Source organism: Vibrio sp. 10N.286.48.B8 (assembly GCF_003050085.1).
GTDB lineage: Bacteria > Pseudomonadota > Gammaproteobacteria > Enterobacterales > Vibrionaceae > Vibrio > Vibrio crassostreae.
The window spans coordinates 1-57,671 of sequence record NZ_PIGD01000020.1; the positions used below are offsets into that span (position 1 = coordinate 1).

General features: G+C 45.1%; 51 protein-coding genes and 1 pseudogene (1 of these 52 running past the window's edge). 31 read left to right on the forward strand and 21 right to left on the reverse strand.

Annotated elements, in window-relative coordinates:
- On the forward strand, positions 1-1,793 hold a 1,793-nt coding region (locus CWO08_RS24395), incomplete at its 5' end, for a tetratricopeptide repeat protein (protein WP_146161770.1).
- 339 nt (positions 1,794-2,132) lie between these two features.
- Here CWO08_RS24395 and mpaA read toward each other — a convergent pair.
- On the reverse strand, positions 2,133-2,840 hold the full coding sequence (gene mpaA, locus CWO08_RS19085; RefSeq protein WP_108020926.1) for a murein tripeptide amidase MpaA: 708 nt from the start codon (positions 2,838-2,840) through the stop codon (positions 2,133-2,135).
- 143 nt (positions 2,841-2,983) lie between these two features.
- Here mpaA and CWO08_RS19090 point away from each other — a divergent pair, with 143 nt between their 5' ends.
- The 4 genes from CWO08_RS19090 (at position 2,984) to CWO08_RS19105 (ending at position 7,195) form a co-directional block, all read left to right on the forward strand.
- On the forward strand, positions 2,984-4,609 hold the full coding sequence (locus CWO08_RS19090) for an ABC transporter substrate-binding protein (RefSeq protein ID WP_107899383.1): 1,626 nt from the start codon (positions 2,984-2,986) through the stop codon (positions 4,607-4,609).
- Positions 4,610-5,040: 431 nt separating this feature from the next.
- Positions 5,041-6,090 (forward strand): ethylbenzene dehydrogenase-related protein, encoded by a 1,050-nt coding sequence (locus CWO08_RS19095; protein WP_102431979.1) that lies wholly within the window; start codon positions 5,041-5,043, stop codon positions 6,088-6,090.
- A 238-nt stretch (positions 6,091-6,328) separates the two neighbouring features.
- Positions 6,329-6,769, forward strand: a complete 441-nt coding sequence (locus tag CWO08_RS19100) for a cytochrome C (protein WP_258185393.1) — start codon at positions 6,329-6,331, stop codon at positions 6,767-6,769.
- Positions 6,770-6,784: 15 nt separating this feature from the next.
- Entirely contained in the window at positions 6,785-7,195 is a 411-nt protein-coding gene (locus CWO08_RS19105; RefSeq protein WP_102431981.1) for a cytochrome c3 family protein, read from the forward strand.
- A gap of 12 nt (positions 7,196-7,207) precedes the next feature.
- On the opposite strand, the gene CWO08_RS19110 is transcribed toward CWO08_RS19105, so the two are convergent.
- Complete coding sequence (locus CWO08_RS19110; RefSeq protein ID WP_102480815.1) at positions 7,208-7,387, reverse strand: hypothetical protein; 180 nt, start codon at positions 7,385-7,387, stop codon at positions 7,208-7,210.
- Between the two features lie 139 nt (positions 7,388-7,526).
- On the opposite strand from CWO08_RS19110, the gene CWO08_RS19115 reads away from it, so the two are divergent.
- The 7 genes from CWO08_RS19115 (at position 7,527) to CWO08_RS19145 (ending at position 15,187) form a co-directional block, all read left to right on the forward strand.
- Complete coding sequence (locus CWO08_RS19115) at positions 7,527-8,411, forward strand: LysR substrate-binding domain-containing protein (protein ID WP_102431983.1); 885 nt, start codon at positions 7,527-7,529, stop codon at positions 8,409-8,411.
- 102 nt (positions 8,412-8,513) lie between these two features.
- A complete protein-coding gene (locus CWO08_RS19120) occupies positions 8,514-9,398 on the forward strand; it encodes a carbohydrate ABC transporter permease (RefSeq protein WP_108020927.1) in 885 nt (294 codons plus the stop codon).
- Between the two features lie 23 nt (positions 9,399-9,421).
- Positions 9,422-10,369 (forward strand): carbohydrate ABC transporter permease, encoded by a 948-nt coding sequence (locus CWO08_RS19125; RefSeq protein ID WP_102431985.1) that lies wholly within the window; start codon positions 9,422-9,424, stop codon positions 10,367-10,369.
- A gap of 6 nt (positions 10,370-10,375) precedes the next feature.
- Entirely contained in the window at positions 10,376-11,656 is a 1,281-nt protein-coding gene (locus CWO08_RS19130) for an extracellular solute-binding protein (protein ID WP_102480813.1), read from the forward strand.
- 104 nt (positions 11,657-11,760) lie between these two features.
- On the forward strand, positions 11,761-13,269 hold the full coding sequence (locus CWO08_RS19135) for a CehA/McbA family metallohydrolase (protein ID WP_102480812.1): 1,509 nt from the start codon (positions 11,761-11,763) through the stop codon (positions 13,267-13,269).
- On the forward strand, positions 13,259-13,993 hold the full coding sequence (locus CWO08_RS19140; protein WP_102480811.1) for an HAD family hydrolase: 735 nt from the start codon (positions 13,259-13,261) through the stop codon (positions 13,991-13,993). The genes CWO08_RS19135 and CWO08_RS19140 overlap by 11 nt, the downstream gene beginning before the upstream one ends.
- A 57-nt stretch (positions 13,994-14,050) precedes the next feature.
- Positions 14,051-15,187: an ABC transporter ATP-binding protein gene (locus CWO08_RS19145; protein WP_102431989.1), complete on the forward strand. Its 1,137-nt coding sequence runs from the start codon at positions 14,051-14,053 to the stop codon at positions 15,185-15,187.
- A 114-nt stretch (positions 15,188-15,301) separates the two neighbouring features.
- On the opposite strand, the gene CWO08_RS19150 is transcribed toward CWO08_RS19145, so the two are convergent.
- From CWO08_RS19150 to CWO08_RS19165, 4 genes are all read right to left on the reverse strand, one after another.
- Positions 15,302-16,717 (reverse strand): fructose-specific PTS transporter subunit EIIC, encoded by a 1,416-nt coding sequence (locus CWO08_RS19150; RefSeq protein ID WP_055319106.1) that lies wholly within the window; start codon positions 16,715-16,717, stop codon positions 15,302-15,304.
- 13 nt (positions 16,718-16,730) lie between these two features.
- Positions 16,731-17,171: a PTS sugar transporter subunit IIA gene (locus CWO08_RS19155; protein ID WP_017069783.1), complete on the reverse strand. Its 441-nt coding sequence runs from the start codon at positions 17,169-17,171 to the stop codon at positions 16,731-16,733.
- A gap of 257 nt (positions 17,172-17,428) precedes the next feature.
- Positions 17,429-18,646, reverse strand: coding sequence for a mannose-6-phosphate isomerase, class I (manA, locus tag CWO08_RS19160; RefSeq protein ID WP_102432028.1), 1,218 nt, complete (start codon positions 18,644-18,646; stop codon positions 17,429-17,431).
- A gap of 90 nt (positions 18,647-18,736) precedes the next feature.
- Entirely contained in the window at positions 18,737-20,641 is a 1,905-nt protein-coding gene (locus tag CWO08_RS19165; RefSeq protein ID WP_108020928.1) for a fructose-specific PTS transporter subunit EIIC, read from the reverse strand.
- A gap of 378 nt (positions 20,642-21,019) precedes the next feature.
- Between CWO08_RS19165 and CWO08_RS19170 the strand changes: the two genes are divergently transcribed.
- Positions 21,020-21,859 (forward strand): helix-turn-helix transcriptional regulator, encoded by an 840-nt coding sequence (locus CWO08_RS19170; RefSeq protein ID WP_048669443.1) that lies wholly within the window; start codon positions 21,020-21,022, stop codon positions 21,857-21,859.
- 46 nt (positions 21,860-21,905) lie between these two features.
- Here the strand turns inward: CWO08_RS19170 and CWO08_RS19175 are convergent, their stop codons facing one another.
- Positions 21,906-22,679 carry a PTS sugar transporter subunit IIA gene (locus CWO08_RS19175; protein ID WP_108020929.1) on the reverse strand — a complete coding sequence of 258 codons (774 nt, stop codon included), beginning with the start codon at positions 22,677-22,679 and terminating at the stop codon, positions 21,906-21,908.
- 7 nt (positions 22,680-22,686) lie between these two features.
- A complete protein-coding gene (locus CWO08_RS19180) occupies positions 22,687-22,989 on the reverse strand; it encodes a PTS fructose transporter subunit IIB (RefSeq protein ID WP_108020930.1) in 303 nt (100 codons plus the stop codon).
- 345 nt (positions 22,990-23,334) lie between these two features.
- Between CWO08_RS19180 and CWO08_RS19185 the strand changes: the two genes are divergently transcribed.
- On the forward strand, positions 23,335-25,200 hold the full coding sequence (locus CWO08_RS19185) for a fructose-specific PTS transporter subunit EIIC (protein WP_108020931.1): 1,866 nt from the start codon (positions 23,335-23,337) through the stop codon (positions 25,198-25,200).
- Positions 25,201-25,322: 122 nt separating this feature from the next.
- On the opposite strand, the gene CWO08_RS19190 is transcribed toward CWO08_RS19185, so the two are convergent.
- Positions 25,323-25,907, reverse strand: a complete 585-nt coding sequence (locus CWO08_RS19190; RefSeq protein ID WP_102431994.1) for a TetR/AcrR family transcriptional regulator — start codon at positions 25,905-25,907, stop codon at positions 25,323-25,325.
- Positions 25,908-26,100: 193 nt separating this feature from the next.
- On the reverse strand, positions 26,101-26,274 hold the full coding sequence (locus CWO08_RS19195) for a hypothetical protein (protein ID WP_008216632.1): 174 nt from the start codon (positions 26,272-26,274) through the stop codon (positions 26,101-26,103).
- A gap of 394 nt (positions 26,275-26,668) precedes the next feature.
- On the opposite strand from CWO08_RS19195, the gene CWO08_RS19200 reads away from it, so the two are divergent.
- Positions 26,669-28,648, forward strand: coding sequence for a methyl-accepting chemotaxis protein (locus CWO08_RS19200; protein WP_102480810.1), 1,980 nt, complete (start codon positions 26,669-26,671; stop codon positions 28,646-28,648).
- Between the two features lie 90 nt (positions 28,649-28,738).
- On the opposite strand, the gene CWO08_RS19205 is transcribed toward CWO08_RS19200, so the two are convergent.
- On the reverse strand, positions 28,739-29,161 hold the full coding sequence (locus CWO08_RS19205; protein ID WP_102431996.1) for an organic hydroperoxide resistance protein: 423 nt from the start codon (positions 29,159-29,161) through the stop codon (positions 28,739-28,741).
- A gap of 127 nt (positions 29,162-29,288) precedes the next feature.
- Here CWO08_RS19205 and CWO08_RS19210 point away from each other — a divergent pair, with 127 nt between their 5' ends.
- Positions 29,289-29,723: a MarR family winged helix-turn-helix transcriptional regulator gene (locus CWO08_RS19210; protein ID WP_102431997.1), complete on the forward strand. Its 435-nt coding sequence runs from the start codon at positions 29,289-29,291 to the stop codon at positions 29,721-29,723.
- A gap of 183 nt (positions 29,724-29,906) precedes the next feature.
- On the opposite strand, the gene CWO08_RS19215 is transcribed toward CWO08_RS19210, so the two are convergent.
- Positions 29,907-31,070 (reverse strand): amino acid permease, encoded by a 1,164-nt coding sequence (locus CWO08_RS19215; protein WP_048659000.1) that lies wholly within the window; start codon positions 31,068-31,070, stop codon positions 29,907-29,909.
- Positions 31,071-31,559: 489 nt separating this feature from the next.
- On the opposite strand from CWO08_RS19215, the gene CWO08_RS19220 reads away from it, so the two are divergent.
- The 3 genes from CWO08_RS19220 to CWO08_RS19230 all read left to right on the forward strand — a co-directional run bounded on the left by CWO08_RS19220 (position 31,560) and on the right by CWO08_RS19230 (position 34,130).
- A complete protein-coding gene (locus tag CWO08_RS19220) occupies positions 31,560-32,780 on the forward strand; it encodes a MerR family transcriptional regulator (RefSeq protein WP_102431999.1) in 1,221 nt (406 codons plus the stop codon).
- Entirely contained in the window at positions 32,781-33,344 is a 564-nt protein-coding gene (locus tag CWO08_RS19225) for a GNAT family N-acetyltransferase (RefSeq protein ID WP_102479532.1), read from the forward strand. It begins immediately after the preceding gene.
- Between the two features lie 237 nt (positions 33,345-33,581).
- Positions 33,582-34,130 carry a carboxymuconolactone decarboxylase family protein gene (locus CWO08_RS19230; RefSeq protein ID WP_102432001.1) on the forward strand — a complete coding sequence of 183 codons (549 nt, stop codon included), beginning with the start codon at positions 33,582-33,584 and terminating at the stop codon, positions 34,128-34,130.
- 94 nt (positions 34,131-34,224) lie between these two features.
- Here CWO08_RS19230 and CWO08_RS19235 read toward each other — a convergent pair whose 3' ends face one another.
- From CWO08_RS19235 to CWO08_RS19250, 4 genes are all read right to left on the reverse strand, one after another.
- Positions 34,225-35,400 (reverse strand): MalY/PatB family protein, encoded by a 1,176-nt coding sequence (locus CWO08_RS19235; RefSeq protein WP_108020932.1) that lies wholly within the window; start codon positions 35,398-35,400, stop codon positions 34,225-34,227.
- A gap of 12 nt (positions 35,401-35,412) precedes the next feature.
- Positions 35,413-36,876, reverse strand: coding sequence for a Na+/H+ antiporter NhaC (gene nhaC / locus CWO08_RS19240; protein WP_102432003.1), 1,464 nt, complete (start codon positions 36,874-36,876; stop codon positions 35,413-35,415).
- A gap of 145 nt (positions 36,877-37,021) precedes the next feature.
- Entirely contained in the window at positions 37,022-38,026 is a 1,005-nt protein-coding gene (locus CWO08_RS19245; RefSeq protein WP_048663973.1) for a LacI family DNA-binding transcriptional regulator, read from the reverse strand.
- Between the two features lie 119 nt (positions 38,027-38,145).
- On the reverse strand, positions 38,146-39,573 hold the full coding sequence (locus CWO08_RS19250) for a PLP-dependent aminotransferase family protein (protein ID WP_102478526.1): 1,428 nt from the start codon (positions 39,571-39,573) through the stop codon (positions 38,146-38,148).
- A 124-nt stretch (positions 39,574-39,697) separates the two neighbouring features.
- Between CWO08_RS19250 and CWO08_RS19255 the strand changes: the two genes are divergently transcribed.
- Positions 39,698-40,597, forward strand: coding sequence for a DMT family transporter (locus CWO08_RS19255; protein WP_108020933.1), 900 nt, complete (start codon positions 39,698-39,700; stop codon positions 40,595-40,597).
- Between the two features lie 104 nt (positions 40,598-40,701).
- Here the strand turns inward: CWO08_RS19255 and CWO08_RS19260 are convergent, their stop codons facing one another.
- Positions 40,702-41,127 carry a DUF3010 family protein gene (locus CWO08_RS19260; protein ID WP_017069797.1) on the reverse strand — a complete coding sequence of 142 codons (426 nt, stop codon included), beginning with the start codon at positions 41,125-41,127 and terminating at the stop codon, positions 40,702-40,704.
- A gap of 260 nt (positions 41,128-41,387) precedes the next feature.
- On the opposite strand from CWO08_RS19260, the gene CWO08_RS19265 reads away from it, so the two are divergent.
- Positions 41,388-43,025 (forward strand): methyl-accepting chemotaxis protein, encoded by a 1,638-nt coding sequence (locus tag CWO08_RS19265; protein ID WP_108020950.1) that lies wholly within the window; start codon positions 41,388-41,390, stop codon positions 43,023-43,025.
- Positions 43,026-43,177: 152 nt separating this feature from the next.
- Here the strand turns inward: CWO08_RS19265 and CWO08_RS19270 are convergent, their stop codons facing one another.
- Positions 43,178-43,525 carry a DUF3316 domain-containing protein gene (locus CWO08_RS19270; protein ID WP_048659007.1) on the reverse strand — a complete coding sequence of 116 codons (348 nt, stop codon included), beginning with the start codon at positions 43,523-43,525 and terminating at the stop codon, positions 43,178-43,180.
- Between the two features lie 262 nt (positions 43,526-43,787).
- On the opposite strand from CWO08_RS19270, the gene CWO08_RS19275 reads away from it, so the two are divergent.
- On the forward strand, positions 43,788-44,657 hold the full coding sequence (locus CWO08_RS19275; RefSeq protein WP_048669431.1) for a LysR family transcriptional regulator: 870 nt from the start codon (positions 43,788-43,790) through the stop codon (positions 44,655-44,657).
- A gap of 117 nt (positions 44,658-44,774) precedes the next feature.
- On the opposite strand, the gene CWO08_RS19280 is transcribed toward CWO08_RS19275, so the two are convergent.
- Entirely contained in the window at positions 44,775-46,436 is a 1,662-nt protein-coding gene (locus tag CWO08_RS19280) for a methyl-accepting chemotaxis protein (RefSeq protein ID WP_108020934.1), read from the reverse strand.
- A 275-nt stretch (positions 46,437-46,711) separates the two neighbouring features.
- On the opposite strand from CWO08_RS19280, the gene CWO08_RS19285 reads away from it, so the two are divergent.
- The 5 genes from CWO08_RS19285 (at position 46,712) to dgcA (ending at position 51,276) form a co-directional block, all read left to right on the forward strand.
- On the forward strand, positions 46,712-47,224 hold the full coding sequence (locus CWO08_RS19285) for an RNA methyltransferase (protein WP_102432006.1): 513 nt from the start codon (positions 46,712-46,714) through the stop codon (positions 47,222-47,224).
- An 87-nt stretch (positions 47,225-47,311) separates the two neighbouring features.
- Positions 47,312-48,148 carry an SGNH/GDSL hydrolase family protein gene (locus tag CWO08_RS19290; RefSeq protein ID WP_102432007.1) on the forward strand — a complete coding sequence of 279 codons (837 nt, stop codon included), beginning with the start codon at positions 47,312-47,314 and terminating at the stop codon, positions 48,146-48,148.
- Positions 48,149-48,242: 94 nt separating this feature from the next.
- Positions 48,243-49,133, forward strand: a complete 891-nt coding sequence (locus tag CWO08_RS19295) for a LysR family transcriptional regulator (protein ID WP_108020935.1) — start codon at positions 48,243-48,245, stop codon at positions 49,131-49,133.
- A 91-nt stretch (positions 49,134-49,224) separates the two neighbouring features.
- Positions 49,225-50,232, forward strand: a complete 1,008-nt coding sequence (dgcN, locus tag CWO08_RS19300) for an N-acetyltransferase DgcN (RefSeq protein ID WP_108020936.1) — start codon at positions 49,225-49,227, stop codon at positions 50,230-50,232.
- A 57-nt stretch (positions 50,233-50,289) separates the two neighbouring features.
- Positions 50,290-51,276, forward strand: a complete 987-nt coding sequence (gene dgcA, locus CWO08_RS19305; RefSeq protein ID WP_108020937.1) for an N-acetyl-D-Glu racemase DgcA — start codon at positions 50,290-50,292, stop codon at positions 51,274-51,276.
- A gap of 117 nt (positions 51,277-51,393) precedes the next feature.
- Here dgcA and CWO08_RS19310 read toward each other — a convergent pair whose 3' ends face one another.
- Entirely contained in the window at positions 51,394-52,326 is a 933-nt protein-coding gene (locus CWO08_RS19310) for a LysR family transcriptional regulator (protein ID WP_102432010.1), read from the reverse strand.
- A gap of 174 nt (positions 52,327-52,500) precedes the next feature.
- On the opposite strand from CWO08_RS19310, the gene CWO08_RS19315 reads away from it, so the two are divergent.
- Entirely contained in the window at positions 52,501-52,716 is a 216-nt protein-coding gene (locus CWO08_RS19315) for a 4-oxalocrotonate tautomerase family protein (RefSeq protein ID WP_102432011.1), read from the forward strand.
- 102 nt (positions 52,717-52,818) lie between these two features.
- Positions 52,819-53,844 carry a zinc-binding dehydrogenase gene (locus CWO08_RS19320; RefSeq protein WP_102432012.1) on the forward strand — a complete coding sequence of 342 codons (1,026 nt, stop codon included), beginning with the start codon at positions 52,819-52,821 and terminating at the stop codon, positions 53,842-53,844.
- 246 nt (positions 53,845-54,090) lie between these two features.
- Here the strand turns inward: CWO08_RS19320 and CWO08_RS19325 are convergent, their stop codons facing one another.
- Complete coding sequence (locus CWO08_RS19325) at positions 54,091-54,378, reverse strand: carboxymuconolactone decarboxylase family protein (RefSeq protein ID WP_102432013.1); 288 nt, start codon at positions 54,376-54,378, stop codon at positions 54,091-54,093.
- Between the two features lie 436 nt (positions 54,379-54,814).
- Here CWO08_RS19325 and CWO08_RS19330 point away from each other — a divergent pair.
- Positions 54,815-56,788: pseudogene (locus CWO08_RS19330) on the forward strand (ATP-binding protein).
- Positions 56,785-57,671 carry the 5' portion of a sigma-54 dependent transcriptional regulator gene (locus tag CWO08_RS19335; RefSeq protein ID WP_108020938.1) on the forward strand. 466 nt of this gene lie beyond the right edge of the window, so only the first 887 of its 1,353 coding nucleotides appear in the window; the start codon lies at positions 56,785-56,787; its stop codon lies beyond the right edge, outside the window. Before CWO08_RS19330 ends, CWO08_RS19335 begins: the two are co-directional and overlap by 4 nt.

Here is a 57,671-nt window from a genome sequence, read left to right on the forward strand (position 1 = left end):
GAAAGGCCGCTGAGCAGGGTTATGCGAGAGCTCAAACCAATTTAGGATGGATGTACGAAAAAGGCCAAGGTGTTTCTCAAGATGATAAAGAGGCGGTGTCTTTGTATAGAAAGGCCGCCGAGCAAGGGCATGTGCTAGCTCAAAACAATCTAGGTGTTATGTACGCAGAAGGCAGAGGTGTCTCTCAAGATGACAAAGAAGCGGTGTCATGGTTCAGAAAAGCCATTCAGCAGGGTTCTGTTGATGCTGAAAACAATTTAGGCGTTATGTACAGAGAAGGCCGAGGTGTCTCTCAAGATGACAAAGAGGCGGTGTCTTGGTATCGAAAGGCCGCAGAGCGAGGACACGCGCTAGCTCAAAACAATCTAGGCACCATGTACGCAGAAGGCCGAGGTGTTTCTCAAAATTATGAAGAAGCGGTGTCTTGGTATAGAAAAGCTATTGAGCAGGGTGCTATGGATGCTCAATATAATCTTGGAGTATCTTACGAGCGAGGTGTGGGTGTAATTCAAGATTATGAAGAAGCGGTGTTGTGGTTTAGAAAGGCCGCTGAGCAAGGACATACGCTAGCTCAAAATAATCTAGGTGTTATGTACGCAGAGGCTCAAACTAACTTAGGGTGGATGTACGACGAAGGCAGAGGTGTTTCCCAAGATGATAAAGAAGCGGTGTCTTGGTATAGAAAAGCTATTGAGCAGGGTGCTATGGATGCTCAATATAATCTTGGAGTATCTTACGAGCGAGGTGTGGGTGTAATTCAAGATTATGAAGAAGCGGTGTTGTGGTTTAGAAAGGCCGCTGAGCAAGGACATACGCTAGCTCAAAATAATCTAGGTGTTATGTACGCAGAGGGCAGAGGTGCCTCTCAAGATGATAAAGAAGCGGTGTCTTGGTATAGAAAAGCCATTGAACTAGGACTTGCGCTAGCTCAAAACAATCTAGGCGTTATGTACGAAGAAGGCCGAGGTGTTTCTCAGGACTATAAAGAAGCTGTGTCTTGGTATAGGAAGGCCGTCGAGCAAGGACATGCGGTAGCTCAAAACAATCTAGGCGTTATGTACGGAGAAGGCCGAGGTGTTTCCCGAGATGATAAAGAAGCGGTGTTTTGGTATAAAAAGGCAGCTGAGCAGGGTGTTGGAGATGCTCAACATAACCTTGGAATGTCTTACGAACAAGGTGCGGGTGTTACTCACGACGATAAAGAAGCGGTGTATTGGTATAGAAAGGCCGCTGAGCAGGGGCATGCGAGAGCTCAAAACAATTTAGGATGGATGTACGACAAAGGCATCGGTGTTTCTCAAGATGACAAAGAGGCGGTGTCTTGGTACGGAAAGGCCGCTAAGCAAGGACTTGCGTCAGCTCAAAACAATCTAGGTGTTATGTACGCAGAAGGTCGAGGTGTTTCTCAAGATGATAAAGGGGCGGTGTCTTGGTATCGAAAGGCCATGGAGCAGGGTGATGTAGATGCTCAAAACAATCTAGGTGTTATGTACGCAAAGGGCACCGGTGTTTCTCGAGATGAAAAAAAAGCGGTGTCTTTGTACACAAAGGCAGCTCAGCAAGGACTTGCGACAGCTCAATACAATCTTGGATCAATGTACGCAGAAGGTAAAGGTGTGGCTAAAAACGATAAAACATCTTACATGTGGTTAAAATTAGCTCAATATAATGGCAAGGAAGGGATGCAAAACGACTTCGATATAATGACTAAAAGAATGACATTAATCGATGTCAATGAGGCGAAAAAAAGAGCTAAAATATGTTTGGAATCTGATTACATTCGATGTAATTAAATACAACCTTCATGCAACGTCAATAGTTGATTGAACTTAACTGCACTTAATCTGCACCGAGATTTAGACATATGACAGGCTCCCGATAGGGAGCCGTTTTTACACTACAAAGTCAATTCGAAGGGTGAATTTCTACTAGCTTCCCCGCTAAAGGCTTTTTACTCAATAATAGTGGTTTGAGCGGAACCGCATTTAGTCGGCATCTAAACCAACCTTTTATTAGTGCGATTTTACGCATCTCGCTCGCTCTCCAATACTCACTTTTTCATACCTTTAGTTATCCACGAATTGCTAATTTAGAGTAAGTCCTGAGACACTTTTGTCCAACAATGAGCAGGGCTACCCTTCCTCACACCCCAACACCGCCACAAACGCATCCAAATACTGTTCGATAGTCAAATCTGAAGAAACTGGCGGTAGTTCTACGGTAATACACGGTAGGTTTCTTTCTTGGCACCATGTGCCGAATGAGCCTGGGGTTTCGTAATCGACGTCTTCGACGAGTGGTAGGTTGAACTGTTTGCCTAGCCAAATGGCGAGTTCTGATTGAGTTGGGTCATCGACCATGGCGAGTGGTTCGTGGAAAGAGATGACGAACTTGGGTTGGCGCTGCTCAATGAGGTTAATGAGCGACTGCACTTCCGGTTCAAGCTGATCGGCTTGTCCCGTTTTAACTTTTACATCTCTGACTGGGGTGTGAGAGCTCCAGCGATAGACGGTGCCATTTTCTGTCCAGTTTTGAGTTGGAAAGGCGCGGTTCAAATCGACTTGGTTTGCGTTGGCACGAGTACCCAATTGATTGCCATCTGGGTTCATCGACAAAATCACATCGTGTAGCAAGTTGGCAGCAGGTAAGCTTCTTAGCGCGCAAGATAAACCCGCGATAGACGCGGTTTCATCGCCGTGTGTGCCTGCTATGATTAGCCCGCGAGATTCGCTTTCTACTTGCGCGGGGAAATAGAGCAAGGGTGCGCCCAATACCGACTTTCCATATGGCAGCGGCTTTATTGAAAATGCAGCTCTTTCCGTTCTTGGAATTAAACTCACCTTTATCTCCTGATTGATCAAGTACTATCAAGTATTAACGATTACAAAAACTACTTAGATAAACGAAAGCATTAAAACTCGTCAACAGTCGCATTGTTAATTTTATTACTTGCTTCAAAGATAGGCTAGGAGAGCAAAAACATATGGATTTTAAGAAACACTCAACGGCGTTACTCATTTCATCTCTATTGACCCCTTTTATCTCAGTGACTGCCGTTGCTGATACATTGCCAGCGGGAACTTCTCTGGCGAAAGAACAACACTTAGTTCGTGCTAACGATGCAGAAGCTGCGACGCTTGACCCTGCAAAAGCAGAAGGCTTGCCGGAAATGCACATACTACGCGATCTGTTTGAAGGATTAGTGATCCAAGATCGCGATGGCAATATCACCCCAGGAGTTGCGGAATCTTGGGAAACCGAAGACAACAAGACGTTTGTATTCCACCTACGTAAAGACGCTCAATGGTCGAATGGCGATCCGGTGACAGCCGATGATTTTGTGTATGCGATAAGACGTGCGGTCGACCCTAAAACCGCATCGCCAAACGTGTGGTATCTCAAGCTCACCAAAATCAACAACATCGCTGACGTGGCAGAAGGTAAGAAGCCCGTTGAAGAGTTAGGTATCTCTGCAGTCGATAAACACACGGTGAAGTTCGAACTCGATAGTAAAGTGCCTTACTTTGTGGCGATGACGGGCCACACATCCATGATGCCCGTTCATAAGGCAACGCTAGAAAACAGCGACAAGCCGTGGAGTGACCCTAAGCAGTTTGTCGGTAATGGCGCGTTTGTTTTGGATGAATGGGTGGTTAACGAACGCATTGAACTGAAGAAGAACCCGAAATACTGGGACAGTTCAGATACGCACTTAACCGAAGTGACTTATATTCCGTTTGAGAATCAGAATGCCTCGATTAACCGTTATGCGGTGGGCGAAGTTGATATCACTTCTGACGTACCAACACACATGGCGCAGCAGCTCAAAACCAAATACCAAGATGCATTTACTGCGGTACCTTTGCTGTGTACCTACTACTACGCGTTCAATACTACACGTCCTCCATTCGATGATGCGCGAGTACGTAAAGCCGTGTCGTATTCTATGATGCGTGATGTTATCACCAATGGCGTCACTCAGGTGGGTAACCTGCCGGCTTATACCTTTGCTCATGAATATACAGCAGGGTTTGATGCGACTCAGCCTGAATACAGTACTTGGACTCAAAAGGAGCGCGACCAAAAAGCTAAAGAGCTACTCAAAGAAGCGGGCTACGATGCGTCTAATCCGTTGGATTTCAAATTACTGTACAACACCAGTGAGTCGAACAAGTCGATTGCAGTGGCGATTGCATCAATGCTGAAAGGTAATTTGGGTGCTCAAGTCGAGCTTGAAAACCAAGAGTGGAAGTCTTACTTGGTGTCACGTCGCCAAGGTGATTTTGATGTGATGCGCGCTTCTTGGTGTGGTGACTACAATGAAGCATCGACTTTCTTGAGCTTATTGCGCTCTGAGTCTTCAGGTAACTTTGCGCGTTACAACAATGACAAGTACGACGCTGCAATGGACAGCGCACTGTCAGCAACCAACGAGCAAGATCGCCAAGGCTTCTATGATCAAGCGGAGCAGTTACTGGCTGAAGACATGCCTATCGCACCCATCTATTACTATATGCAAGCTCGCCTAGTGCGACCGAGTGTTGGTGGCTTTGCGAAAAACAATGTAGAAGGACGTATCTATTCTAAGGATCTTTACATCAAGGAATAGGTGGGCCAAATGCGAGTTCAGACATATCAGGACTAAAATATGATAGAGCTAGGAAATAGCGCATAAAGGTCAAAAACAGAAGAAAAGGGACGTTGAACATAAATATATGATTAACGTCCCTTTATTATATCTCTATTTTAGATAATGCTACTTATAGGGAGTTTTAGCTGCCTATAAATGAACGTTGAAGCTCGAAATTGATACTAACCATTATTATTTGTGAATTAGTTAAGTATAGCTATCATAATGCTATTGATATTTATAATATTTGAGATTTTTTTAAAAAAGTGATTATCTATTTATTGAGTTCTAAATATCTATTTTTATATTTTGTCTATTTGTATTTAAGTTGATGTCGATCAATTGAAATAAACTCATTCATTCCTACGCTTAATTATATAAATAGAGCAATAGGATTTAGGAGGGTAATAATGAAGTACTCAATGATGACGCTATTAGCCGTGGTTGTACTTACGATCATTCCAGCCAGTGCTGTTCACGCAAAAGATAAGATACTAGAGAGCAGTAAGCTTGCCTCAAATATAGTTATCGATGGCAACGTTGATGCCGTTTGGGAGCAAGCTAAACCACTGACACAGAAGGTGAACAAATTACCGTATAAACCAAATAATGGCTATGAAGGCATTAAAAAAACCAGTGTGGAAATGAAGTCGATGTATGACAATGAATACATTTACTTCTTGTTTACTTATGCCGACCCGACCAAAAGTATTGACCGCTTTCCTTGGGTTAAACAAGAGGATGGGTCATGGAAGCAGTTGAAAAATAAAGATGATACTGGGCACGACAATACTTACTACGAAGATAAATTTGCGGTTTATTGGGACATCAATGCTGAAGGCTTTTCTGAGAAAGGGTGTAATGCTGCATGTCACAGAGCTAAAAAGGGTAAAAATGCAGGGCGTGATGATAAGAACCCAGCACGTAAATACACCAAGCAGGAAGACGAGTTTATTGATATGTGGCACTGGAAAGGTGTGAGAACCGCGGTTCATAATCAGCTCGATGACCAATATGTTGATAGTAATACCGATCCAAAACAAAACAAAGGTTGGGGACGTAAAGGAGACAGCAAAACGGGGGGTGGCTACGTTAATAACGTAAAAGACGGTCAGCCAGCCTATGTATCAGATAACTTAACCAATGAAACATTACTTATTTTAGACTCAGAGAAGAAGCCGTTTACAACTGACTACAATAAGTTAGACCGAATTCCAGGGTTAACGGGTAAGCCATTTACCGGTTCCCGTGGTGATATCGAAGTCGGTGCTATTTGGAAAGAGGGTGTTTGGACTCTGGAAATGAAGCGTAAGCTTGTAACTACGGGTGAAAATGCAGAAACGCAAGATGTGCAATTTGACGATTTGAGCCAATTATATCCATTTGGTGTTGCGGTTTTTGATAACTCTCAAATTAATCACATATACCATCGCGGTGTGTTAAACCTTGAGTTTAAATAATTATAACACTCGTAACTAACTGAAATGATTTGTGTCGAAATAATCGGCTCAAATCATTTCTTAACAGAAGAGTACTATTATGGTCAAAACAGTTACTCAATATGTTTCTTATTTATTTGTGTTGACCACGTTGAGCATATTCTTTATGCCGCTACCACTCTGTTCTGAGTCAACAGTTCAGAATCCCGCTGTGCATAATGTAAAACCGTTTTCTAGCCAAATTACCAATGAAGCGGAAATGCAGACTTTAATAAAGGAAAATAAGCGTTGTATACGGTGCCATCAAAAAAAGCGTCTGCTTAAAAATATTAATGCCATCGCTTCTGTAGGCGCACATGCCAGTACTGAGTTTTACAACAACTGCACGGCTTGTCATGGCAGAAAAGGTTCTCATCCCAAAGATTCTGATGTGGTAAGTGTGATTCCATTCGATGATCATATCGACTTGCCAATTTTCGAGCAAAACCAAAAGTGTATCGCTTGTCATTCTCCTGAAAGCTTGAGGGTCAGTGAGTGGACTCACGATGTACATGCCACCAAATTGACATGTTCCAATTGTCATAATTTACATCGCGATTCAGACCCGATTATCGGTATCAGTAAGAAGTTCCGTATTGGGTTATGTGCAACCTGCCATGAAGCTATTCTGCGTGAGAAAGAGCTTAAGTCGCATCGGTAAGAAGGAGCCAGTTTTATGAGTACGACTAGATATTTAATTAGTGTGTTACTTGCTGGAGTATGCGCACTGGTGGTCGCTGAAGATTTACCTAATCCAGATGAGCATAACCTTGCGAATATTCACCTAAAGGATGAAACATGTGCGGGTCAGTGCCATCTAGACGAAGAGCCTTCTGACGATCTTGAGTTTGAATATAACAGCTGCGTGGAGTGTCATGATGATTTTGGTCACCTCGAAGGGCGCCAGCATAATTTAAAGCACAAAGAGAGCGAAGAGATGGAGTGCGTCGAGTGTCATCTTCCCCATGAAGAATTTGATCCTAAGGACACTTGTACCGACTGTCATGATGAAGAAGACGAAGAATTATCAGACTTTTATTCAGTTAGGCTAGAGCGCTATTTAAATACGTTTAGCCTTGATTTCTAGAAACTCATTATATTAAAAAGTAGAGCCGGGCACACTTACTTTAGATGTGATGGGTTTACTCTCTTCAACGTCTTTAAGCGGTGCTGCTTCGCGAATATCGGCACCTACTAGAGCTGCGTTATTGCAAAGATCAATAGATAAGTCTGATGCGAACTCGGCTCTAAGACATAGCGAAGCTAAGACATCACGCATAACAATTAGAAATAGAGAAAAGGGACGTTGATCATAAATATCGGATCAACGTCCCTTCGTCATTAATCTGTAACGGTAAGCACAAAAAACTGAAACCTGACTGAAGTATTTTTCACTTTTATTTCAATCAGGTGAAGCCATGTTACCCCCTCTACGTGCCCTTGTTGCGTTCGAAGCTGTTGCCCGCCTCGGTTCTATTGGCGCTGCTGCGCGAGAGCTTTGTGTTACGCAAGCTGCGGTGAGTCAGCAGCTTAAAAGTTTAGAAATCTTTCTCGATACCACACTGTTTGAACGCAGCTCCAAAGGCGTAAAGTTGACGTCGGCTGCCCAACATTATCAACCGATTGTTGCGGGCTCATTGGCTCATCTGAAACTACAGACTCAAATCCTGTTTGGGGAAAAAGAAACCGACGTTTTGAGCCTGCGCGTTAATCACACCTTTTGCCATAACTGGCTGCTACCTCGCCTGCCATCTTTTTATCAAAAATACCCTTTTATCAGGCTCGATATTCAGCTGGTGGATTGGCCATCAACCAACCCTTGTCAGAATGTCGATATCGAGCTGACCAACGGCAAAGTCGAAAGCGAAGACACCCATTGTGAGCGACTGTTTCAAGAACACTGGCAGTTAGTGTGTAGCCCTCAATTCAAATCCGATCATCAAGAATTACTCAGCAAGCATGACTTTGCTGCTCTGCCGACGGTTCAGGTGAAAGGCTACCGAGAGAACTGGCTGCAATGGCTTGGGCATAACCAATTCGAGATGACCTTACCTAAGGTTCTGCTCGAAGTGAGTAACTCTCTGCATGCCTTAGAAGCGGTTAAACATGGCATTGGAATGTTGCTCGTACGCTCGCTCGCGGTGTCTGAATTGCTCAAGAAAGAAGACCTTGTGTTGGCAAACGAATCCTCGATGCCTGCCGAATCTGCCCACTATCTGATTACCAAACACAGTCGCAGCGCCAAGGTGAATTTCTTCTGCGATTGGCTCTATCACCAAATGGAAGACGGTGAACTGGAGTAAAGATTTTCTAATGGGTAGCCATAAAAAAAATGAAGGGCGCTCTTACTAACCTGTCACACAAACCCCTTAATTTAACCGCATACAAATAAGGACGAGGTCACCATGAGTGCTTTCTCAGAACCAATGAAAAACCGCTTAAAGGTACTGCTATTTACCGCACCGTTGTTGGTGCCACTGTTTACTTTTTGGCTCGTACCATTTGGTTATTCGATTTACATCAGCTTCACCGATTGGGATTACATCTCGCCAGATTATTCGTTCATCGGTTTAGAAAATTACGAGTATATGGTTGAGGACTACGAGTTCATCCAAGCGATGCTCAATACGTTTTGGTTCTCAGTCGGCGTGGTGATCCCCACCATTATTCTTGGTCTGGTGTTTGCCATGTTGCTGCACAAAAACTTTAAGGGTAGCCAGTTTTACCGTGCGGTGATCTTCTCACCTTGGATTACACCAACGGTGGCAGTTTCGATTGTGTGGTCTTGGGTATTTGAGACCAAATCGGGCTTGGCAAACCACTTATTGGAGTCTGCAGGGTTTAGCGCGATTCCATGGTTAGAGAACGGAAACACAGCCTTGATTGCGGTAATTATCGTTACGGTGTGGCAGGCGATTGGTTGGACGATGTTGTTTTACATCAGTGCGATCAACAAGATTCCAGAGTCACTGTATGAGGCTTCTTTGATCGATGGTTGCAGTAGCTTAACGCGCTTTTTGAAGATAACGCTGCCCCTGATTTCTCCAACCACATTCTTCTTAGTGGTGGTCAATATTATCACTGCAATGCAGGCGTTCGATCAGTTCCAGATCTTAACGCAGGGCGGGCCGGGTGGTGAGACTCGTACCTTGTTGTACTTATTCTACCAACAAGCATTTGAACGTTACGAAATGGGACCTGCAGCCGCGACATCGTTAGTGATATTCCTGATTACTGGATTGTTGGCACTTATTAATACCTACATCGGCAAGCGCTGGGTGTACTACTAGTCGATTTTTGAAAGGACAGAATTATGACCACGCAAGTATTGGATGCCAATCAAGTATTAAATCAGAGGGCAGCTACAACCAAAGTTAAAGCCCAAACCAAAGCGACGAAATCAGAGGTTGCGTCAAAGACAAATTCAGTGGATCGCCGTTCGTTCCTCGCACTGGCTAAGCACCTGTTCTTGGCAACCTGTGGAACCATCATGGTGTTTCCGTTCTTATGGATGCTGTCTGGCTCGCTGAAAAGCAACGATGAGATCTTTGCTAACCCGCTGGACTTGATTCCAGAACATTTCCGTTGGGAAACCTTTGTCGAAACTTTTCACAGTGCGCCGTTTGGCTTGTACATCTTCAACAGCTTTAGCGTGGCTTTGTTTACGACTCTATTGGTGATTGTGAATTCCGCGATGTTTGCATACGCGCTGACTCAGCTGAAGTTTCGTTCGAAGACAGTGCTCTATTTCATCGTGATGGGCTGTTACATGCTGCCAGGCGCAGTGACTTATATTCCGTCTTATATCACCTTGGCAAAGCTGGGTTTGTTGGATTCTCACATGGGCTTAGTCGCGTCGAACGCGGCGTCGGTTTTCGGTGTGTTCTATTTACGCCAAGTGTTTATCAAGGTGCATCCGTCGCTGATTGAAGCGGCACGAATTGATGGTGCAGGTGAGCTCAAGATCTTATGGGCAATCATCTTACCGCAATGCCGAGCAGCAGTCGCAACACTGTTCCTCATCACTTTTATTACCAATTACAACAGCTACATGTGGCCGAGTCTGGTGATTACGACTCAGGATTTAAACCTGATCGCGACTGGTATTCGTCACTACTTTATTGCCGAAGGTAACTATGGATTGAACTGGTCGCAAATCATGGCGGCGAGCACCATTGCAGTATTGCCTTTGTTAATTCTATTCGTCATTTGTCAAAAGACGATTCTTTCAGGTATCGCCGATAACGGCGTAAAAGAGTAAACGGAAATGAAACTAAAAACTCTCGCACTAGTGTGTGCTGGCGCAGCAAGCGCGTCTATGTTCTCTAGCAGTGTTCTTGCCGCAACCGAAGTTAACTTTTGGTATTCCGGTGGTACTAAGCCACAGCAAATGATGACTAAGCTCATCGAAGAGTTCAACGCGAGCCAAGATGAGTATGTGGTGAAGCCTGCATTGCAAGGTAATTACACGGAAACCTACCAGAAGCTGCAAGCTGGTTTAGCGTCGAAAACGGCACCTGAACTTGTGCTATTAGATTCAGGTCGTGCGGAAGCGATGCACGGGCGTGGTTTGAGCCGTGACTTAACGCCGTTCATGGATGAAGAGTTCAACTTCTCTGATTTCATTGGTGCGTTTAAAGACCAAGTGACCGCAGACGATGGCACCATCATCGGCTTACCTGCTTACGGCACTACTCAAGTGTTTTACTACAACAAGCAAGTATTGGCAGATAACGGCTTTACTGAGCAAGACCTAAATACATGGCAAGGCGTGGCTAAGGTCGCGGGGAAAGTTACGCAGCGTGATGAGAAAGGCAAAGTGACTTTTTACGGATGGGAGCCAATGTGGGGCCAAGACAACATGATTGACGCGGCTTTCTCTAACGGTGCGAAGATCATCAGTGATGACGGAAAAACCGTGTTAATCGACTCGGCTGAATGGGTTGAGGTTTGGGACAGTTTCCGTAAGTGGATCCACGATGATCAAATCATGCGAATTCACTACGGCGGTCAAGGCTGGGAATACTGGTACAAAACCATTGATGACGTGATGAAAGACAACGCACTAGGCTACACCGGTTCATCGGGTGACCAAGGTGATTTGGACTTCACTAAGCTTTCGGCAACCACACAACCAGGTTGGGGCTCAAACCCTTCTGCGCCACAAGCGGGTGCGTTGGTTTACGTGATGCCAAAAGGCACAGACGAAGCGGCAGCAAAAGGTGCATTCGAGTTTGTTGAGTTCTACACCAACGCGAAAAACACCGCGGCATGGTCGATGTTTACGGGCTACATCCCAGTGCGTAACAGCGTTTCTGAAGTTCCAGAATACCAAGCGTTCACTAAAGATAACCCACAAGCTCTGATCCCGCTAAAGCAAGCGAACACGGCGACCAAAGATTTCCTAGACCCTACCAACGGTAAGATCATGGATGCGCTTAAGGTGGCTGCAGACCAAATTCAAATCCAAAACGTGCCTGCTGACAAAGCGCTAAAACAAGCGGCTAAGAAAGCACAACGTGCGCTAGACCGAGCGAATCGTTCTTAATCGGTAAAGTGGTTAAGACTATCTTTGCATGCTTAAAGGCCCATCTTTTCGGGTGGGCCTCTTTTTGACCCAGTCCTTCAATTAGGACGAATTTGGTGAAGACAATGACCCAATTTCAAGGTGAGCTGCCGTTTGGCAGAGTACGTATCCCCTTTGATGTGCCAGCAGGTTCTCACTGCGTAACGATTACCGGTACGACGGTGCAAAAAGGATTCTTGTACGCAGCGGCATACGATGCCAACCAAGCGTTTCGTGGCAAGGTGTTGTTTGAAAAGGCGCACAAGTCACTCACGATCCAACCGCAAAACTCTGGGCTAGGCGCGATTGATGGTGCGATTCCATCGGGCGAGTGGTTCTTAGAACTTTACAACCTTGAAGGTGAGTTTCGCACCGAGCGTGCGATGCAGTATCAAGTCGATGTGCTTTACTCTGATGAGTTAGTTAATCATTCTAATGAGCTAGGTACTGACGGAATTGAGAGTGAGCTAGAACTGAACCCAACGGTCACAACTGATCACGATATCGAGTTTGATTACAGCCACATGCTGAGTTCTGATTCCCGTTGGTATCGTGGCGACTTACACGCTCACACTCAGCTTTCTGATGGCCACAATACTTTGGCTGCGGCCAAAGACATCGTTGAATCACAAGGGCTCGATTTCTTCTTCTTCACTGAGCACAACATCTGCCAGCCGAAGCTACCTATTTCCAAACAGTGTTTGTTCTTACCGGCGTTAGAAGTCACGACTGATCTCGGGCATTTCAATGTGCATGGCCCGGTTAAGTCTTTGGATCTCAGAAACGTTGAACACAGCAGCCAAGCGACGATGGAAGCTGGATTGAGCTTAGCTAAAAGTGGACACAATGGCGGACACAGTTCCCTTGGCATTAATCACCCGATGATGAAGCCGTGGCATTGGCATTACGATCAAGTCGAACTCAACCAAGTGTCGACGTTTGAAGTGTGTTGTGACCCAACTTGGTCGACCTCGCCAAAAGCAACCGAAGAGGCGTTATTGGTTCTCAATGAAATGTGGAATTGTGGCCAGCGCATTACCGCGATTGGTGGCAGTGATTCACATCTTGAACCGCATGAACGCAATCCTAAAGCGGATGAGCCCTCTATCTACGGTGACCCATCTACATTCGTTTACAGCCATGGTTTGAGTGGTGAAGGTATCTTGTCTGGTTTGCGTAATGGGCAAGTTTACCTAGAGCGCCGTTGCGGCTTGAAGTTTGATATCAACTTAGGTGATTTGATGCCGGGCAACGACTCTCAAGGGCAGGCTCTCACTTATCGTATCGCTGTCACTGATTCAGAAAACCCTTACTACGCTGAGTGCGTGGTGGATGGCGAGATTGTTGACCGAATCGCTCTGAATGATGAGCTGCAAAGTATTCATATTGATGAAGGCTACCGTTGGTGCCGAGTGGATATTCGTCGCGGAGAGCTTTCTTCAACGTTAATCAACAGCCCTCAACCCGTACCTGACGAACGTGAGTTTGAAGGCTGCATTAACGCCGTATTCGACGGCAAACAACCAGAATTTAACCAACCCCTAGTGCGTACTTGGGGAGAACTAATGGAGCGAATGAGCCGTGATGAAGTTTAAGGCGATGTTATTTGATAAAGACGGCACATTGTTAGAGTTCCACAAAATGTGGCTTAACGTTTCTCGTGGTGCTTGTGAGCGTGTGAAATCTTACAGTGACCAGCATCAAGGTAATCAAACTGTCACACCTGCTGAGTTACTCTTGGCCATCGGTGTGGAAGGTGATGTGGTTGATAACTATGGACTATTAGCCTCAAACCCAGTGGAAGACACCGCAACAGCGTGGTTCAACATGCTGCAACCAAATGTCTCACTCGCTGAGTTCACCAAGTTGACCAAAGCCGCTTTCAATGACGAAGTGGAAGAGAACCCAAGCTGGATTGAAGCCCTACCGGGAGTGGCTGAAAAGCTGGGTCTGTTTAAGCAGCAAGGCATGATTTTAGGCATCGCGACCGCAGACACCAAAGACTCAACGATCTACACACTAGAGCAGTCGGGTTTAAGCGAGATGTTTGATTATGTTGGTTATTCCGATGGTGATATCGAACCTAAGCCAGCACCAGCACTGCTCAATGCCTTCTGTGAGCAGTGCGGTATTGAACCACATGAAGTGATCATGTTTGGTGACACGGTTTCAGATATGGAGTTTGGCCGCAACGCAGGTGCAAGCAATGTCGGTGTTCTGACGGGCACTGCACAACACAGCGAGTTAGAGCCAGTGGCGGATCTGGTTATCGCATCAGTCGCCCATTTTGAGCTCAACCAACTGCAAGAACGTGGCTAAAGCGTGTCACACCAGATTGCAAAGATAGTATTTAACGAATTGATTTAAGGACAGGTTATGGCTGAAGTCACACTGAGAGGGGTAGAGAAAACTTACCCAAATGGTTTTAAGGCCGTGCACGGTGTCGATCTGAATATTCGCGAAGGTGAATTCATGGTGTTTGTTGGGCCGTCTGGCTGCGCAAAATCCACCACACTTCGTATGATCGCAGGCCTTGAAGATATCTCAGAAGGCGATGTCTACATTGGCGATAAGCGTGTGAATGAGCTGCCACCTAAAGATCGTGGCATCTCGATGGTGTTTCAGAACTACGCGCTTTACCCGCACATGTCGGTGTACGAAAACATGGCTTTTGGCCTTAAACAACAGAAGCTGCCAAAGCATGAAATCAATGAGCGAATTGAAGATGCAGCCAAGACTCTCGATATTGAACATCTGCTAAATAATAAGCCGGGTGAAATGTCGGGCGGTCAAAGGCAGCGTGTGGCTTTAGGTCGTGCGATGGTGCGTAAGCCGGATGTCTTTTTGTTTGACGAGCCGTTGTCTAACTTAGACGCAAAGCTACGTGTGTCGACTCGTGTCAGCATTGCGCAGCTGCACAACAACCTGAAGCAAGAAGGGCAGAACGCCACCATGATCTACGTGACACACGATCAGGTGGAAGCCATGACTCTTGGTGACCGGATCTGTGTATTGAATCAAGGTGAGATCATGCAAGTCGATACGCCAATGAATCTTTATCAGTACCCAGCCAATAAGTTTGTTGCAGGCTTTATTGGTTCGCCAGCGATGAATCTTATTAAGGTGAGAGTGGACGAGATTGACGGTGTGATGAACGTGATATCGGAAAGTGGTACACGTTGGACGCTACCACAAGATAAGCAGGCTATCGCCCGTGAGAAACTCGGTGAGTGGTTGTGGTTTGGTGTTCGCCCTGAGCATATCCAATTGGCCAACCACGATGCCCCATTGTCGGAGGTGAATACTCAAACGCACAGGCTAGATGTTGTTGAATCCATGGGTAATGAGCTGTATCTCTACTTCAAACTCGGTGCTGACAAGCTGGTGGCTCGTGTACCTTTCGATGCAGATCGAATTGCAAACAGCGGTGAAGAGACAGTGCTCCACTTCAATACGCTACAGTGTCACTTATTTGATTTGGAAACCGAAGAGACGCTCGTTCCTAAGAGCTGATTCTGTTGCTCCTACGAGTTATTCTGTAAAAAGAAATCCCCATTCATTGACTAGACGAATGGGGATTTTAGTTACTAGGGGGTAGTAATTTTTATCTTCTAACTTGTTTCAGGTTTAAATAGCCACCATGTCCGCGGCTTTCTTCATCGCTTCTTTGGTTGAACACTCAATCACATTCGCGTTTGCAAAGCGGTGAGCGTCTTTCACTTGGATATCGTGAGCTAAGATAACTAGCTTCGCGTTCGCTACATCTAGGTCGGTGATGCGGTTCTGAATACCGTTTTGACCTTGAGTTTCTACCTTGATCTTAAGGCCTGCTGCTAAGCCTGCTTTTTCCAGTGCTTTCGCTGCCATGAAGGTGTGTGCAACACCTGAAGGGCAACATGTTACTGCTACGATGTCGTACTCGCCTTCGCCTGCTACAGGTGCTGTTTGAGCTTGAACTGGCGCTGCTTCAACCATGTCATCTTCTGTTTCTACTGCGACTGGTTTCCAGAAGCCAACGATAACCGCTGTGGTTAGCGAGCCAAGTGCAATACCTACTACGTACATTGGAATGTTACTAGATACTGGCGCAGTGATTAGGCCGCCCCAAGGTGCGTGAAGTAGAACGTCTGTCATGAAGCCAAACACACAACCCACGATACCACCGGCAACGATTGAAGGAAGTACGCGCATTGGATCATTCGCTGCGAACGGGATAGCGCCTTCAGAGATACCGATAGAACCCATGATTGCTGCAGCTTTACCTGCTTCTTGCTCTTGTTTAGAGAACTTGTTTTTGAATAGGAACGTTGCCAATGCCATGCCTAGAGGTGGTGTACAAATCGCGATGCCTACGCCGCCCATTAGCCACGGTTGTGTGTCTACTTGAGTTTGAGCAAATAGGGTCGCTACTTTGTTGATAGGGCCGCCCATATCAAACGCAGTCATACCGCCAAGGATTGTGCCCAGAACCATCTTAGATGCGCCAGCCATTGAAGCTAAGAACTCGTTCATAGAAGACATGAACAGTTTGATTGGCTCACCGATGCCCCAAAGAACGATACCTGCAGAGATTAACGTGCCTAGAAGTGGGTAGATGAAGTAAGCACCCAGCGCCGTCATGTTCGCAGAAAGCGGGATCTTCTTAAGTTGGAACACCACGCCACCGGCGATAAAGCCTGCCACGATACAACCAAGGAAGCCGCCGCCCATGTCAGCCATGATGCCAGAAGAGATCATCGCAGGAGCTAGTGCGGGTTTGTCTGCAATTGAGTAACCAATAAAGCCGCCAAGAATGATTGGGAAAAGAACAAGGCCCTTGATACCGATATTAGAGATGTCTGCCAGCAAACCGTCGGCTGGAACCGCACCTTTGCCTGATGCCATGACCGCTAAAGCCAGCAGAACACCACCAGCTACGATGAAAGGCAGCATGTGTGAGGTTCCGAAAAGCAGGTGGCCTTTCATGGTACTAAGGATTTTTTTAAAGTCGCTACTACTGTTTTTATTATTGGTATTCGTAGCTTGAGTTGTTAGGGTGCTCATAATTTTCTACGCCTTATGAATTAATTAAAATATTAAGGATCTGTTGTTCGTCTTTTGCGTTATGGATATCTTGAATAAATTCATCGCTGAATTTTCCAAATAGTTCTTGTAGTACATAAATATGATGGTCAGCACCGTTATCCGGAGAGGCAATCATAAAAAATACGGTTGGATTGATGCCGTCTTCATCGCCATACTCGATACCTTGACGCTTAACACCGACAGCAATGGCAGGCTCAGTTACAGCCTTGCTTTTTGAGTGTGGGTAAGCGATGCCGTCCATTGAGGTGATGCTTTGAGATTCACGAATTTCAATGTCTGCCAAGAAGGCTTCTTTACTGCTGATTCGGTTGTTCTCAAATAACATGCTTGCCAATTCTTCAAACAGTTCTTTTTTATTATTCGCTTTAAGGTTGTTATTAATTAAGTTGACGTTAGTTAGCTGTGTGATCATTTATTAACTCATTCACTCTTGAAGTTCTTGAAGTTCTTGAATTAAAATTAATGGATTAACCCGATTCGCGAAATAGCAAATAAAAGCCCTTCACTGTACATTTGTATCCAGCAAAATTAAGTGTGATTTGCATCATTCATCCAGTGTGAGATGGGTCATATTTGATGGCGTTTTTCGGTGTTGAAATAACTTTTTGTAGGAACAAAAATGCCCCGCAAAAGCAGGGCATGGATAGTGTGTGATTAGTGGTGATGGATCTAGCTGTAAGCGCGCGCTACGCGTCCAGCGCAATCCAGTTTGTAACTCTCAGCATAAGCAGGAATGAATACCGACTGGCCTTTCTCTATCACGCAGGTTTCACCGCATTGGTGAGTGAGCACCATAGATTCGTCGAGCGGCAGTAGGATCTCGGCACCTTCGGTGGTGATTTTTCTCTGATGAGAATTCTGCACGATAGAGAACTTGAAATCCTCGACCGGAATGTCGTACTCCATCACATCACCTTGCTCAATCGGGCTGAGCAGTAATCTATCCGCAGGTTTTTCATTAAATCGAGTACAAGAAACCAGTTCATTCACGTCCATGTACTTAGGCGTTAACCCTGCACGCAGCACATTGTCTGAGTTCGCCATGATCTCTAAGCCTGTGCCCTTGATGTAAGCGTGAGGGGTTTCAGCATCCAGATACATGGCTTGCCCCGGTTTTAGGGTAATCACGTTCAATAGCAGCGGAGCGAACAAGCCGACATCACCTGGGTATTGAGCTTCAAGCTCTGAAATCAATTGGAATACACGTTTATCTGAAAGCTTAGCCTTCATCAGCAGCATGGTTAACGCCATGCCTTTTTGCTCGCCTTCCAGAGACAGCAAGCTTGCAAAGAAGCTGGCTAATCCATTGGGAGTTTGGTCGTCCGCGAGATCGTTCACCATCGAATGCAACTCTGGAATATCAAGGTAATGGAAGTGCTCAAGGATCTCGCTGATTGATCTAAAACCATTCATTGCGGTGTAGTCGGTTAGGGCATACACCAGTTCTGGCTTGTGGTTGGGATCCTTGTAGTTGCGGTTGCCAGCGGTCATCGGAATGCCTTGCTGCTCTTCTAGTGCATATCCAGATTCAGCTTGTTGTTTATTTGGGTGTACTTGCACCGATAGCGCTTTCTCTGCTGCTAACACCTTGAATAGATATGGTAGCTCACCAAAACGACTCGCGACTTTCTCGCTTAGAAACAGGTTTAGGTTCTTGGAAATAAGGTTCGACAACGTGGTCTGCTGCCCGTTATCAGTCACCATTGAGCAACCATTCGGGTGAGCGCCCATCCAGATCTCTGCTTGTGGCTCACCAGACTGGTTATCAATACCAAACAGTTGGCTAAACGAAGAAGGACTCCCCCATGCGTAGTTTTGAATCACGTTGGTCATAGGGTAGAAAAAGCGTTGTACGAACGAGTCGTTCGCTAAAGAAAAATCAGACATCGAAATCACCATGAAGGGAAACATGGCTTGAGCTCTATTCGTTCCTAAAGAGGACAGTAGAGGGGCTCAAGCCATTGGAGTTGAAATGGCTTAAGCCGCTGCTGCTGTCAGCTTGGCTTTGCGTAGATTTTTAAGCGCGATACAAGTAACCGCAGTCACACCCGCACCTGATGCCATGCACAGAAGCGCCAGCATTGGGTAGTTCATTGCGCCGAGTAGAGCCACAACTGGGCCACCATGAGCCACGCTGTTGGTGATGCCAAACGAAAACGCCATTACCGCAGCAGTCATTGAGCCAAGTACGTTGGCAGGGATAACTGACATCGGATCTTGAGCTGCGAAAGGAATCGCACCTTCAGAGATACCCACCAAGCCCATTGCGCCTGCTGCCTTACCTGCTTCGATTTCAGAAGATTCGAATAGGTCGAACTTACGGCCAAGTCTGGTTGCGATAGCCATACCCAGTGGAGCGACAGGAATTGCACATGCCATTGCACCCATGAACTGAGTTTGACCGCTGGCAATCATGCCGACCGAGAATAGGAACGCCACCTTGTTGAACGGGCCACCCATATCAAAGCCAGCCATGCCACCAAGGACAATACCAAGCAGAACCACGTTGCCTGTGCTCATGCTAGTAAGTAGGGCAGTAAGGGCATCCATCAACCCCGCGATAGGTGCGCCGATAACAAAGATGAACAGACCTGCGATGAACAGCGAGCCAGTGATCGGAGCGATCATGATAGGCACAAGCGGCTGAACGAACTTGTGGTAGTTAAACGAGGTAATCCATTTAACGAAGTAACCCACTAATAGACCAGCGATGATTGCGCCAATGAAGCCTGTACCCGCGTCAGCGCCGTAGAAAGAGCCGTTGTTGGCAATCCAACCGCCAATCAAGCCAGGTGTTAGAGCAGGGCGGTCAGCAATCGCGTAAGCAATGTAGCCAGCCAAGATTGGGATCATCAGGGTGAAGGCAACCACACCCACTTCTAGGATTTGGTTCCACATGCTGCCAGCAGGAATCGCCATGCCAGATTCGCTTGGCTCACCGCCAATCGCTAAGGCTAGGGCAATCAAGAGGCCGCCTGTGACCACGAATGGGATCATGTGAGATACGCCATTCATCAAGTAACGATAAAGGTCTGAACGCGCTTGTGATGCTTTCTCTGCAACGGATTGGTTGGTTGGAGCTTGCTCTGCTTGGTAACTTGGTGCGTTGAGTGCTTGCTTAATCAAGCCTTGTGCGTCTTTGATTGGCGCTTTTACGTTGGTGCTGATGACGCGTTTTCCGGCAAAGCGAGCCATGTCGACCTGTTTGTCACAAGCCACCACAATCGCATCTGCACGTTCGATCTCTTCTTGAGTTGGGCTGTTTTTAACGCCGATAGAGCCATTGGTTTCGACCTTGATGTCGTAGCCAAGAGCCGCCGCGCCTTTCTCTAGTGCTTCGGCCGCCAAATAAGTGTGTGCAACGCCAGCTGGGCAGCCTGTCACACCAATGATGAAGCCTTGTTTCTCAACGTTGGTTTCCGCTTCCGAAGGCTCAGGTTTGGTAAGCAGTAGTTCTAATGCTTCTTGTTCAGATTGAGCATTCATGAAGCTTTCGATAAAGCCTTCTTCAATCAGTTTTGAAGAAAGCTCTGCCAGTACTTCGATGTGATGATTATCGCCACCATCGGGAGAGGCAATCATAAAGAACAGTTTTGATGGCTGACCGTCATCCGCGCCGTACTCGATACCCTGTTGATGGACACCGATAACAACCGCAGGTTTGATGACCGCAGCACTTTTCGCGTGCGGTAGGGCTATGCCTTCTTCAAACCCGGTATTACCTTGTTCTTCTCGTGCTTTAATGTCGGCAAGAAATTGTGCTTTGTCTGAAATTCTGCCTTGTGCATAAAGCACGTCTATCAGCTCTTTGAATACTTCTTCTTTTGAATCAGCGCTAAGCGAAAGCTTAATCAAATCTTGATTGATCAATGTTGTGATCATAATGAACCCCTACTTGTTTTTATTTTGTTAGAGGTATTCTGGAATCTACGGCTTGCCTTCTGTAGTGAAGAAAAAACGCATTTACTGGATGATTGTTGCGTTATAAGTAGAGTGTGATTTTGATCGTTTAGTGGCGCGTTTTTCGGCCTCTATTGACATAGGTTGAGCCTGCTTGAGGCTTTTATTTGCAAGGGGTTCGGCGTGTAGAGTTATCGAAGGAACAATGTGCTATATCAGGTTTTTGACTGGAGATTTATTTCCACTACTGGATTTTTGTAACCTAGATCTCAAATTGTGATTTTGCTCAATAGCGCTATGTTTCACTAAGGAGTATATCTATTCCCGTAGCGTTATTGCTGCTTTTAAGAGTTCGAATAAATGATATTTCATGACCTAATCTCGTCGGTATTAAATGAGCGAGAACCATTTCATAACATCTGGTTTGCGGGGGATTTTCACACGCCTTCAGCATGCAGTTATCAGGTGAACTTTCCACGCTTAGAGCTGGTGCTCGACGGAGAGTATGTCAATGAGATGGAGAGTCATGATCGTAAGATCACCAACGTTGTCGCGAAAGCGGGCGATGCGATTTTTATCCCACCGAACTGCTGGAACAAACCCAACTGGGATACTGACTGCTCGGTGTTGAGCATGTTGTTTGGTCGCCGTCAGCTTGGCTTAAGTTTGGTGAGTAAGCGCAAAGGGGAAGAGAGTTTTTACGATATTCAAAAGCACAGTATTCAGACTCGCTCTGGGTTTGCGATTGATAACATTTTGGAGGCGCTCAGCTCGTTAGCGCGCGAGAGTAACAAGCAGCCTATGGATGAACTGTTACTACAAGCGCTGCTGCAATACAGTAAGACCATGTTGGATGCACCTGTCGAGAAATCTCACAGCCGAGTACAGGATGTGTATCAGGGGATTTGCATCTACATTCAAGAGAACTTCCACCGCCAAATCACGCGAGACAGCATTGCCTCGCGCTTTAGTATTTCATCCAATCACTTGTCGCGAATGTTCCGTCAACAAGGCCACATGACGCTGGCAGAATACATCACCCGTGTTCGGGTCGATCGCGCTAAGTTTATGCTTAAGAAGTACAACTTCAAGCTCAATGAAGTGGCACTACGTTGTGGCTTTAAGGATGTGAATTACTTCTGTCGCGTGTTTAAGAATCGCACAGGAAGAACGCCGACCGAATATCGTGGCTCTAACTAGTTAAGCCGTCTTTTTTAGTTGAGACCGTATTTTTGAGTGAGTAGCCTTAAAGCAGGCGAGATGATATGTACATCAACAGGGCTTGCAGGTCGACACTGCTTCGAGTCTTTTGCAGACGCTCATTAACCTGATCGTGAAGTAGGTTTCTGGTTAGATTAGTGGCCGCGACAATGTGTTCGCGTTGTGGCTTAGTTGGAAGCACTAAAGCGATAGCAACGTGCACCTCTCCAATGCGTGAAGCCCAATCAATCGGGTTGTCACTGACGATGACCGCAATCGAAAGATCTTGAGTCGATTCAAACATCACATGCGGCAAGGCGATACCCGGTGACACACACGTAGACGAGCGTTCTTCTCGTTTAATGAATGCCAGAATTAGTTCATCTGGGTCTTCTGGATAAACAAGGTGAGCTAGGCCTTTCAAGCATTCAAATTTGGTCAGTTGAGTTTGTGCTTTGGCATGGTGCCACTTGATGTCACAGGGCGGGCATATTTGCGGCATACGCTGGATTAGATCTTTCGAGAATTCATGGTTCACTTGTGAGCCAACCATGTCGTAATGCTCAGCAATTACATCTTTGAGAACGAAACAGGCCAGCTCTGCATCGATACCGACCGCGGTTATTTGACACAAATCACCACGAAGCAAACCCACTTGCAACATCGCGACAGATTTGGAGAGATCAGCCGTTCGGTTTTGAGTGATGTTGATAATACGGATGGTACTTTTGAATTTTTTTGCCAAGCGGCTAAGTGGTTGCGCGACGTGTGAGTTCGCGGCAGGATCGTCAACGAAGAAGGTGATCTGATATTCGTTCATGAAAGGTCTAGGTTCGACAATGCTTAATAAAGACTTTATCGACACTCAACAACACCTCTTCCATGGGGATTAATAAGGTTTTAGCTGGGTCGAAGCGGTTTGGCTGTTCAATGTCGATATCAGAGACGATCAATACCTTGTCTGCGAGAGTAATATCCTGTGCAGTCAGTAAGTTTTCAATACCCATAGCGCCTTGTGTTTCAACCTTGATTGAAACGTTGAATTTAGGGGCTGTCTTATTTAAAGCATCAGCTGCCATATAGGTGTGCGCAATGCCTGTAGGGCACGCAGTTACCGCTACAATTCTCATTATTATTCTCGGCTTATTCTCGTCCCTGTTACGTTACATAGGCTACCTTTCAGAAGCTATTTTGTAAAAGCCATCTTGCGTGGGAAATCCAGTATGGAAAGCTCGCATAGAGGAGGGGCGATATGTTTATGGGTTCTGTGGATTTTATGGATTGCCGTTTTTTATTCCAAGGTGAAAGTCACACTCTGAGTTCTTGGTTACAATAATCCAGTTAATGCACCTTTCGTCCTATATATTGAGTGCCTTCACACCGTTAATCTTTTCATCTTATTAACATCGAAATTTTAATTTAGGTCGGAAGAACCTAATTACTTCAGTCTGAAATCAGGCGAGGCAGAATAGACCATGGATATCACTAATATTATCGAGCCCGAGATTATCTGCTTAGATTTGCAAGCAGACTCAAAACAGGCAGTATTTGAAGAGCTTGTCGAGTTACTCGATCGCGCGGGCAAGCTCTCCAATAAAAGTGAATTCCTTGATGATATCTGGAAGCGTGAGGCGATTGGTAATACGGGTTTTGATGATGGTATTGCGATTCCACATGCGAAAAGTACCGCCGTTGCTAAACCTGCTGTCGCAGTAGGCATCAGTCGAACGGGTATTGATTATGGTGCTGATGGCGGTGAATTGTCTGACGTGTTCTTCATGCTCGCTTCACCAGACAACAACGACGACCATCATATCGAGGTACTGGCTCAGATCTCGACCAAATTGATCGAAGATGGCTTTGTTACAAAATTAAAGGCAGCCGAGTCGGTTGAGGAAGCTCAAGAGCTGTTTCTTGAAGTCAATTCAGATTCCTTTGATAGCTATTCCTCTAGCCATCACGAAGTGTATGTCGAGCCACTCAGTCCTTGGGCACAATCACTCAATCGACTCAAAGAACACCTGTTGTATGGCACTTCACACATGATCCCATTCGTGGTTGCGGGCGGTGTGTTGTTGTCTTTGTCGGTGATGATATCCGGTCACGGCGCAGTTCCTGAGAGTGGCGTGTTAGCTGATATCGCACAGATGGGCATTGCGGGATTAACGTTGTTTACTGCGGTGCTGGGCGGTTACATTGCGTACTCGATGGCCGACAAACCGGGTTTAGCACCGGGCATGATTGGTTCTTGGGTTGCCGTTAACCAATATAACACCGGTTTTCTTGGGGCGATAGTGGTCGGCTTCTTTGCGGGCTTTGTGGTGAATCTACTTAAGAAGATCAAACTGCCAGACAGCATGATCTCGCTGAGCTCGATCTTCATCTATCCACTCGTCGGTACCTTCGTCACTTGTGGTGCGGTAATGTGGGTGATTGGATCTCCGATAGCTCAAGTGATGCTTGAGATGAACCAAATGCTCACGGGTATGGCTGGCTCCGGAAAAATGGTGCTCGGCAGTATTTTAGGCGCGATGACCGCCTTTGATATGGGAGGACCAATCAATAAGGTCGCTACACTGTTTGCTCAAACTCAGGTAAATACCCAACCTTGGTTGATGGGTGGCGTTGGCATTGCGATTTGTACGCCACCACTCGGTATGGCTCTGGCGACTTTTATATCGCCGAAGAAGTTTAAACGCGACGAACGCGAAGCGGGCAAAGCCGCAGGGATCATGGGAATGATCGGCATCAGTGAAGGTGCGATCCCATTTGCTGCTGCCGACCCTGCACGCGTTCTGCCTGCGGTTGTTGCTGGTGGCATTGTCGGTAACGTTGTTGGCTTTATGTTCCATGTAGTGAACCATGCACCATGGGGCGGTTGGATTGTTCTGCCTGTGGTTGACGGAAAAATTGGCTACATCATTGGCACACTGGCGGGAGCGCTCACCACGGCTTTGATCGTGATACTGCTGAAAAAAAATGTGGTCGAAGGCGAGGCGAGTTCCAACCAGTTTGCAGGTGGCTCGGTGACAGAAGAAGGGCAAGCGGGTGTACTCGCAATCACTTCTTGTCCGTCAGGTGTTGCCCACACTTTCTTAGCTGCGAAGTCTCTGGAAAAAGCGGCGCATCATCTCGGGGTTCGGATTAAGGTTGAGACACAAGGTGCTAATGGAATAGGCAATCGCATCACACAGAAAGACATTGAAAGAGCGAGGTTGGTGATCTTCGCTCACGATGTGGCGATCAAAGAAGTCGAGCGCTTTGCGAATGTGAAAACGTTAGATGTCAGCACCAAAGAGGCGATGCTCAATGCGCAGGCGCTGATCATGAGAAAGGTGTAACCCTTAAACACTAAAGTTAATCATCTATAAAGTTAACTAGCTCAAAACTAAAAAGACTCCGCTCTAGTGCTTTAGGCTAACAGTGGAGTCTTTTTGTATGGCTTCTAAAACAAGTTCAGCTTCTAAAAAGGATGATACTTAAATACGTCTTCAACCATTGAGTTAAGTAAATCAATGTCATCACAGGTTTTAGCGTACGTACGCAGACCTGCTATTTGAACTTGAACATGTCGAGCAAGCTGAACAGGTTCACGCTCTTTGCTTATTTCACCAAGCTCTTGTGCTTCGGTAATCAGCTTAGCGAACTCACCTTCCATGATCTTCAGTGATTTCTTCGCCTCTTCTAATAACTCTGCGTGTTCATCAGTCAGTTCTGCGACCGTTTTTGCTAGCATACACATGCCATTTGGCGAGCTTTGTTTTGATTCGACCACAGCACGTTTGACGAAACTTTCGAGCGCTTTGATTGGAGAGTCTGTTTCGCTGCGGAAACGGTTCAGATTGAGGATGCCAAGTTCGGTATAGCGAGCAAGCGTCTCTTTAAACAGACCTTCTTTGCTGCCAAATGTCGCGTAGATGCTACCCGGACGCATATCAATCACATCTTGCAGGTTACGCATAGAAGTTGCGTGAAAGCCCTTTTCCCAATACAGGTTCGTTGCTTTATCTACTACATCTTGTCTATCGAACTTCGCGGTCTTGGCCATAACATTTACTTCATTAATCTGAACATATGTTCAATATTTTATGCTGAACGCTCGTTCCAGTAAAGGTGTGTTTTGCTCAACTTAATTGTCTTCCTTGCATCTTGTTGGTGCATAAGGTGCTCGATTGAATGCAATTAATAGACAAGGTTTGGCAGTTTTTATTCTGGTCTCATTATCTAATGTCTAAGTAAGACTAGTCGTCGACGACTTCGACGGTTTTATGCTGCGCGCCGTAATAGGTGCCTTCATCGATAGTGTACATCAGCGTTTCTTCGCACTCTGGGCAATCGAATTCTTCATTAGGTTCGATTGCTGCTTCTTCTACCCATTCCCATCCAATGTGTTCTTCGCAAGCGGGACAGTCCATAAAACCTCTAATTATGCTTCTACGTTAATTGAATTCGTAACTTTTTGAGCCCGGCATTATACATAGTTGGCGCTGAATATGTAGCGACAACTGAGCAGAAAAAGGGTGTACACATACCTCTTTAGGGTTAATAAAACCTGCCATATTTCAGTCGCTTACGTCAATAAAATGTTGTTGCACGCTTTTTGTGTTTTCTAAAGCTGCATAGCTAACAAATTTATAAATAAACCAATGAATTTTGTAAGGTTAAATGCTAGCGTTATCGATTGTCGTCCGTTATGGCACGGTAATTGATAAAACTAAATATTATTATGATCTCGGTAAAGGTACACCGTTTTAGAAGTGTGTCTAATTACATGACAGATAAAGATTCGTCAGCTGCTAGGAAATAAAAATGAAATTAACCGATATGTCCTTTAAGCAAAAAATCATCGCTTTGCTTATTTTACCGATCTTAGGGTTTCTCTGGCTCAGTGTTTCTGCGATATCCAAAGGCGTAGAAACAAAGACTGAAATGTCCTCATTGAATCAACTGACACGCCTTTCGGTTGTGTACAGTGAGTTAGTGCATGAGTTACAAAAAGAGCGAGGCATGACAGCTGGCTTTATTGGCTCTCAAGGAACCAAGTTTGTCAGTGAATTAGCCGCGCAGAGAACCAATGCCGATAACCGACGTAATGAAAGAAATGATTACTGGCAGTCTGCCAATATCAATCTGCCACAGATTAATCGCCTGAACACAGAGATAAGCCAAAGCCTTAATCAGATAACGACCATTCGAAATCGAGTGGATTCTCAATCTATCCCACTTTCTGAGGCCTTGGGTTACTACACCCAATTGAATGCAAAGCTTCTTAGCGTATCGGCGTTAATTGCAGAGCTAAGTTCTGATGCTACCATCACTACAGAAACCATCGCTTACTACAACTTCTTGCAAGGTAAAGAGCGAGCGGGTATCGAGCGTGCTGTCCTGAATAACACCTTTTCTAAAAATGAATTTGGCCCGGGTATGCTGGTGAAATTCATCTCTTTAGTGACAGAGCAAAATACCTACTTCTCGAACTATGAAGTGTTGAGCAACCCAGCGAACGTTCGATTCTTTGAACAACAGTTAAATGACCGCTCTGTGGCAGAAGTAGAAAAGCTTCGTAGCTTGGCTGAATCTAAGATGAGCGGCTTTGATGTTGACCCTGTCTACTGGTTCTCTCAATCTACTGCTCGTATTGTTCAGCTAAAGAAAACAGAAAACCACCTAGCTGAATCACTGATTGCGCTGACCGAGAAAAAGATGTCAGAGGCGCAGTCTGCGATGATGATGAGTATTGGTCTATTTGCTTTGATTACTTTGTTCGCAACCTTCGTGAGCTTTAAGGTGATCAGCGACCTGACGATGAGAGTGAAAGACCTGACAGTGATGTTGTCTAAAGTTCGTAATGACAACGATCTAACGGTTCGTGCTAAGTACGTTGGTAACAGCGAACTTGGCCAGATATCTTCGGCACTCAACGAAACGCTAGAGAAGTTTTCAAACGTTATCGACAATCTGTCTCAGTCGAGTCTGACCTTAGCTTCAGCCGCTGAAGAAACCTCGCAAACTTGTCACTACAACTCGAACACACTAGTTCAACAAAAAGACCAAATTGGCTTAGTTGCGACTGCTACAGAAGAGTTATCAGCAACGGTAAATGAAGTGGCCGCTAAAACTCAGCAGACAGCAAGCTCTGCTAAACTGGTCGATGAGCAGTCGCAAGAAGGTTTGAATACGGTTCAAAACTCTTACCACTCTATCGAAAAACTGGCATCTGAAATTAATGACCTAGCGGAAAAAATCACGCACCTACACGAGAGCAGCAATAACATTAACAGTGTGATTGATGTGATTAAGTCGGTAGCAGAACAAACCAACCTACTGGCATTGAACGCGGCAATTGAAGCGGCACGAGCGGGTGAGCAAGGCCGTGGATTCGCGGTAGTGGCTGATGAAGTTCGCACGCTAGCACAACGTACTCAGCAATCGACAGCTGAAATTGAAGGCTTTATCAGCTCGCTACAGTCTGATGTTCAAACGGCGTTTAATGTGATTGATAACAGCCAGAAGATGTCGTCTAAAGCAGTTGAGGATTCAAAAGAGGTCGAGCACACCTTACAAGGAATCTCCGCATCGGTAAGCGAAATATTCAGCATGACCGAACAGATCGCCACAGCAACGGAAGAGCAAGCGGTTGTGACCCAAGATATCGCGCAAAACGTGATGGCAGTAGAGCAGAAATCGACGGAGTCGACCACAGGCGCAACTCAAATTGCAGCAACAGCCAAAGAACAAGCTGAACTGGCGGCTTCATTGAAAGAGATTGCAAACACGTTTAAGAGCTAATCTTTCAGAGTTAGAAGTTTTCCATCTTATATAAAAATGTCCCGCCTAATGCGGGACATTTTTTTAGTGGGACATTTTTGGGTAAAGCGACTAAAGCGCTTGTCCGTTAACCGACAATTTCACATCAATGTTGCCACGAATCGCATTTGAATATGGGCAAACTTGGTGAGCGGTTTTTACAAGCGTAACAGCCTGTTCTTGAGCCAAGTCGAGCTCAATCGCTAATGAAACGGTTAAAGCAAAACCACCATTTTCATTTGGACCGATACCAACCGTTGCAGTTGTTGGCGCCGATGCAATCTTGATTTTCATTTCTTTCGCTACGTGAAGTAGAGCATTTGAGAAACACGCAGAGTAGCCCGCCGCAAACAGTTGCTCAGGGTTCGTTGCTTCACCTGAACCGCCCATTTCTTTCGGGTAGCTTAATGCAACAGAAAGCAAATTATCGTCAGTAGAAACTTGGCCGTTACGACCAGCAATTGCAGTAGCAGAAGTAGTGTAGAGTGTTGTCATTGTCTTAATCCTTAAAATGATTGTATAAAATTAAATTGTGCGCAACTTTATTTTGAGGTTAGCTTAATTGATAAAACTTACGTGTGCAAGTATATTGTGTGCAATTTAATTTATTGACGAGGTGATCGTGAGCGACCAAAATGAATATCTAAAGTTAGATAATCAGGTGTGCTTTGCACTTTACAGTGCTTCAAATGCAATGAGTCGAGCTTATCAACCTCTGCTGAAAGCGCTTGATCTTACTTATTTACAGTACATTGTGATGATGGTGCTTTGGGAGCAACAAGAGATAAATGTCAAAGCGTTAGGCGCTAAAACACATTTAGATTCAGGAACCTTGACTCCATTACTTAAGCGTTTAGAAGCAAAAGGTTATGTGCTTCGTAAACGTAGTACTGAAGATGAACGAGTGCGAGTAATTACGCTAACTCCTGTAGGGACTGAACTCAAAGAGCGCGCGCAAACTGTCCCAGAAGAGATATTTTGTTTGTCTAAGATGAATGAAAACGAACTTAAATCGCTCAAAGCGCAATGTGAGCAGTTACTTGACAACTTAACTTAATAAGAACGTCTCTTTAATTCTCAGTAATCACGTTCAAATACTGAAAAAGCCAGTGAGTATCTACTGTTAATAGCAGATACTCACTGGCTTTTTGTATTTTGATGTGAGTGTGAGGTACTTGTTTAGTCTTCACTCACAAACACATACATATCACCACGGCAGCGGTTGATACTGTGTCTCTATCTAACCCATAAACCAAGACACGAAAATCAGCGCGCCAAAACCGAATGTTGCCATTAGTGCGGTGTCGCCACCGGCTGCTGTGTAGCTGCCCTCGGTTTGTAGGTGAGGGAAGTCCGGTCTGCGCACCTTAACCACCATTGCGAGTGGACCCCAGATAGCTAGGAACACCAAAACCATGCCTGCATAGTCGAGCATGCTTACAAACTGGCTAGCGAACAGCTCTGCTAATACCAAAGGTAAGATGAAGGTCAACGCATAAGCCAACGCTTTGTTGTTGGTTACAGCGTCTTTGTTTTGGTCATACAGCGCCATGGACACGCCAAGGAAAGAGGTCACTAATGCCAGTGCTGAGAACAGAGCAATCACTACTTTCAACCAAGCAGACTGTCCGCTAAACGCAGAGATCAGCTCTGAAATGTTGTGGAACTGGCTGATCGCGTCTGTGCCAAGGTTACCGATAATCGCGAACAACCAAGTGAGGTAGCACACGAGCGGAATCACTGAGCCAAGCAGAATCATATTGCGGATCTGCTTTTGAGTCGCTTCACGGTTGTAGATCACCAGTGATGGGATCACCACCATAGAGGCAAAGCTGGTAAAGATAACCGCGCTGTATTGCACCACATCATTGGCCGTGTATTGGCTAGTTTGAGTTAGGTAATCAAGGCGGATATTGCTAAACAGAGAAGCGATAACAATAAATAGCATCACCACCATCATGATGAATAGGCCACGGTTCAACTTGTCGATATAAGACTTACCCGCAACTACAATCACACCCATAAATAGGCTGAAAACCGTATAAGCAGCAGATGCAGAGATGTTTACGCCAACATCGAGCAGTAGCTTATGGATGATGTCACCCACGCCCAAGATATAAGCAATAAGCATACATACCAACAGCAGATAAAAGAGTGCATTGATAAAGTGTTTACCTTTGCTGCCCAGAGTGAGGTAAGCAACACTGCTCATGCCACTGTTGTCTTTAGTTTTAGTACACGCTTCTGCCAGTAGGAGTGCAGAGTAAGTGGTGCCGATAAAGATAAGTAGCATCAGCACTGAGCTGATCATGAAGCCAAATTGGGCCAACACCATTGGGATAGCCAACATGCCAGCCCCTAATGCAGTCCCTGAAAGGATTAGGGAACTGCCGAATAATTTCATATTCAAGAAAAACAACCTCTAGCGATCCAATTAATTTTTAGTCGGATTGTAAATAATTGTTTCCAAGACTAACAAATTACTCAGTAAAGTTAGGGATTAAATTCTAATTATTTTTGAATTTTTCTAAAAAGTTAAGAAGGCATTTTCAGATGATATCTGTGCTCTTTTGATCTATTTGCTGGGTGATTGTATTTATCGTTTAGTTAACGTTCGTCCATTGTTGAATAATTTAGAAGTTAGCAAAATTCGGTTAGAAAGAAGTATGTTTATGAGCCAATTGTTTTCAATTCATCAAGTTTAATCCTCTCCTTTTCCTGAATCCCGTGCAGGCAATGTCGATGACTAACCGTTCTATGGTTAAAACCACACTCAGATCGTTTTATCAGTTTGAAGGTAAATAGGTAAAGAACGAGAAAAGTGTCTAAAATTCTGTTGACCTGACTACAGCTTCATAGTTTATCTTTGCTACCGAAATGAGAGGGGAAGTGCATGTATCGTATCTCTGAACTGGCCGATTTGGTTGGGCTGAGCCGCTCCACATTGTTGTATTACGGCAAGCTAGGTTTGATTGAAGCTCAGCGTCAGAGCAATGGTTATCGCCTTTATTCTGAAAAGGACCTACAACGTGTTCGGTTGTTGCAGCAGTTACAAGCGGGTGGGTTGACGCTCAAAGAGTGCCAAGCTTGTCTAGATGCAAAGATAGAGCGCAGCTTACTGGAAAATCGTCTTAAGCAGTTAGACGAAGAGCTCGTTCAAAAGCAACGATCACGCGACCTACTAGCAGCAATGCTAGGTGAAGGTGGTCTAGAAGAGTGGCATGAGTCGATGGACAAGCTTGCGCCAGATGCACACCTCGATTGGTTAATTAAGCAGGGTTTTGATGAGAAACAGGCTCTGCGATTGAAGTGGTTATCGAAAGACATGAATGAACATGATCAATACATGGCGGATTTTGGCGCTATTTTTGAGGGCTTAGAGCGTTTAGGGCCAGGAACGGTTGAAGATACCTTAGCAGCATTGGCACAAGTTCCGGTTACACCTAAGCGCGTACTTGAGATTGGTTGTGGCAAAGGCATCGCGACCAAGGCGTTAGCGAAAGCCTTAGTTGAACATCAAACGGACGTGCAAATAACAGCGTTAGACAATGATCAACCGAGTTTGGATATTCTGAGTCAACAAGCACTAGAACTTGGTCTCGAAAGCAATATTAAAACGGTATGTGCAAGCATGATGGATCTACCGTTTGAAGCTAAGTCATTCGACCTGATCTGGTCAGAAGGTAGCGCTTACATCATGGGTGTTCAGAAAGCACTTAAGCAGTGGCGGAAGCTACTCATCGATGATGGCATCTTGGTCGTGAATGATTTGGTGTGGAACACCGAGAATCCAAACGAATCAATCAAAGTATTCTGGCAGAAAGAGTACCCAGATATGACCACGGTAGCTGAACGTATCAAGCATGCAAAGGCGGCGGGTTACCAAGTCTTGGATGACTTTGCGATGAGCGACGCCGGCTGGCTTGCCTATTATCAGCCTTTGCAAAAGCAAGTCGAGTCTTTGAAAGCAACGATGCCAAACTCAAAAGCGCTCGCAGATTGCGACAATGAAATTAAACAATTCTTCAGTAACAGCGAACTTGTGGAAGGTTCTCAAGGCTCAGCTAAGCGTGATTTTGATTATCACTTCTTTGTGTTGAAGAAAGTACAGTAAGTGAAGAACACCATGAAATTTAGACAATATGATTCAAGCGAGATCGAAACGATCACGCAACTTTTTACTCAAACCTTTACTGATTCAGAAGGCGAGAACGAGGGTAAAACAGTAGGTAAGCTTGCCAAGGATCTTTTAACGACCACAGATCCAACAGAGCTACTTTGTTTTGTCGCGGAAGATGATACTCGTGAATTAGGAAGCACAATTGTAGGCGCGATTATTTTTACTCCGCTTTCATTTGATGACGAAACTAAGGCTTACTTGCTCTCTCCAGTAGCGGTGAGCACTCAAGTTCAAAAGCGTGGGATCGGCCAAAAGCTGATTAACTTCGGCTTACAGACTCTAAAGGAACAGGGTGTCGAGCTTGCTGTGACATACGGTGATCCTAGTTACTATTCAAAAGTAGGTTTTGAGCAAATCACTACTGAGCAGATCCCAGAACCATTCGAGTTGAGCTACCCTCACGGTTGGATCGCTCAATCGCTGACTGGCGGTGAAATCAAAGTGGCGAGCGAACAGTCTAGCTGTGTTGAAGCTTTGGCTCATGCTGAATACTGGTAGTTGCTTAAAATAAAATCTTAGATGAATGAAAGCCCATCAGGTTTCACTTGATGGGCTTTCTTGTTATGAGCAAAAGATATTCGTCATGCTTCAATGTAAAACTTGAACATATGTTCAAAATAACACTTGAACGATCGTTCTAATTTGTTCTATATTGTTTTCACACTAACGGAGAACAGTAATTAATTGCTCCGTAATTGAATAACTTTAAAATCATAAATTGATAGGGATAAAACAATGAGCAACTTCAAAATTCACTCAATAGAATCAGCACCCGCGCAGAGCAAACCTATTCTTGAAGGCGCTAAAAAACAGATGGGGCGAGTTCCAGGCTTGTTTGGTGTGTTGGCTGAATCCCCAAACACGCTTAAAGCTTACACTCAGCTTCATCAGGCGTTTAGTGACTCATCTTTCGATGCTGAAGAGCTAACGGTGGTTTGGCAAACCATCAACGTTGAACACGAGTGTCACTACTGTGTTCCTGCACACACTGGCATTGCACACTCAATGAAGGTTGATCCTGCGATCACTGAAGCACTGCGTAATCGCACCGCAATGCCAACTGAGAAGTTGCAAGCACTGCACGACTTCACGCTCAGCATGGTTCGTAATCGTGGCAATGTGTCTGAAAGTGAAATGGCAGCATTCTTTGAGGCGGGTTACGGCCAACAGCAAGTGTTAGAAGTGATTCTTGGCCTGTCTCAGAAAGTGATCAGTAACTATGTAAACCGTGTTGCTGAAACGCCGGTAGACAAAGTGTTCGAACAGTTTGCTTGGCAAGGCTAATTTACCTTTAAATAAGTAAATAGTAAGAATGATGAAAGCCCCGCTCAGTTGAGTGGGGCTTTGTTGTTTGGCGTGGGTGACGTTTTCTAGTTGCTTACTTATCTACAGCTAATGCTACTTTTAGTCGTACCAAAGCGTCTGCTAATACTTCTGCAGGGCACCCTAGATTCAATCGAATAAATCCTGAACCTTCCTCGCCAAAGGCACAACCCATACTCGGTACAATACCGGCTGCAATGAGTTTGCGCTCAAGCTCTGCATCGCTTAGTTTCATTGCACGGCAATCTAGCCATGCAAGATACGTCGCTTCGGGTTTAGTGAAACGAATATGAGGCAACTCTGTCTTTAGGAATCCGCTCAGCGTTTCTATGTTGTCTTGCAGATACTGTTTTAAGTCCGCTAACCAAGCTTGACACTCTTGATATGCAGTGGTCGCTGCGGACATTGATAGATTGTTGAAGCAATCCATGCCATGAGCATCCAAACGTCGAACAAACTGCTCCTTCAATTCTGCATTTGGAATGATAAAGTTCGAAATTCTTAATGATGATAAGCCAAAAGTTTTACTGGCCGCAGTTGCCACAATAAGTTTGTCGGTTAGCGAACTTGGTAGTTTCAATGTTGAATGGAATATGTTGGATGTTAGCGCTAGGTCGCTCCAAATCTCATCACTGATCAGCCATACATCGTGTTTTTGGCAAAGCTCGGCAACTTGCAGGATCTCTTGTTCGCTCCATACTCTGCCTGTTGGGTTGTGTGGGTTGCAGAAAATCAACGCTTTGGCGCCACTCGCAAAGCAGTCTTCCAAATGTGCGAAATCAAGCTGGTAACGACCTTCTGATACTATCAATGGGTTGTTCAACACCTTACGATCATTTAGTTCGATGATCTTACGGAACGAACCGTAGCCCGGGCTTTGAATTACGATTTGGTCATTCACTTGTGTGAGCATTTGCAGCGCCATAGCAATACCGGGCAAAACGCCGTGCACCGTTGCAATCCATTCTCGTTTGATTTCTGTTTGATGTTGGTTTCTAAACCAATCGATCGCGGCTTGGTAGTAGTCGTCTTGACGTTCTGAGTAACCAAAAATACCATGAGAAATATCTTGAGCTAAGCGATCTAATACTTGTTGAGGCGCTTGGAAATCATAGTCAGAAACCCACATTGGCAGTAAGTTGGTACTTTCTAAGCCAAGCTTCTGCTCCATAAAGTCCCACTTTACCGACCCTGTATTTCTGCGGTTAATTGTATTGTCGAAAGAATTCATAGGATGTGAGCCTTACTTAGTGCTGTGAGCCAGGGAAGTTTCTACGGAGTCTTCTGATTGTTCAGGCTTTGTGTGTGCAATACCAAACCCAGTGAAACCATAAATCAGAGCGAAAACGATACCGGTGTAACATTGGATTGCCCAAGGTAGGTAATCTAGCGTTGCAACTCCGAGCGTGCTTGCCATGTAAATACCTGCCGCAGTCCAAGGAACCAGTGGTTCGATGATTGTGCCTGCGTCTTCAATGGTTCTAGATAGGTTTTTAGTGTCTAGCCCCATTTTACGGTAAGCGTTCTGAAACAGTTCACCAGGGATGAGAAGTGCTAATTTACCGTCAGAGGTCGTGAATACTACTGTGATGGTTGCAATCACTGTTGATGCGATAAGTTGTCCTGTTGAGTGAATCATATGCAAGAAACGACCTAGTACCACATTCAAAGCGCCGGTTAGGCTTAAAACACCTGCAAAAGAGAACGCACAGAAAACCAGTAGGATGGTGCTCATCATTGAGAACAAACCACCACGGTTTAGCAGTTTAGACACATCAGGAATTAGTCCATCAATCGCTGTACCTTTCGCTTCAAACAGAGCGACATTGAAGCCGTCGACATAAGCTTGGAAACCTTGTTGTAGAGAGAAACCTTGTAGAACCATACCTAATACAATCGCAAGAGCAGACGCACCTAACATCAGTGGCAGAACAGGCTTTTTGGTGAGTGCGCCCCACAGAATCATCACTGGTGGGATGATCAAAAGGATATTGAAGTTGTATAGGCTATCCAGTCCCGCAAGAATTTGAGTGACCTTTTCTGGTTCACCTACGTTCGCGATATCTGCACTTTGTCCAGCAAAGAAGAAGACAACTGATGCAATCACAAACCCAGGCAGCGTTGTGTAAAGCATGTGCTGAATGTGTTCGTACAATGTGGTGCCTGAAACGACAGGCGCAAAGTTAGTTGAGTCTGAAAGAGGGGAGATCTTGTCGCCAAAATATGCGCCAGAAACAACAGCACCCGCGGCAGCTGCCAATGATACATCTAGACCGGCCGCAACGCCCATCAGTGCAACACCAACCGTGCCCGCAGATCCCCAAGAAGTACCAGTACATACAGAGACAACAGCAGTAACGAAAAAGGCAGCGATAAGTATGTATTCAGCGCTGATGACTTTAAGCCCCCAGTAAACCATATAAGGGATCGTGCCACTGATCATCCAGCTTGCGATAAGACCGCCCACCGAAACCAATATCAAGATAACAGGCATCGCTTTTGCAAGTTTCTCAACAATCGCGTTGATGATGTCATCCCAGTTGTAGCCCATCTTCCAAGCAATGCATGCGGTGAAAGTCGCAGAAATGAGTAGCAGAACTTCAATGCGAAGTCCTAAAACACCGTATCCAATAGCAAGTAGCGCAAACATAACGGCGATGGGCGCTAATGCTAATCCGAACGATGGTAGAGGCTTTGAGTTATTCATATTTGTTGTCCTCAGGTGAATGTAGGGTTTGTTCGGAATGGATAATAAGCGTGCTCTGAAATCGAAAGTGCGACTTCAATGCTGTTTTCATGTAAGCGGTTACATGAGGTGTATACATGAGATTTTGGTCACATTTCGTCTCATTTTAGTGCTTGATTGACTTAACCGTCTGCCTTTCAACCAGTGTCGCTTCGAATTTATGTTGCTTAGGAGGGGCGTATCCTGCGGCTTTAAGTTTTATGGCAAGGTTAGCCGCATAAGTCGACATCTCGTCGATAGGGTTGTGCATGGTGGTTAACCGAGGGTAAAGATAGCGAGCGAGCAAAACATCATCAAAGCCGATCACAGAAATATCGTTGGGAACCGAGATGCCTTGATCTTGCAAGCTCGTCATTAAGCCTGCAGCCATTACATCATTGAAGGTGACGGCGGCTGTGACCTCGGGGCATTGGTTTACTAAGATGTCACCCGCCGCTTCACCACCTGATTCACTAAAGTTTTGGTTGATGATCCAATTAGGCTGTATTTCGATATTGGCCGCTTTCATCGCTTCTTGGTAGCCCTGTAAACGGTCTGTTCGGTCTTGGATTGGAAGGTCGCTCGAGACATAGGCGATTTTTCGATGACCCAGCTCGATGAGGTGCTGTACTGATATTTGAGATCCGAGTTTATTATCTACCCATACAGAGCGATTTGATATTTGAGCAATCGTGCGGTTGAGTAAAACCATTGCAGGTAATTGAGCGGAGTAACGCAGTAACGTGGTGTCATCGAGCATCTTTGAATGAATGACCATTGCTTCACAACCTTGGCTGATAAGAAAGTCGAGGCCTTCTTTTTCTCGCTGAGCATTGTGTCCGCCACTTACCACGACCAATTGGTAACCATTGGTTCTAGCCACTTCTTCGACACTCTTCGCGACCAGAGCAAAAAATGGATCGGCAAGGTTGCCAGTCAGTAATCCAAGCGTATTGCTGCTTCTACTTGCCAAGGCTGTTGCGCGAGCATCTTTGTGGTAATTGAGCTCTTTTACTGCACGTTCTACGCGCTCTAGCGTGATAGGTTCAACGTAGCAGGTTCGGTTTAATACACGAGAAACCGTTGCTGTTGAAACCCCTGCAAGTGCTGCTACATCTTTTATTGTTGCCACGTTTAATTCTGCTAAGCATAGAAAGGCTGCGAGTGTAGCGAATCTCTAATATTTAATATGTTAATAAGGTCAAAGCTATTAACTCTTGATTGAGAATATTAGTCGAATACTGAAAATATCTAACGTACGTGCTTAGCTATTATCTTCGCCAGCGTCACAATCCCTTCTTTCCACTCTTTGCTCTCCTCAATGTTAGCGACAGTGAAGCGCAAGCAGTGTTTGTATTGGTCATTGGTCCCAAACACTGTACCGGGTAAAATCCCCAACTTATGCTTTAAGCAGTCTTGATAGACGGCATAGCTGTCGACCGACTCAGGCAGTGTTATCCAGTTGAGAAATGAGCCTTCCGGCTTTGATAGGTGGTAGTGTCCGACAAGGTGCGGGTAACTATCAAGAGCTTGAATTAACAAGCTTTGGAACTGTTTTTGATTGGTTTGATAGAGCCGTTTCATTTTGGATAAATGACTGCGATATTTACCGGTAGTGAGGAATTGACCCACCGCGGATTGCATGAGGTTTGAGCTGCCCATGTTGTCACATAAAAGGTACTTTTCGACCAAGGGCTGATAGCGCCCCGACAGTAACCAGCCGATTCGTAAGCGTGAGTCTAAGGTTTTAGACAATGAGTTGACGTAGATGACTCTATCTTGATCATCCAGTTCTTTGAGGCTCGCGATTGGTGTGTCGAATGCCAAGCTACCGAACACATCGTCTTCGATAATCGGTAAGGATCCGGTGATCTCCAGTAATGCTTTTCGATTCGCCAATGGCATCCGTGAACCGGTTGGATTGGTAAAGTTTGGCGTTAGCAGTAAGGTTTTCACTTCCCATTTGCCCAGCGCACTTTGTAGTGATGGGATATCAATACCGTGGCTAACGCTGCTGGGAATTTCAAGGGCTTGTAAGCCAAGCGACTCAAGTAAAAGTAGATTGCCGAAGTAACATGGCGACTCGACCGCCACGATGTCCCCCGGCTTGGTGAGCGCACGTAAAGCTAAACTGATCGCCTGTTGAGCTCCATGAGTAATCGCAATCTCTTTCGATCCCGCAGGCACACCAAGATCATGGGTGATCTTTAACAATTGCTTTACTAATTGCTCGTCTCCAGGAGGCAGTTGGTAATAACCGGGAAGCTGAGTTTGCAAACGACTGTGGCGACCGATCTCGGCGTACAAGCTACGAATCGCAGGGTTGTTGATATTGGGGTGTGCTGAGCCTGCCAATAGTTTTAGACGACCTTTTGGACGAGAGAGTACCGATTTGGTGACAGATAATAGATCAACTTTTTGAGGTTGGCTTGATGCATCCCAGCTAGTGGTGTTGGGTGCTTTCACGCGATAACCCGACTTGGGAACCGAATAAACCCAGCCTGTCGCTTCCAGTTCTTGGTAGGCACGAATAACGGTATTTTTGCTCACGCCAAGTTGTTCGCTTAATTGGCGAATTGAGGGAAGGCGATCGTCTGGATGAAAGAGTCCTTTATCAATTTGAGCCTTAATATGTTGTTCGGTAGCAAGGTATTTATTGCCGCTGAGTTCTGCTTCCACGTTTTTCTCCCTCGTTGCTCACTCTCAATCTGTAACCATTTAAAGTGTTATATCTGTATCTTTATTAGTTATCTGTACCCAACTAAGGTAACAGCATTGATGAAGAGTTGACCAGAGGTTTGTAATGCTGATTAAAATGATTCCGTTCGTGTTTGTAATATTGTGGTCGTCAGGCTTTGTTGGCGCTCGTCTTGGCGTGGAATACGCGGAACCCGCAACATTACTTTCACTGAGGATGGTAGCCAACGTAGCGCTGTTCTTAGTTTTGATTGCAATCCTTAAGCGTCGTATCCCTCGTGGTCGTGCATTCTTCCATGCTTGTGTGGTTGGCATCTTGATTCATGGTTTCTACCTTAGTGGCACTTATCTGGCAATTGATATGGGTATGCCTGCCGGGTTGAGTTCTCTACTTGTTGGCTTACAACCGATTCTCACCGCATTAATTATGATCAGCTGTACTTCGCAGCGTTTTAATTTTGCACAGTGGTTGGGATTAGCGCTTGGTTTTGCGGGTATTAGTTTGGTGTTGATGGGCAATATTGAATGGCAGTCAGACGACCAAAAAGGCTTGGCAACGTTATTGTGTTTGGTTTCTTTGGTTGGTATTACCTGCGGGACTCTGTATCAGAAGCGCTTCTGTCAGGGCACTGATATGGTCGGCGGTGCGATGGTGCAATATTTGGCTTCTGCAGCGTTGTTTCTGCCGTTCGCAATGCGTTATGAAACTATGCAAGTGAACTGGACGGTAGAATTCACGTTGACTCTAATCTGGCTGGTGGTCGTTCTGTCTTGTGTTGCCATCCTATTGTTGCTTTACATGGTAGAGCACGGTGCATCTTCAAGTGTGGCTTCGGTCTTTTACTTGGTGCCACCGACGACAGCAATCCAAGCGTGGCTTATTTTCGGTGAGTCGTTCGACATCTATGGCGCGATGGGCTTTGCCTTGTCTGCTGCGGCGGTTTATTTGGTGGTGAGGAAGCCAGAATGGATTAAGGCTCGCAGGCGAACAGTGTTAGAGCGGTAGTGTGTATATCATAATTAACTCCACTTAACGTCAGTAACTAGAAACAAAAAAGAGCCTGAATATTCAGACTCTTTCTGTATCAAATATTGGCTAGCGACTTTTGATTAGCGCTTCATCAAGCAAGCATATGCCGTAGTAAACGGTGCTTCTTGGTATTGCTTAAGGCCAGTTTCTTTGAATTTCATCATTAGAGGGTTGCGCTTGAGGCTCTCTTTGATGTCAGCAGGTGATACAACGGTTACGTCTAGGCCGTCGATCAGTTGAATTGCTGCTTCTAGTTTGAAACCAAAGCCACCGCCAGCAAATTTGCCTTTAGTTTGGCGTTGACGAATTACAACTTTATCTACTTGGTAATCTTCCATTAACTTTGCAAAAGAGAATTGAAAGTCTTTCATATTCTGTGTGTCGTTTGCGTCGCTAATTGAAACTTTAGAAACTCGGCAATCAGGAATGTTAAATACACCATCTGATAGAGAAAGAAGACAGATGACTGCATCGTTACCTTTGATTTCAACACCACAAATTTTCATGTTCTTACCTACTTATTTTAGAGCCCTACATTATGGTGTTATTTCTCACACTTCTCCAGTATTTGCGCGTACTCAGCGGCAAATAAGTCTAAATCAGAGCATACTTTAATGTTTGAGAGTTAACCTCTGGTTGAATAATCACCACGAAAATTAACGATATCGTTTGCTATGAGATAGGGCTCACAAATCCTTAGTGAGATTGCATATGTGTGCTGTATATTGCGCGCGCATCCCTATTTGAAGTGTGGTTATTAATCCCAATGAATATCAATAATTTTTCGATTAAGAGTAAAATCGCGATCCCGCTGTTGGTGATTGTGATTGTTTTTTCTACCGTTACTGTACTCAACGTTATCAGATCAAATGCTCAAGCTGCGATTAATAACGAGCTCAATAATGTGGTTCAGCCTGTGCTAGATAACCTAGAAGATGGCTACCGAGATATCTACCAAATTATCGCTTCGGCACAAGGTTTGTTGCTTGCTAAAGACCAAGCGGCGATTGAGTACCAAAAGTTTGAATTTAAAGACAACGCTTACAAAGCGGTTCCTCGTTTTCAAAGTGTCGAAACCTTGTATCAAGCGGGCGTGTTGGATCCATCTTCACGTGGTGAGTTATCAAAGCTTGTGAACGCGATGAGTAAGTGGGTGGCGCTGCATGAACCAATGTTTGCAGACCCTGCGAACGCGCACCAATACAATATTGATTACTCACCTGCATTAGATGCCGAGTTTGCGACTATTCGTAAGCAACTGCGTGATATCAGAACCTTGATTGAACTGAAGCAGAAAGAGCTTCGCCAGCAAGCCGATGACTCTATTGAATCAAGTAAGTTGATCATCGAAGTCGGTATGGCCGTTGCTGTATTCGCTGCAATCTTCGCGATGTGGTTGTCGAACCGTTTCATTATTCAACCCATTCAGAACGTTGAGAAAGCGATGAATGAAATCGCTTCGGGTGACGGTAATCTGTCTCAACGAATGAAGGTCGAAGGTAATGATGAGATTGCTCGTTTAAGCTCTGCTTTCAATCAGTTTGTTGGCAAGATCCACGTCACGGTCGAACAAGTTATTTTCACATCGAATGCGGTACGCGCTGAGATGGAAAACATCAAATCGTTAACCCAGAGTGTTGCTGAGTTCTCTTCAAATCAGCAGCGAGAAAGTGAAGTAGTCGCGGCGGCGGTTCATGAGATGCAAGCAACCAGTGAAGTGGTCAGTGGCAATGCATTAGATGCAGCAACCGCAAGTAACGTGGCGAACCATGAAGTGGAATCGGCAGATACCACGCTTGGCTTGACCGTGACTTCGATTGAACGCCTTGCGCAAGATATTGAGAACGCGGGTGGTGTAGTTCAAGAACTGGACACAGATGTGAAGAACATCGCCTCAATCCTTGGTGTGATCAAAGGTATTGCAGAACAAACTAACCTATTGGCATTAAATGCTGCGATTGAAGCAGCACGTGCCGGTGAACAAGGTCGTGGCTTTGCGGTTGTAGCTGATGAAGTTCGTGCGCTTGCAAGTAAAACTCAAGACAGCACTGGCGAAATTCAATCAATGATTGAACGCTTAGAAGTTGGTGCGAAACACGCGGTTGGTGTAATGACTGAAAGCAAAGTGAGTGGCGAGAAAACCATTGTTCAGGCAGGAACAGCGGCATCTTCATTGAGTGAGATTCGCAACTCAATCGGAAAGATGAACGACATGAACACACAAATCGCAACGGCGGCTTCGCAACAGTCTCAAGTGTCTGAAGAAGTGAATAAGAATGTTCAACGCATCGCTGAAAGCACAATGCAAATGGTTGAAATGGCGAGCAGCGCAGAAAATGCATGTATGGCATTGGCAGAACAGTGTGAGGCGCTAGATAGCCTAGTGTCTCAGTTTGAAGTTTAATTTTCAAAGTAGACAGACGAATATGAGCTGATACTGGTTGTTCGTTTGAATTCCATTAATCAGCGCTGAAGGTCAAAAAAGCCCATGCTCAATGAGTACGGGCTTTCTTTTAGATACTAGGTCGGTTTTGAGACCTAATTAATCGTTCGGTATTAGCTGCTGCGACCGTCTTTGTATGTGTAACGGTAGTCAACTTTTACGTTCGCTTGGTAATGAACATCGCCGCTCATGTTAGTGATTTTTTTCACTTCCATGTTCGCGTCATCAATCTTGAACGAATCGTATTTGGTTGTTTGTTGGAACTGTGGCAGTTCTCTTGAAAGCTCAAAAGGTGTTTTTGCGCTTAACTCATCCATAAGGTTAGTTCCTGCATCGTATGCTTCCGCTTCAGTAACAAATGTATCAGATTTTAGCGTTGTTTCTTGAATCGTTGTTTTGGTTGCTGCGAACGCTGTTGTGCTGAGTACAAGAGTTGATGCAAGTATGATTAATTTTTTCATAGGAGTACCTTACTGTGTTGAAGTACCTGTGTTCCGGTACAGAACCAACATATCAATGAAGTGGTAGGAGGAGTGTCAGGGGGAAATACGATTTTGTTAGTGTTCGGTAAGGAGTTTTGAGAAATGTCAGGTATCGGTTGGCGTTATTTTAATCAGTTGTGGCTGGCGAAGATTTATGCGCAAAGCATATCAAGCAAGGTGACACTGATATCTATCTTCAATACACTGTATGGGTAACCAAAATTCAGCATAAGGTAAAGGCATGGCCAATTGGGAAGGGGTAATTGAGTTTGTTGCAGTGGCAGAGCGTGAAAGCTTTACTGGTGCGGCGCAGAAACTCGCTACGTCGGTGGCTCAAATCAGTCGTAGGGTCGCAAACCTCGAAGAACGACTCGCAGTGAAACTGCTCAATCGAACGACCCGAAAGGTGTCTCTAACAGAGGCTGGGCAACTCTATTATCAGCAGTGTAAGTTGCTGGTCGAGGGCTTAGAAATTGCTGAGCTTGCGGTCACGCAGATGCAATCCACACCAAAAGGCTTACTGAAAGTCACCGCGCCTGTGACTTATGGTGAGCGCCAACTTGCTCCGATACTTCATCAATTCTTAAATCTTCACCCACAAGTAGAACTTGAGTTGATGCTGACTAATCAAAAGCTCGACCTAATCGACTCGGGTGTTGATGTAGCGATTCGTCTTGGTCGCTTAGAAGACTCAAGTCTTGTGGCGAAGAAGCTCTCTCAACGCCAACTCTATGTATGTGCCAGCCCTGAATATATTGAACGTTATGGGGAACCGCATACATTATCTGAATTAAATAATCATCAATGCTTAGTTGGTGGATTTGAACACTGGCGCTTTAAAGAAAATGGTCGCCCTCGTTCGGTTCGTGTTAACGGACGCATTAAGTGCAACAGTGGTTTAGCGTTATTAGATGCTGCGAAGCAGAGCATTGGCTTGGTGCAGTTACCTGAATACTACGTGAGTGAAGATCTAGACTCTGGAGAGTTAGTCGAAGTGCTTTCCGATTACCGAGACGACAAAGAAGGGATCTGGGCGTTGTACCCTCAGAACCGTAATCTATCTTCAAAGGTTCGCCTGCTGGTGGATTTCCTGTCTGAGCAATTGGATTAGTTTATGATCTAAAGCCACCAACGATAAAAAAAACGGGCTTCAGAATAGATATTCTGAAGCCCGTTTACTTTTAATGATGATAGCTTTGAACGTTGAGTAGCGTTCACTTACTCGACATTAGACAGTGAAGCGATCCACTAAATGATACAGCTCATTTGCACGACTGTTGAGGTTTTGGCTACCGGTGCGGTTTTGATTTGCTAGTGCCGCCGATTGTGAGCTTTGGTCTGAAATCACTACAATGCGTTGAGATATCTCTTGGCCGACAATATTCTGCTGTTCTGTTGCCGTAGCAATAAGCGAGTTCATGTCCATGATGGTATCTATCGATTCTTGGATCTTCGCCAGTGCAGCGGCGGCAGCGTTTGCTTCTTCCACGGTTTGAGCACTGCGATTTTGGCTTGAGTCCATCGCTTTTACAGCGGCGTCTGAAGCGGCTCTTAGTTGCTCAATCATCTTATGAATATCGCCCGTGCTCTCTTGAGTTCGGCTTGCCAGTTTACGTACCTCATCAGCTACCACTGCAAAACCACGACCTTGTTCACCTGCACGCGCAGCTTCAATCGCGGCATTCAATGCAAGTAGGTTAGTTTGCTCGGCAATATCTTGGATAACTGCCAGTGAAGAGGAGATGTTCTGCACATCGCCTTCTAATCGTGATACTACGGTGTTGGCTTCTGAAACTTCGCTCGCTAGGCCTGCAACCGAATCTGCAGCTGCGTTTACGATCTGTTGTGCTTCTTTGGCATTGCCCTCTGCAAGTTTAGCGGAATCAGCGGCTTGGCTTGCGTTGCTAGAGATTTCTTGCGCCGTTGTGGTCATCTCAGTCATCGCCGTTGCAACTTGTTCTGTCTCTTCACGTTGGCCTGTAGCAATTTCGTCGACCTGAGCGGCGCGAGAAGACATGCTAGATGTCTCGGCTACGACTTGCTGACCGACATCACTGACGCTGCGAATGATGGTTTGCAGGCTGGCAACAAAGGCATTGAAGTTTTCACTGAGCTTAGTGAACTCGGGCGCTTTGAAGGTTTCCATTCGGGCGGTTAAGTCGGCTTCACCACTTGCGAATGCGCTGATTGAACGGTCAAACTGCTCAAGTGGCTTCATAATGGTGCGGTTCACAGCAACAGCAAACGCTGCGACAACAAGGGCAATCAATCCGCAGAAAATAGCGATGGCAGTCAGTGAGCTTTGCAGCGCAGCGTTCGAGCTCTTTTTCATTTCTGCAATGACAGCATCAATGTCGTCAGTATAAAAACCGGTACCAAGCATCAAATCCCATTGTGGGATGAATATTGAATAGCTGAGTTTTGGTAGGGCTTCAGATTGACCAAGTTTAGGAAAGTAGTAGGTGGTGAATTCGCCAAGCTTTGAGTTCTTGATGAGGTCACGAATCAGGTAATTGCCTTTTTTGTCTTGCAGGTCGTAGTAGTTTTTCCCAATGCCATCCGTATTTTGTCCGACTACCACTCTCACACCTTTAGAGTCGTAACCAAAGATGTAACCAGATTCGCCATACTCGAGTGTTCTTAAGGTTGGCAAGGCCTCTTCTAATGTTGCACCTCTTTCCAAGAATGGGCTGATAGAAGATTGAGCCATTTGCAGATACGCTTTGAGTTCCTTTTCTTTCATCGCCATCATATTGCTACGCGTCGATTCTACTTGTTGTGCGGTTAGCTCAGTGCTCTTCATATACGTCACACTCATCATCCCGATTGCCATCAGTAGCAGTGGAATGAAAGAGAGGATATAAAGGCGGTTTTTGATGGTTAGGGTCATGTCACGCTTCCTGTGTGATTGTCTCATGCAATTTTCAACACATTATTAATGTGGTTTCAAAATGTAAATGGGCTTGTTGTTTAATTGTTACCCTAGAGTGTTTTTGTTTTATAAATATGATGACGGTTAAGTTTTTAAGGTGAGAAGCCTTGCAATTAGAGGCTTAAGAGCGAAAAAGTGAGTTTGTATCGATGCTTTTGAAATCGACGCTGCTTTGTTAGAATGCGACGCTTTGTAGCATCCTGCTATGTCTATTCGTTAAGTGAGAAAGATTCATGAACAAAAGCCATGTGACTATTGGTTTAACTAACCCAAAGAGCCCGACAAACGTTGGTGCTGTTATGCGCGCGGCTGGTTGTTACCAAGTCGACGAAGTTAGATACACAGGGCAACGCTACGAAAAAGCCGCGAAATTTCACACCGATACCAAGAGTGCTGCGCGTACCATCCCGTTGACCGGTGTTGAGTCGTTTTTAGACAATCTTGATCCAGAAACTAAGATCGTTTGTGTGGAACTCGCTGAAGGTGCAACACCACTGCCGCGTTTTAAACACCCAGAAAATGCCATTTATATCTTTGGCCCTGAAGACGGCTCTATTTCTCAAGATGTTGCCGATAGAGCAGATCACGTTGTGTACGTTCCAACAGTTGGCTGCATGAACTTAGCCGCAACAGTGAATGTGCTACTTTACGATCGTCTTGCTAAATCTGATGAAATGGATGAGAGCAACGAGCTGATTAAGAAAAGTCGTGATAACCGTAATCACCTGCTAATCAAAGAAAAGTAAATCTCTACTTCTAGTGTTATCTATCCCGTACGCAATCGGATATTATCTTGAGTTCATTACCAGATAATTGAAGGGTTAGATAACACTATGGAAGACAAGCAATTACTTGCCGCACTACAACAACACCCTGTCCTCGATCTCTATCAGTTATTCCAAGAAGTTGGTCAAAATCGCTCTCTGTACGTATTGTTAGAGAGGCTATCTTCCCTTAAAGAACATCATCAATTGAGCACTCGTCTCAGCCCTTTTAAGCCTCACATCGAAGGGTTACTGGCTCAATTCGATAGCACCACACCTGACAGTGAAATCCTCAAGGCAGTTGCTCTTCAGTCAGAGATTCATCAACGAGGCCACAGCATGAGCCGTTACATCATGACATCAGATAATCATCGTCATTTTTCTCCAAGTGCAGACTTAGTCTTGTTTGGTGACTCGATCACTGAATGGGCTCCGTGGGCGGATATTTTCCGTGATGTTTCTATGGTCAATCGCGGCTTAGCGGGGGATACCACAACCGGCATGTTACGCCGCATTGATACCACGTTAAACGTGAAGCCAAAGCTGGTGTGTTTTATGGCAGGGATAAACGATTTAGCGCAAGGTTACGATGTCGAGCATATCTACCAGAACTACGTTGATATGCTTAAGGTGTGGCAAGAAAACGATATTCGAATATTGGTGCAATCAACGCTTTATGTAGGGTCTAAACTGCAAAGCTTGAACCCTCAGGTTTCAGAATTAAACCAAAGACTAGAAGCTTATTGCAGACAGCATGATATCGAGTTTTTGGATGTGAACCGTGTTCTAGCACCTAATCAATTACTATCAAATGGATATAGTTGTGACGATCTGCATTTGAATGCCAAGGCTTATCAAGCTTGGGCTGAGGTTCTTCAACCTGCGATAGCTGAGTTACTAAAATAAACCCATCTAGATAGCTAAGTTGATAGATAGACAGTTTAGTTAATACAACAGAATCCAAGCCCTAAACCTGTTCGGTGAACCAAAGGACATCAATTTGAACCTGAGACAACTGGAAGTCTTTTACGCCATTATGCAGACCGGAACCGTATCTGGAGCTGCACGCAGCTTGCATGTGTCCCAGCCTAATGTGACGCGTATTTTGGCGCACACCGAGCAGCAGTTAGGGTTTGGCTTGTTCGAGCGTGTCAAAGGGCGATTGGTGCCAACGGTTGAAGCGAAAACCTTGTTACCGGAAGCGGAGAAGGTCTACCAACAACTGGGTCAATTTCGTTCTTTGACTAATAAAGTGAAGCAAGGCCATCAGCATCTACGTATTGGTGCGCCGCCGATATTGGCGACCAAATTGCTGACTCCGGTAATAGCCCAAATGTCTCGTGAACAAGAGCTCTCTTTTGAGTTGTTGACTGCTAACCGTGATGAACTTTGTGCTGGGCTATTAAAGCATGAGCTCGATATTGCTATCGCGTTTGGCGATGAAGCACCGCCGGCGATATTAAGTGAAACACTCTTAACTGAATCACTCAAGGTTCTGGTTCCATCCCACACTGTTGAACAGTTACCGACTGAATTAACCCTTGATGACCTGATCAATTATCCCTTACCAATCATCGGGCTTGATAGCCGCGATCCATTAGGCCTCCTATTACATCAAAGCCTTATTGCGCGAGATGAGCATTATCACCATCCGATATCGGTACGTGGATACAGCGCGGCGGCGGAACTGGTTAAGCACCAAGCGGGGTTTGCGATTGTGGATCCGTGGACGGCAGAGCAATATCAAAATGACGATGCAGTCTGTGTGTTGCCACTTCAACCAGACATCCAATTTTCGGTCTCGATGCTTTGCGCAGAGCACACCCCTCAGTCGATTTCCGTTAAGCAATTGATTACTTCATTGAAGAGCCATACTCAGCCTATAACTTAAGGTTATAGGCTCGCCATAAATAGGTATTCGGCAGCTTCTAAGTTCTTAATTAAAGTAAATCCATACAAGGACTTATTAATTAGGAATGCTCATGTCTATCGCTCAACCTTACCTTCTTTTTCTTGGGGATGTTACTGACCCACTGGCCGCAAAAACAGCTCGTGGTATTCATCAGTGGCGACCAGAAATCTGCCTTGGCCAGTTACGTTTAACAGAAGAGACAGTTTCTCTTGGTTTGATGGATCTGACTTTGCAACAGGCACAAGCGCAGGGTGCGAAAACGCTAGTGATTGGCACTGCAAACCCGGGCGGCGTTATTCCTGAGTCATGGCAACCAACCATATTGGCAGCTGCAGAAATGGGATTTGAGATTGCATCCGGCATGCACCAGCGCTTGAGTGAATTCTCACCGCTTGCTGACATGCAACAGCGAGGATTGACTAAGCTTCATGATGTACGCCATTTTGATGGTGATCTAAACGTTGGTAACGGTAAGTCTCGCCTAGGCAAGCGCCTGCTCACGGTCGGAACCGATTGTTCGGTAGGCAAAATGTTTTCGGCGTTGGCGATTGAAAAATCACTTAAAGAAGCGGGAACATCTGCTCAGTTCAAAGCGACAGGGCAGACAGGTATTTTGATTGAAGGCAGCGGTATTTCGATTGATGCTGTGGTTGCAGATTTCATTTCTGGCGCGGTTGAAGCGATCAGCTCTGAATTTACCGATCACGAATGGGACATTATTGAAGGGCAGGGTTCTTTGTTCAACCCTTCTTTTGCAGGCGTGAGCTTGGGTTTGTTGCATGGCGCGCAAGCTGATGCTTTGGTGCTGTGTCATGAAGTAGGACGACCACATATTCGCAACCTTCCGCATGCTAAACTACCAACGATTGAACAGACGATTGATGTTAACTTGCAGGCGGCACGACTGACAAATCCAGATGTGAAGTTGGTGGGTATTTGCCTGAACACATCGGCTATTAGCATTGAAGAGGCTGAGACATTGTGCCAAGAATGGACCACACTCTATCAAGTGCCCGTGACGGATCCGGTGCGATTTGGTGTACAACATATTACTGATCATTTGCGACATTCACTTTAACGACTTCATCATTTCTACGTTTCCATTTGTTAAAGCGAACATCAACCGAGTGAAATTATGAAGATTACAGCAGAACCAGTTACTATCGCGATGCAAACGCCTTTTCGCATATCTCGAGGCAGCCGAACAGAGTGTCATGTTGTTCGCATTTACATTGAACATAATGGTAAACAAGCTCAAGGCGAGTGTACTCCTTACCCGCGTTATGGTGAGTCATCCGAGTCTGTGTTGGCGCAAATCCAACAAGCTTCGAGCTCTCTTGAAATGGCCTTTGAGCGTGGTATGACCGATCCTGAAGAATTACGAGATCATCTTCAGTCTTCATTGACTGGAGGAGCAGCGCGTAATGCTATCGATTGTGCGCTTTGGGATTATCAAGCGCAGCAGAACGACCAGATCTTTCCGAATAGCTTGTTCGAGTTACCTAAGCAGATTGTTACCGCTATGACAGTCTCGATTGGCACACCAGAGGCGATGGCAATACAAGCTCGAGATTATGTGGCGAACGGTGCGAAACTTCTAAAAGTGAAGCTTGATGGTGAGCAAGTAGTAGAGCGTGTACGCGCTGTCCGAGAAGCGGCTCCTGGGGTTAAAATTGTACTGGATGCCAATGAAGCATGGACTGGGCTGAACCTTGAAGAGCTGTTCAATCAGCTGACTGAGTTTGATATCGCGATGATCGAGCAACCTTTACCACAACAGCATGATGCCTCACTGGCACACATCAAGCATCCAATTCCACTGTGTGCTGATGAAAGCTGCCATACCAGTTCCCAACTGTCTTCGTTGTTGGGCAAGTATGAAATGGTCAACATCAAGCTTGATAAAACCGGTGGTTTGACAGAAGCATTAGCACTTGCCGAAGAAGCGCAAAGGCTCGGATTTACTCTGATGTCGGGCTGTATGCTTGGTACCTCACTGGCCATGCGTGCAGCTCTGCCGATCGCAGTGCAATCTGAAATCGTCGACCTAGATGGACCTGTATTACTTGGTCAAGACGTGTCGCCAGCACTGACTTATCAAGATGGGATGATCATTCTTTAACTCGTTGAGTTTCAACCAGTAGTTTTACATGACATCAATGAAATCGCGTGAGTGAAAGCTTGTGCGATTTTTGTTGGTATTAATAAACCTTAACTGATTAATATTATGAAAGTTATATTAAGTGTTCTTGTACTGCAGTTCATGTTGATCCGAGGTCATCATGAACTCAATGAATTTTCTCGTTTTTAAAGGCGTATAACGAGCGTATGGATACATCATAATGAATGGACGTGTTGTTCCTGAATACTCTTGTAATACTTCGACTAGCTCTCCCTTTTGTAGCTCTTGCTCAACCGTGAAGCGATAGACCTGCATGAGCCCTGCACCACTTTTAACCAATGTCAGCGTGGCTAAGAAATCTTCCTGACACAGTAAACGTCCCTTCGTTTCTACTTTGATGAGATCGCCTTTAGAAAGAAATGTCCATGGTACTTTTCGACCACTGCTAGGCAATATGTACTGTATACATTCATGCTCCTGAAGATCAGCAACAACACTTGGTGCGGGGTGATTTTTTAAGTATGACGGCGCAGCAACAATGATGAGCTCTGCATCCTCAAGGCGTCGTGCAATCAAACCGGAATCATGCAACTCACTCCCTCTAATGGCTACGTCATAATTATCCTCCGAAAAATCAATGTTTTGATTACTGACCTCTATGTTGATTTTCAACTGTGGGTAAAGGTCACAAAACTGATTTATCCGTGGTAGTAAGCGGTAATGTGCATACAGAGTAGGGACACTAATGCTAAGTACTCCCACCGGTTCTTGAGTTTCTCCCGATATTTTTTCTTCTGCTTCAATTAATTGATTCAAGGCATTTCGACAATCCACGTAATAACGTTGACCTGTATCTGTCGTTCTCATATTGCGAGTTGTTCTAATGAACAGTCGAGTTTGTAATCTCTTTTCGAGTCGAGCAATAGAACGGCTGACTGCTGCAGGTGTCACACCAGCAGCATTAGCAGCGGCCGTAAAGCTGCCAGTTTCCACGGTAAGGCAAAAAAGCTCGATGCTGCTCATTTGTACATTGTCAAAATATCGTTGCATAACGCCCTCATAGATTGATTACATTGTGTATCAACTGTAATGACTTAAAGCTCATTTTTCAATTTTAAGTAACAGGTTATCTTAACCTCCATCATCAAGATGCCGAGTTAGAACCAGAATCTAGACAAGATATGGACTCTACATTGGCAACCAAATAATGAGGACGAATTCAAAATGCCATACGTCAATATTAAAGTGACACGAGAAGGTGTGACTGCTGAACAAAAGAAACGTCTGATTGAAGGAACAACTGATCTGCTCTATCAAGTGCTCGATAAACCAAAATCAACGGTATTTGTCGTGATTGACGAAGTGGAAACCGATAATTGGGGTGTTGGCGGGGAGACAGTAACAACACTTCGAAACAAACAGGAATCTGTCAAAGAATAGATTTTAAACTTTCTATTTAACCATTTGCTATTTCTATACCTAAGTAACATTAGTGATCGATAAATCGTCGATCACCTTAAACCATATACTGGAGAAAATCGTATGAAAGCTGCTGTTATTCATAATTTTGGTGGACCTGAAGAAATTAAATTTGAAGAGGTTCCAACATCTCAACCAGGTCCTGGAGAAGTGTTGATAAAAACACAGGCGATTGGTACAAATCGACTTGATCATTATGTTCGTTTAGGACAGATTTCACCGGATTTAACATTCCCTCATGTTCTGGGCTCTGATGCTGTCGGCCAGGTGGTTGAACTTGGAGATGACGTTACTGGATTTGATATCGGTGATCGTGTTATTTCGATGCCTGGTTATCCACTTGATCCAGCAGAATCGCATGTCCGTCCGGTTACTGTAGCCAACAGTTATGCGATTCCGGGTGCTCATCGTCAGGGAACCTACTCAGAATATATTGTTGTACCAGCACAGTGGTTGCTAATTGATAATACTGGATTACCTGTTGAGCAGATAGCCGCATTACCAGTGCCTCTGTTAATCGCCATTCGTTCTATTGAAATTGTTGGTGAAGTTAAAGCAGGTGATACCGTCTTAGTACATGCGGGCGCTTCAAGTACAGGGATGATGAGCATTCAAATTGCAAAAGCACTTGGTGCTCGTGTCGTTACTACGGTACAAAATGAAGACTCAGCTAACATTGCTAAAGATTGTGGCGCTGATTTTGTTATCAATTCTTCTGAGCAAGATTTTGTTGCTGCTATCAATGAATGGACTGCAGGCAAAGGCGTGGACGTTGCTATTGATAATTTAGGAGGTGATATTCTTCAACAAACGATTAATGTCGTACGCCCTCAGGGCATTATCGTCACAATGGGCTTCATGGCTGGTACTGAAGCGACAATAGATGTTCGTAATTTCTTCTTTACCCAAAAGCAGTTACGAGGAACATTAGTTGGAGATATTGAAGATTTTTCACGATGGCTTCCAGCAATCAAAAAAGGGCAAATCAAACCATTGATTGATAGTACACTACCGTTATCTTTGGCAGCGAAAGCTCATGAACGAATGGCAAGCAATCAAGCGCTTGGAGCGATTGTACTTATTCCTTAATGTCATCATTGTTAGGGGGAAGGTAATCAAATATGTCATTGTCAGTTACCTTAATAACTAGAACTTGCTTCCTTATAGTTGTTAGGTGCAGATAAAGTACTTCAGACCATTAAAGTCGTTCTTTGGAACAACGGCGTTAATGGTCATACAAACTTCGTGGAAAATATTTTAGTCACTCAGATCCAAAGGTTAATTTTGAAGTTGTTCCCTATGTTTTAGTCTCTTCACAACGTCATACACAATTCTCTAGTTAAACGAGTTTAAGTCTATGTCATAACGTTCCAATACTTCTTGAAACTGAAGTTTTTTTTGACCGGCGGCTACAGCCATAACTTTGGCTGTTACATCCGAAATCTCGCCTTTCGTGATTCCAGTTTTTTTTGCCTGCTTTAAGTAATAGTTTGTACATGGCAGACAATTCATCCCCATGGCAGCGGCTAAACCGACTAGAAGTTCAGTCTTAGAGTCTAAGTATTCATTATCATGAGTTGAACGATAAAATGCGCCATAGGGCTCTTGGTGCTTTCCTAGCATAAAAACCATCCATTATTTGTGGGTATGTTAAGTAAGTTAAACTAGTGGAGATTTTATAGCAAGGAAGAAGTAAATGGTCTTGATCTAACTTGATTTGGGCAGAAGTATGGTAAGTCCCGTTTTGCGAGTGAACTGCCCAATACGATCAATCTCTATGATAAATGATCAGACTTTATTGGAAGTGCTCAAACTAAAATGCCCTCCGACAGGGATTGATAAAGTAATCACGTTTCTGTCGGTGCGGTCACTTTCTATTATCGCAAAACAGACCACGCAAGCTTTATAAAATAATTGTTATGATATCTTATGTGAAATGTTAATGATTACTCTTCATTTAATAGTTTCACTAAAGCTATTCGATGCAAGCCTAAGTAAGGCTCATGCCATAACTAATTGAATCATTAGCAGTTCCTGTTGACGATTTGATGAGAAGAAGGTGGGGCGAGTGAGCAGTCATGTCTCCAAGGTTGTAGAAGAAAAGGACAGTTTCGAGCGCCCGTTTTCGATCAAAATCCCACGTCGTAAGTGATTTGGTTGGAAAGGTATTGAGCTGCGCTTGGTATTGGCATTGGCCATGTTATCCATGACCACTATCTTCCTTTCGGTTGTCTCCAGCTTTACCTTTGACGACTTAAATCAGCGTCTTGTTGAGCTAAAAGAGAGTGAAATCCCCGCTTTAGATAACGCTGCACGCCTCAATGACATGGTGCGTGTGATTATCACGACGTCTTCTCAGCTCAGTGACGCCGAATCGAATTTAGAACGCAAACAAGCGATGCTTAAAATTGAAGACGCCATTTCCGTCATGAATAGCGTAATGGTTCAATTCCCCGATTATCACTCCTATTTTAAAGATCTTATTGCTCAAGTTAACAATAGCCTCAGTCTGTTGTACCAAAGTGAGATTGAATCTGAACAGCTCAACCAAGAACTTCGTAATCTACTCGAAGGCTTTTACCCCCTATTGCAGCAAGCCAGTGATTCACTTGATAACCTACCTGAGTCTGCCAAAGACCAGATCCAATACACACAGTTAAAATCCCTGTTGTATTACCAATTAGGCTTAGTCGAAAAACTGTATAACGACTCAAGCTTTAATGAGTTGGATTACACCAGTCTAAGATTAGAGCAGGTTGGAGAAGAGTGGTGGCAGCTTTGGGTAAGTGGCGATCTCAGAAGTACCTTTCCTGAATTAGATCATCAACTCACGGTGATTTATAACCTCGCCTCAAGTGATAGCAGCTTGTATGGGATGAAAAACAAAGCGCTCGATCATCTCTATCAAGAGCAATATTTCCTGCAAAACAGCCGTGAGCATTTGAATCAGTTAACGGTGCAAATCGAACGTAACACCAGCCAAGTGAATCGCAATATTGATCAGTCTATTCAGCAGGCGCAGCACTCTTTGCAATCGAACCAACGTTTGTCACTTTTTCTCTCTCTTTTTAGTGTGTTAGCTGCCGCGGCTATCTCATGGTTCTATGTGCGCAAGAGTATTTTAGAAAGGTTACTGCAGCTCAAAGACAACATGTTCGCGATTTCTACTGGTCACTTAGATACCGAAGTGGCCATTCGTGGCAAAGATGAAGTGACACAAATGGCTAAGTACCTAAAGGTATTTCAAACCACAGCCAAAGTTGTCAAGCAAACCAACCGTAAATTGGAGGCTGAGGTGGAAGAACGTACCTTAGCCGAGGCCAAGCTGCGTGTTACTCAGGATGAGCTTATCCAAGCTGGAAAACTGGCCGCGTTGGGGCAGTTGAGTGTTGGCATTACTCACGAGATCAACCAACCATTAACGGCCGTGAACAGTCATGTTCGAAGCGCGCAACTGTGGTTAGGTAAACAAAGGCCAGATAGGGCAGAAGAGAACCTGAAAAAGATCGAGATCTTGTTAGATAAAGTGGCTGCGATTACACGTCACTTGAAGGCATTCTCGCGCAAGAGCGATGGCAAGATTGATAACGTAAAACTGGTAAAGGTGATTAGTGATGCTATCGACTTGTTTGAAACTAGGCAAAGTAGGGTCTCGATTCAGTATTCCCCACAGAGTGACCAAATGGTTCGTGCCAACAGCATTCGCTTAGAGCAGGTGCTGGTGAATTTGATCAGCAATGCGTTGGATGCCGTTGAACATAGGGAGCAGCCTCTGCTCAGCATCTCCACCCAAGAGCATCCGAACACTATTCAAATTGCAGTTAAGGACAATGGATTAGGGATACCCGAAGAGGACATTCCTTATCTGTTTGATCCATTTTATACCCGCAAGACAACAGGCAAAGGGCTCGGGCTCGGTTTGTCTATCGCATACAACATAATTAAAGACTTTGGCGGCTCGATTCACGTCGAATCAGTTGAACACCAAGGCACCACTTTTATCGTCACTCTACCAAAAGGCACAGACTCATGACTTCAGAAAAACACATAGTTCTTATCGACGATGAAACCGACGTTGTTGAAGCTGTAAGCGAGATGTTGGAACTCGAGGGTTTTCGTGTCACTAGCTTTACCGATCCAAACCTTGGTTTAAAGTCCCTCAAAGCAAACAGTCAGTCGGTGGTGTTGTGTGATGTGCGAATGCCACAGGTCGACGGGCTTACGTTGTTAAGCTCAATCCAACATCGCGCAGCCAATGTTCCGGTATTACTGATGAGCGGGCATGGTGATATTCCGATGGCGATAGAGGCGATGAAGTTGGGTGCGTTCGACTTTCTGGAGAAACCCCTCAATGCCAGTGAGTTGTTAGAAAAGCTCGACTTGGCGTTGGCACAGTGTCAGCACAACAGTCCTGCAACGTTAGACGACGAACAGGATACAGAATTACCGATTGAATCTGTGGTTATCGGGCAATCCAAAGCGATGGACACCATCCGTAAGCAAGTGCTTGCGCTCTCTCATACTGGCGTCGATACCATTATCAACGGAGAAACGGGAACGGGCAAAGAGGTAATAGCTCGAGCTCTGCATCAATTCAGCCGTCGTAAAGCCAAACCGTTTGTCGCGATAAACTGTGGTGGCATGACAGAGAGCATTATCGAAAGTGAGTTGTTTGGTCATGAAGCGGGCTCGTTTACCAGTGCCAACAAGAAACGGATTGGCAAAATAGAACAAGCCAATGGCGGTACTCTGTTTCTTGATGAAATAGAAAGTATGCCAATTGCGGTGCAAATTAAACTGCTGCGCGTGATTCAAGAACGAATGATTGAGCGTGTAGGCGGTAATGAGTTGATACCCGTCGACATCGTTGTGGTCGCGGCCAGTAAAGCCGATCTCGCGAGCCTGAGTGAATCAGG

Coding starts and splice junctions, on each gene's coding strand:
- CWO08_RS19090 (WP_107899383.1), top strand. CDS start 2,984: ATGGATTTTAAGAAACACTCAACGGCGTTACTCATTTCATCTCTATTG.
- CWO08_RS19095 (WP_102431979.1), top strand. CDS start 5,041: ATGAAGTACTCAATGATGACGCTATTAGCCGTGGTTGTACTTACGATC.
- CWO08_RS19100 (WP_258185393.1), top strand. CDS start 6,329: ATGCAGACTTTAATAAAGGAAAATAAGCGTTGTATACGGTGCCATCAA.
- CWO08_RS19105 (WP_102431981.1), top strand. CDS start 6,785: ATGAGTACGACTAGATATTTAATTAGTGTGTTACTTGCTGGAGTATGC.
- CWO08_RS19110 (WP_102480815.1), bottom strand. CDS start 7,387: ATGCGTGATGTCTTAGCTTCGCTATGTCTTAGAGCCGAGTTCGCATCA.
- CWO08_RS19115 (WP_102431983.1), top strand. CDS start 7,527: ATGTTACCCCCTCTACGTGCCCTTGTTGCGTTCGAAGCTGTTGCCCGC.
- CWO08_RS19120 (WP_108020927.1), top strand. CDS start 8,514: ATGAGTGCTTTCTCAGAACCAATGAAAAACCGCTTAAAGGTACTGCTA.
- CWO08_RS19125 (WP_102431985.1), top strand. CDS start 9,422: ATGACCACGCAAGTATTGGATGCCAATCAAGTATTAAATCAGAGGGCA.
- CWO08_RS19130 (WP_102480813.1), top strand. CDS start 10,376: ATGAAACTAAAAACTCTCGCACTAGTGTGTGCTGGCGCAGCAAGCGCG.
- CWO08_RS19135 (WP_102480812.1), top strand. CDS start 11,761: ATGACCCAATTTCAAGGTGAGCTGCCGTTTGGCAGAGTACGTATCCCC.
- CWO08_RS19140 (WP_102480811.1), top strand. CDS start 13,259: ATGAAGTTTAAGGCGATGTTATTTGATAAAGACGGCACATTGTTAGAG.
- CWO08_RS19145 (WP_102431989.1), top strand. CDS start 14,051: ATGGCTGAAGTCACACTGAGAGGGGTAGAGAAAACTTACCCAAATGGT.
- CWO08_RS19150 (WP_055319106.1), bottom strand. CDS start 16,717: ATGAGCACCCTAACAACTCAAGCTACGAATACCAATAATAAAAACAGT.
- CWO08_RS19155 (WP_017069783.1), bottom strand. CDS start 17,171: ATGATCACACAGCTAACTAACGTCAACTTAATTAATAACAACCTTAAA.
- manA (WP_102432028.1), bottom strand. CDS start 18,646: ATGTCTGATTTTTCTTTAGCGAACGACTCGTTCGTACAACGCTTTTTC.
- CWO08_RS19165 (WP_108020928.1), bottom strand. CDS start 20,641: ATGATCACAACATTGATCAATCAAGATTTGATTAAGCTTTCGCTTAGC.
- CWO08_RS19170 (WP_048669443.1), top strand. CDS start 21,020: ATGATATTTCATGACCTAATCTCGTCGGTATTAAATGAGCGAGAACCA.
- CWO08_RS19175 (WP_108020929.1), bottom strand. CDS start 22,679: ATGAACGAATATCAGATCACCTTCTTCGTTGACGATCCTGCCGCGAAC.
- CWO08_RS19180 (WP_108020930.1), bottom strand. CDS start 22,989: ATGAGAATTGTAGCGGTAACTGCGTGCCCTACAGGCATTGCGCACACC.
- CWO08_RS19185 (WP_108020931.1), top strand. CDS start 23,335: ATGGATATCACTAATATTATCGAGCCCGAGATTATCTGCTTAGATTTG.
- CWO08_RS19190 (WP_102431994.1), bottom strand. CDS start 25,907: ATGGCCAAGACCGCGAAGTTCGATAGACAAGATGTAGTAGATAAAGCA.
- CWO08_RS19195 (WP_008216632.1), bottom strand. CDS start 26,274: ATGGACTGTCCCGCTTGCGAAGAACACATTGGATGGGAATGGGTAGAA.
- CWO08_RS19200 (WP_102480810.1), top strand. CDS start 26,669: ATGAAATTAACCGATATGTCCTTTAAGCAAAAAATCATCGCTTTGCTT.
- CWO08_RS19205 (WP_102431996.1), bottom strand. CDS start 29,161: ATGACAACACTCTACACTACTTCTGCTACTGCAATTGCTGGTCGTAAC.
- CWO08_RS19215 (WP_048659000.1), bottom strand. CDS start 31,070: ATGAAATTATTCGGCAGTTCCCTAATCCTTTCAGGGACTGCATTAGGG.
- CWO08_RS19220 (WP_102431999.1), top strand. CDS start 31,560: ATGTATCGTATCTCTGAACTGGCCGATTTGGTTGGGCTGAGCCGCTCC.
- CWO08_RS19230 (WP_102432001.1), top strand. CDS start 33,582: ATGAGCAACTTCAAAATTCACTCAATAGAATCAGCACCCGCGCAGAGC.
- CWO08_RS19235 (WP_108020932.1), bottom strand. CDS start 35,400: ATGAATTCTTTCGACAATACAATTAACCGCAGAAATACAGGGTCGGTA.
- nhaC (WP_102432003.1), bottom strand. CDS start 36,876: ATGAATAACTCAAAGCCTCTACCATCGTTCGGATTAGCATTAGCGCCC.
- CWO08_RS19255 (WP_108020933.1), top strand. CDS start 39,698: ATGCTGATTAAAATGATTCCGTTCGTGTTTGTAATATTGTGGTCGTCA.
- CWO08_RS19260 (WP_017069797.1), bottom strand. CDS start 41,127: ATGAAAATTTGTGGTGTTGAAATCAAAGGTAACGATGCAGTCATCTGT.
- CWO08_RS19265 (WP_108020950.1), top strand. CDS start 41,388: ATGAATATCAATAATTTTTCGATTAAGAGTAAAATCGCGATCCCGCTG.
- CWO08_RS19270 (WP_048659007.1), bottom strand. CDS start 43,525: ATGAAAAAATTAATCATACTTGCATCAACTCTTGTACTCAGCACAACA.
- CWO08_RS19275 (WP_048669431.1), top strand. CDS start 43,788: ATGGCCAATTGGGAAGGGGTAATTGAGTTTGTTGCAGTGGCAGAGCGT.
- CWO08_RS19280 (WP_108020934.1), bottom strand. CDS start 46,436: ATGACCCTAACCATCAAAAACCGCCTTTATATCCTCTCTTTCATTCCA.
- CWO08_RS19285 (WP_102432006.1), top strand. CDS start 46,712: ATGAACAAAAGCCATGTGACTATTGGTTTAACTAACCCAAAGAGCCCG.
- CWO08_RS19290 (WP_102432007.1), top strand. CDS start 47,312: ATGGAAGACAAGCAATTACTTGCCGCACTACAACAACACCCTGTCCTC.
- dgcN (WP_108020936.1), top strand. CDS start 49,225: ATGTCTATCGCTCAACCTTACCTTCTTTTTCTTGGGGATGTTACTGAC.
- dgcA (WP_108020937.1), top strand. CDS start 50,290: ATGAAGATTACAGCAGAACCAGTTACTATCGCGATGCAAACGCCTTTT.
- CWO08_RS19310 (WP_102432010.1), bottom strand. CDS start 52,326: ATGCAACGATATTTTGACAATGTACAAATGAGCAGCATCGAGCTTTTT.
- CWO08_RS19315 (WP_102432011.1), top strand. CDS start 52,501: ATGCCATACGTCAATATTAAAGTGACACGAGAAGGTGTGACTGCTGAA.
- CWO08_RS19320 (WP_102432012.1), top strand. CDS start 52,819: ATGAAAGCTGCTGTTATTCATAATTTTGGTGGACCTGAAGAAATTAAA.
- CWO08_RS19325 (WP_102432013.1), bottom strand. CDS start 54,378: ATGCTAGGAAAGCACCAAGAGCCCTATGGCGCATTTTATCGTTCAACT.